This window comes from Aminobacter sp. P4_D5 (assembly GCF_056401815.1).
Window position 1 is genome coordinate 1 of the sequence record NZ_JBFUIP010000021.1, and the last position, 49,064, is coordinate 49,064.

47 protein-coding genes and 1 other RNA gene are annotated in these 49,064 nt (G+C 62.3%); 14 read left to right on the forward strand and 34 right to left on the reverse strand.

Going from position 1 to position 49,064, the window contains the following annotated elements; translation table 11 throughout:
* From AC1DWF_RS07195 to mraZ, 18 genes are all read right to left on the reverse strand, one after another.
* Positions 1–776: outer membrane protein assembly factor BamD (locus AC1DWF_RS07195; RefSeq protein WP_476841554.1), on the reverse strand; the 776-nt coding region annotated here is incomplete at its 3' end.
* A 183-nt stretch (positions 777–959) separates the two neighbouring features.
* Positions 960–1,895 carry a UDP-3-O-acyl-N-acetylglucosamine deacetylase gene (lpxC, locus tag AC1DWF_RS07200; protein WP_476783875.1) on the reverse strand — a complete coding sequence of 312 codons (936 nt, stop codon included), beginning with the start codon at positions 1,893–1,895 and terminating at the stop codon, positions 960–962.
* Between the two features lie 278 nt (positions 1,896–2,173).
* Positions 2,174–3,865, reverse strand: coding sequence for a cell division protein FtsZ (ftsZ, locus tag AC1DWF_RS07205; RefSeq protein ID WP_476788496.1), 1,692 nt, complete (start codon positions 3,863–3,865; stop codon positions 2,174–2,176).
* A gap of 70 nt (positions 3,866–3,935) precedes the next feature.
* Positions 3,936–5,246: a cell division protein FtsA gene (gene ftsA, locus AC1DWF_RS07210; RefSeq protein ID WP_476783873.1), complete on the reverse strand. Its 1,311-nt coding sequence runs from the start codon at positions 5,244–5,246 to the stop codon at positions 3,936–3,938.
* Positions 5,243–6,184, reverse strand: coding sequence for a cell division protein FtsQ/DivIB (locus AC1DWF_RS07215; RefSeq protein WP_476783872.1), 942 nt, complete (start codon positions 6,182–6,184; stop codon positions 5,243–5,245). The genes ftsA and AC1DWF_RS07215 overlap by 4 nt, the downstream gene beginning before the upstream one ends.
* Positions 6,172–7,098, reverse strand: coding sequence for a D-alanine--D-alanine ligase (locus AC1DWF_RS07220; RefSeq protein ID WP_476783871.1), 927 nt, complete (start codon positions 7,096–7,098; stop codon positions 6,172–6,174). Before AC1DWF_RS07220 ends, AC1DWF_RS07215 begins: the two co-directional genes overlap by 13 nt.
* A gap of 360 nt (positions 7,099–7,458) precedes the next feature.
* Positions 7,459–8,424 (reverse strand): UDP-N-acetylmuramate dehydrogenase, encoded by a 966-nt coding sequence (gene murB / locus AC1DWF_RS07225; protein ID WP_476788497.1) that lies wholly within the window; start codon positions 8,422–8,424, stop codon positions 7,459–7,461.
* Complete coding sequence (gene murC, locus AC1DWF_RS07230) at positions 8,421–9,827, reverse strand: UDP-N-acetylmuramate--L-alanine ligase (protein ID WP_476841555.1); 1,407 nt, start codon at positions 9,825–9,827, stop codon at positions 8,421–8,423. Before murC ends, murB begins: the two co-directional genes overlap by 4 nt.
* Positions 9,824–10,951 (reverse strand): undecaprenyldiphospho-muramoylpentapeptide beta-N-acetylglucosaminyltransferase, encoded by a 1,128-nt coding sequence (gene murG / locus AC1DWF_RS07235; protein WP_476782046.1) that lies wholly within the window; start codon positions 10,949–10,951, stop codon positions 9,824–9,826. Before murG ends, murC begins: the two co-directional genes overlap by 4 nt.
* A gap of 1 nt (position 10,952) precedes the next feature.
* On the reverse strand, positions 10,953–12,107 hold the full coding sequence (ftsW, locus tag AC1DWF_RS07240) for a putative lipid II flippase FtsW (RefSeq protein WP_476782047.1): 1,155 nt from the start codon (positions 12,105–12,107) through the stop codon (positions 10,953–10,955).
* Positions 12,107–13,507 (reverse strand): UDP-N-acetylmuramoyl-L-alanine--D-glutamate ligase, encoded by a 1,401-nt coding sequence (gene murD, locus AC1DWF_RS07245; RefSeq protein WP_476782048.1) that lies wholly within the window; start codon positions 13,505–13,507, stop codon positions 12,107–12,109. The genes ftsW and murD overlap by 1 nt, the downstream gene beginning before the upstream one ends.
* A gap of 7 nt (positions 13,508–13,514) precedes the next feature.
* Complete coding sequence (mraY, locus tag AC1DWF_RS07250; RefSeq protein ID WP_476782049.1) at positions 13,515–14,597, reverse strand: phospho-N-acetylmuramoyl-pentapeptide-transferase; 1,083 nt, start codon at positions 14,595–14,597, stop codon at positions 13,515–13,517.
* A gap of 24 nt (positions 14,598–14,621) precedes the next feature.
* Entirely contained in the window at positions 14,622–16,055 is a 1,434-nt protein-coding gene (locus AC1DWF_RS07255) for a UDP-N-acetylmuramoylalanyl-D-glutamyl-2,6-diaminopimelate--D-alanyl-D-alanine ligase (RefSeq protein ID WP_476782050.1), read from the reverse strand.
* On the reverse strand, positions 16,052–17,506 hold the full coding sequence (locus AC1DWF_RS07260) for a UDP-N-acetylmuramoyl-L-alanyl-D-glutamate--2,6-diaminopimelate ligase (RefSeq protein WP_476788498.1): 1,455 nt from the start codon (positions 17,504–17,506) through the stop codon (positions 16,052–16,054). Before AC1DWF_RS07260 ends, AC1DWF_RS07255 begins: the two co-directional genes overlap by 4 nt.
* A gap of 54 nt (positions 17,507–17,560) precedes the next feature.
* Positions 17,561–19,279 carry a peptidoglycan D,D-transpeptidase FtsI family protein gene (locus tag AC1DWF_RS07265; protein WP_476788499.1) on the reverse strand — a complete coding sequence of 573 codons (1,719 nt, stop codon included), beginning with the start codon at positions 19,277–19,279 and terminating at the stop codon, positions 17,561–17,563.
* Complete coding sequence (ftsL, locus tag AC1DWF_RS07270; RefSeq protein ID WP_476782053.1) at positions 19,276–19,650, reverse strand: cell division protein FtsL; 375 nt, start codon at positions 19,648–19,650, stop codon at positions 19,276–19,278. Before ftsL ends, AC1DWF_RS07265 begins: the two co-directional genes overlap by 4 nt.
* A gap of 4 nt (positions 19,651–19,654) precedes the next feature.
* The gene (rsmH, locus tag AC1DWF_RS07275; RefSeq protein ID WP_476782054.1) at positions 19,655–20,665 is read right to left on the reverse strand and encodes a 16S rRNA (cytosine(1402)-N(4))-methyltransferase RsmH; all 1,011 of its coding nucleotides are present in this window, start codon (positions 20,663–20,665) and stop codon (positions 19,655–19,657) included.
* Positions 20,662–21,120 carry a division/cell wall cluster transcriptional repressor MraZ gene (mraZ, locus tag AC1DWF_RS07280; RefSeq protein ID WP_476782055.1) on the reverse strand — a complete coding sequence of 153 codons (459 nt, stop codon included), beginning with the start codon at positions 21,118–21,120 and terminating at the stop codon, positions 20,662–20,664. The genes rsmH and mraZ overlap by 4 nt, the downstream gene beginning before the upstream one ends.
* A gap of 391 nt (positions 21,121–21,511) precedes the next feature.
* On the opposite strand from mraZ, the gene AC1DWF_RS07285 reads away from it, so the two are divergent.
* Positions 21,512–22,627, forward strand: coding sequence for a cystathionine gamma-lyase (locus AC1DWF_RS07285; protein WP_476782056.1), 1,116 nt, complete (start codon positions 21,512–21,514; stop codon positions 22,625–22,627).
* Positions 22,628–22,631: 4 nt separating this feature from the next.
* On the opposite strand, the gene AC1DWF_RS07290 is transcribed toward AC1DWF_RS07285, so the two are convergent.
* From AC1DWF_RS07290 to AC1DWF_RS07315, 6 genes are all read right to left on the reverse strand, one after another.
* A complete protein-coding gene (locus tag AC1DWF_RS07290; protein WP_476782057.1) occupies positions 22,632–22,988 on the reverse strand; it encodes a type II toxin-antitoxin system RelE/ParE family toxin in 357 nt (118 codons plus the stop codon).
* Entirely contained in the window at positions 22,918–23,199 is a 282-nt protein-coding gene (locus AC1DWF_RS07295) for a type II toxin-antitoxin system ParD family antitoxin (RefSeq protein ID WP_476782058.1), read from the reverse strand. Before AC1DWF_RS07295 ends, AC1DWF_RS07290 begins: the two co-directional genes overlap by 71 nt.
* Before the next feature lie 147 nt (positions 23,200–23,346).
* An RNA gene (rnpB, locus tag AC1DWF_RS07300) (RNase P RNA component class A) lies at positions 23,347–23,743 on the reverse strand.
* 78 nt (positions 23,744–23,821) lie between these two features.
* Positions 23,822–24,469, reverse strand: a complete 648-nt coding sequence (locus tag AC1DWF_RS07305; RefSeq protein ID WP_476782059.1) for a lytic transglycosylase domain-containing protein — start codon at positions 24,467–24,469, stop codon at positions 23,822–23,824.
* A 200-nt stretch (positions 24,470–24,669) separates the two neighbouring features.
* The gene (locus AC1DWF_RS07310) at positions 24,670–25,434 is read right to left on the reverse strand and encodes a peptidoglycan recognition protein family protein (RefSeq protein WP_476782060.1); all 765 of its coding nucleotides are present in this window, start codon (positions 25,432–25,434) and stop codon (positions 24,670–24,672) included.
* A complete protein-coding gene (locus tag AC1DWF_RS07315; RefSeq protein WP_476788500.1) occupies positions 25,431–26,150 on the reverse strand; it encodes a TerB family tellurite resistance protein in 720 nt (239 codons plus the stop codon). Before AC1DWF_RS07315 ends, AC1DWF_RS07310 begins: the two co-directional genes overlap by 4 nt.
* A gap of 148 nt (positions 26,151–26,298) precedes the next feature.
* Here AC1DWF_RS07315 and AC1DWF_RS07320 point away from each other — a divergent pair, with 148 nt between their 5' ends.
* Positions 26,299–27,201: a DMT family transporter gene (locus AC1DWF_RS07320; RefSeq protein ID WP_476788501.1), complete on the forward strand. Its 903-nt coding sequence runs from the start codon at positions 26,299–26,301 to the stop codon at positions 27,199–27,201.
* 52 nt (positions 27,202–27,253) lie between these two features.
* Here AC1DWF_RS07320 and AC1DWF_RS07325 read toward each other — a convergent pair whose 3' ends face one another.
* Positions 27,254–27,544 (reverse strand): hypothetical protein, encoded by a 291-nt coding sequence (locus AC1DWF_RS07325; protein ID WP_476782063.1) that lies wholly within the window; start codon positions 27,542–27,544, stop codon positions 27,254–27,256.
* Between the two features lie 204 nt (positions 27,545–27,748).
* Here AC1DWF_RS07325 and AC1DWF_RS07330 point away from each other — a divergent pair, with 204 nt between their 5' ends.
* Together AC1DWF_RS07330 and AC1DWF_RS07335 are read left to right on the forward strand one after the other, a co-directional pair.
* Positions 27,749–28,993, forward strand: a complete 1,245-nt coding sequence (locus AC1DWF_RS07330; protein WP_476782064.1) for a BtaA family protein — start codon at positions 27,749–27,751, stop codon at positions 28,991–28,993.
* A complete protein-coding gene (locus AC1DWF_RS07335) occupies positions 28,993–29,658 on the forward strand; it encodes a class I SAM-dependent methyltransferase (RefSeq protein ID WP_476788502.1) in 666 nt (221 codons plus the stop codon). The genes AC1DWF_RS07330 and AC1DWF_RS07335 overlap by 1 nt, the downstream gene beginning before the upstream one ends.
* Here AC1DWF_RS07335 and AC1DWF_RS07340 read toward each other — a convergent pair.
* Positions 29,651–31,036 (reverse strand): serine hydrolase domain-containing protein, encoded by a 1,386-nt coding sequence (locus AC1DWF_RS07340; RefSeq protein WP_476782066.1) that lies wholly within the window; start codon positions 31,034–31,036, stop codon positions 29,651–29,653. The two genes, AC1DWF_RS07335 and AC1DWF_RS07340, sit on opposite strands and share 8 nt — an antisense overlap.
* A gap of 233 nt (positions 31,037–31,269) precedes the next feature.
* On the opposite strand from AC1DWF_RS07340, the gene AC1DWF_RS07345 reads away from it, so the two are divergent.
* Both AC1DWF_RS07345 and AC1DWF_RS07350 read left to right on the forward strand, forming a co-directional pair.
* Positions 31,270–32,073, forward strand: coding sequence for a glycoside hydrolase family 25 protein (locus AC1DWF_RS07345; RefSeq protein WP_476782067.1), 804 nt, complete (start codon positions 31,270–31,272; stop codon positions 32,071–32,073).
* Between the two features lie 173 nt (positions 32,074–32,246).
* Positions 32,247–33,482 (forward strand): lytic murein transglycosylase, encoded by a 1,236-nt coding sequence (locus tag AC1DWF_RS07350; RefSeq protein ID WP_476788503.1) that lies wholly within the window; start codon positions 32,247–32,249, stop codon positions 33,480–33,482.
* 156 nt (positions 33,483–33,638) lie between these two features.
* Here the strand turns inward: AC1DWF_RS07350 and AC1DWF_RS07355 are convergent, their stop codons facing one another.
* On the reverse strand, positions 33,639–34,508 hold the full coding sequence (locus tag AC1DWF_RS07355) for an NAD-dependent epimerase/dehydratase family protein (protein ID WP_476788504.1): 870 nt from the start codon (positions 34,506–34,508) through the stop codon (positions 33,639–33,641).
* A 104-nt stretch (positions 34,509–34,612) separates the two neighbouring features.
* Complete coding sequence (locus AC1DWF_RS07360; RefSeq protein ID WP_476783492.1) at positions 34,613–35,833, reverse strand: alanine racemase; 1,221 nt, start codon at positions 35,831–35,833, stop codon at positions 34,613–34,615.
* A gap of 159 nt (positions 35,834–35,992) precedes the next feature.
* On the opposite strand from AC1DWF_RS07360, the gene AC1DWF_RS07365 reads away from it, so the two are divergent.
* Positions 35,993–36,889, forward strand: coding sequence for a DMT family transporter (locus AC1DWF_RS07365; protein WP_476783491.1), 897 nt, complete (start codon positions 35,993–35,995; stop codon positions 36,887–36,889).
* A 360-nt stretch (positions 36,890–37,249) separates the two neighbouring features.
* Here the strand turns inward: AC1DWF_RS07365 and metF are convergent, their stop codons facing one another.
* Complete coding sequence (gene metF, locus AC1DWF_RS07370; RefSeq protein ID WP_476783490.1) at positions 37,250–38,161, reverse strand: methylenetetrahydrofolate reductase [NAD(P)H]; 912 nt, start codon at positions 38,159–38,161, stop codon at positions 37,250–37,252.
* Positions 38,161–39,171 carry an ArsR/SmtB family transcription factor gene (locus AC1DWF_RS07375; RefSeq protein WP_476783489.1) on the reverse strand — a complete coding sequence of 337 codons (1,011 nt, stop codon included), beginning with the start codon at positions 39,169–39,171 and terminating at the stop codon, positions 38,161–38,163. Before AC1DWF_RS07375 ends, metF begins: the two co-directional genes overlap by 1 nt.
* Positions 39,172–39,290: 119 nt before the next feature.
* On the opposite strand from AC1DWF_RS07375, the gene tsaA reads away from it, so the two are divergent.
* From tsaA to AC1DWF_RS07390, 3 genes are all read left to right on the forward strand, one after another.
* The gene (tsaA, locus tag AC1DWF_RS07380; RefSeq protein ID WP_476783494.1) at positions 39,291–39,797 is read left to right on the forward strand and encodes a tRNA (N6-threonylcarbamoyladenosine(37)-N6)-methyltransferase TrmO; all 507 of its coding nucleotides are present in this window, start codon (positions 39,291–39,293) and stop codon (positions 39,795–39,797) included.
* Positions 39,797–40,111, forward strand: coding sequence for a DUF2293 domain-containing protein (locus AC1DWF_RS07385; protein ID WP_476783488.1), 315 nt, complete (start codon positions 39,797–39,799; stop codon positions 40,109–40,111). Before tsaA ends, AC1DWF_RS07385 begins: the two co-directional genes overlap by 1 nt.
* 94 nt (positions 40,112–40,205) lie before the next feature.
* Entirely contained in the window at positions 40,206–40,475 is a 270-nt protein-coding gene (locus AC1DWF_RS07390; protein ID WP_476783487.1) for a toxin-antitoxin system YwqK family antitoxin, read from the forward strand.
* A gap of 9 nt (positions 40,476–40,484) precedes the next feature.
* Here AC1DWF_RS07390 and AC1DWF_RS07395 read toward each other — a convergent pair whose 3' ends face one another.
* From AC1DWF_RS07395 to ettA, 4 genes are all read right to left on the reverse strand, one after another.
* Positions 40,485–41,096, reverse strand: coding sequence for an MOSC domain-containing protein (locus AC1DWF_RS07395; RefSeq protein ID WP_476783486.1), 612 nt, complete (start codon positions 41,094–41,096; stop codon positions 40,485–40,487).
* Between the two features lie 94 nt (positions 41,097–41,190).
* A complete protein-coding gene (locus AC1DWF_RS07400) occupies positions 41,191–42,312 on the reverse strand; it encodes a beta-ketoacyl-ACP synthase III (protein WP_476783485.1) in 1,122 nt (373 codons plus the stop codon).
* Positions 42,313–42,489: 177 nt separating this feature from the next.
* On the reverse strand, positions 42,490–43,257 hold the full coding sequence (tam, locus tag AC1DWF_RS07405; protein WP_476788505.1) for a trans-aconitate 2-methyltransferase: 768 nt from the start codon (positions 43,255–43,257) through the stop codon (positions 42,490–42,492).
* 66 nt (positions 43,258–43,323) lie between these two features.
* A complete protein-coding gene (gene ettA, locus AC1DWF_RS07410) occupies positions 43,324–44,973 on the reverse strand; it encodes an energy-dependent translational throttle protein EttA (RefSeq protein WP_476783483.1) in 1,650 nt (549 codons plus the stop codon).
* 309 nt (positions 44,974–45,282) lie between these two features.
* On the opposite strand from ettA, the gene AC1DWF_RS07415 reads away from it, so the two are divergent.
* The 4 genes from AC1DWF_RS07415 to AC1DWF_RS07430 all read left to right on the forward strand — a co-directional run.
* A complete protein-coding gene (locus AC1DWF_RS07415; RefSeq protein WP_476788506.1) occupies positions 45,283–46,590 on the forward strand; it encodes a DUF2778 domain-containing protein in 1,308 nt (435 codons plus the stop codon).
* A 43-nt stretch (positions 46,591–46,633) separates the two neighbouring features.
* On the forward strand, positions 46,634–46,828 hold the full coding sequence (locus AC1DWF_RS07420; RefSeq protein WP_476785909.1) for a hypothetical protein: 195 nt from the start codon (positions 46,634–46,636) through the stop codon (positions 46,826–46,828).
* A 226-nt stretch (positions 46,829–47,054) separates the two neighbouring features.
* A complete protein-coding gene (locus tag AC1DWF_RS07425; RefSeq protein WP_476785908.1) occupies positions 47,055–48,653 on the forward strand; it encodes an arylsulfatase in 1,599 nt (532 codons plus the stop codon).
* 111 nt (positions 48,654–48,764) lie between these two features.
* A partial coding sequence (locus tag AC1DWF_RS07430) for a cation efflux transmembrane domain-containing protein (protein WP_476841556.1) occupies positions 48,765–49,064 on the forward strand: 300 nt, incomplete at its 3' end.

The following is a 49,064-nucleotide window of genomic DNA, read 5'->3' on the forward strand; positions in this document are numbered from 1 at the left end:
TCCTTGTACCACTGGCTGTCAGGATAATTCTGTCCAAGCACGGCCGCCGCAGTCTGCGCTTCCGAGGTCAGGCCCATCGCGTAATAGGTCTCGACCAGGCGAGCGAGCGCTTCTTCGATGTGGCGCGTGTTCGAATAATTTTCGACCACATTGCGGAAACGCTTTGCCGAAGCGATGAATTCGCGGCGCTCGAGATAATAACGGCCGATCTGCATTTCCTTGCCGGCGAGCTGGTCGCGGGCAAAGCGGATCTTGGCATTGGCGTCGTCGACATATTCCGACGTCGGCCAGCGCTGGACCACTTCGGTCATTGCTTCGATGGTGCGGCGAGCATCCTTCTGATCCTGCGTCACGTCGCGAATCTGACGGAAGTAGCTCAAGCCGATGATGTACTGCGCATAGGCCGCGTCATCGGTCGATGGATAGAGCGCGAGGTAGCGCTTGGCCGAGCCGATGGCCTCTTCATAAGCGCCCTGGCGATAGCTGGCGAAAGCGCCCATCACCATCGATTTACGCGCGTACTCCGAATAGGGATGCTGGCGATCGACTGCTTCGAACTTGCGGCTGGCTTCCTTGAGACGGCCGGCATTCAGGTTGGCGAGGCCCTGATTGTAGAGCACGTCGGCCGGTTCGGTCTGCTCGACATAGGTCGCCAGATCGACATCGGCTTCGCCCGACATGCAACCGGAAAGCGCAAGCGTCGGAGCGATGAGCGAAAGCGCCACAACCAGAGGTGTCGCGCGCAATTTCGATCGGCCGGCTCGTATCAATGACATCACAGAGTTTCGCCCCTTTGGCGCTGTTTCGCTTTAGGCAATGGCCATAGATCACAACTGGCTTTGCCGGGCAACGCTATCAGCCGCCAATCGCGCAATTTTGTGGCAGGTCAATACACGTGCCATTTCATCGGCCGAGTGGTGCAACAAGGCCACACCACTCTTCCGGAAAATTGCGTGCTGTCAGAGTGTCCAGGGCGCGTGGACAGCGGCGCTGACAGCGATCAGTTCCGCCGAACGGCCGCGCTCGCGGCGCGACGTTTCGACGATCTCGAAGGCCGAATGGTCTGAAAGCAGGCGGCGCAAGGCAGCCGCGTTCAGCCTGTGGCCGCCGCGATAGGAGCGGAAGCAGCCGATGAAGCGTGCTCCGGCAAGGGCGAGATCGCCCATGGCGTCGAGGGTCTTGTGACGCACGAACTCATTCGAAAAGCGCAGGCCTTCGATATTGATGATGTGGCTGTCGTCGCCGATGACCACCGAATTCTCCAGCGACGAGCCGAGCGCATAGCCGGCAGCCCAAAGCCGCTCGACGTCCTTCATGAAGCCGAAGGTGCGGGCGCGCGCGATGTCGCGGCGGAAGATGTCGTCGTTGATATCGGATGCAAAGGACTGGCGTCCGATCGCCGGGCTTTCGAAATCGATCTCGACCTCGAATCGCGTCCCGCCATAGGGACGGAACTCCGCCCAGGAGGCACCGCTTTCGATTCGCACCGGCTTGAGAACGCGGATGTAGCGGCGCTTGACGTCCTGCACTTCGATGCCGACCTGGTCGATGGCTTCGACGAATTGCGCGGCACTGCCGTCGAGGATCGGCACTTCTGCGCCGTCGACCTCGATCAGGAGATTGTCGATACCGAGGCCGAAAAGCGCGGCCATCAAGTGTTCGATCGTTGCAACGTGAAGACCTGCGGGATCACCCAGCAGTGTACAAAGGTCGGTCGCACCCACTTCCGACACAATTGCGCGGAATTCTCGGTCAGCAACCTGAAACACCACACCCGTGTCGGCGTCCGCCGGCGCGAAATGGATAGTCACGGGCTTCCCGCTATGGACACCTATGCCCGATAGCGTGACGCGTGCTTTGAGTGTTGTCTGATAATCTTGCAAGTCGATCCCCATATGCCCGTCCACTTCAAGCCCGCTTCGCCACACCACGGCGCACGGTTCTTGTCCTCGCTAGACGGGTCCTCATCCCCACGACACCCGCCCAAGCGACCTTAATCGGGGCGAAGATAGTCTTCCGGATGACAGACTCCAAATCACGGTTTCTTACTCTGTGTAACTGCGGGGCGGCGTCGACTCGCCCCGTCAAGTCAATGATTTGAATGATCTTTTCAGATCAAAAGGCGGACGTCGAGACGCCCGCCTTTCAAACAGTGTTACTGGTCGTTCACAGTTCAGTTGGCTTGCCGGCGAAGGAACGCCGGAATCTCCAGCTGGTCGTCTTCCTGAGTCCGTGCCTGCGGTGCCAGGCGGCCCTGCTCGTCGAGCTGGCCGCGACGCGGTGCATAGAGCTGCGATTCCTGGCTGGTCATGCGGCGCTGTTCGGGAGCCGGCTGGCGCAGCTTGGGCTCGCGCGGCTGCGCGGGCTGCAGGCGTGCAGGCTCTTCCTCGCGGCGGGTCAAGCCGCTCGTCAGGCGCTTGAGCAGGCCCATCGGACCGCGGTCCTCGTGATCGGCCGGCTTGGCCTTGGCTTCCACTTCGGCTTTCACCATCGGCGGAAAGTCCTCGACGCGCGGCATGCGCTGCTGAACCGGAGCCGGCTGCATCATCTCGCGTTGGGGTGCCACCTGTGGCTGTGCCACCGGCTGCGGCGCGGGCTGATGGAACTGCTGCGGCTGGGGCTGGTACTGCTGAGCCTGCGGCTGGGCAGGCGGAGCTTGGAACAGCTTGCTCTGGGGGCGGAACTCTTCACCCTGCGGAGCGGCTGCGCGCGGCTGAGCCATGGCAGCGGCGTTGGTTTCGGCCAGGCGGATTGCCTCGGCGACCGGATCGTTGGCGCGGACTTCCATGCGCGGCTGCTCGATCGGAGCCGCCTGCTGCGCCGGACGGACCTCAACCGGACGCGGTGCCGGCTTCGGCGCCTGACGGATGGTCAGCGGTGTCGCAGCCATGTCGGCGGCGGCCTTGTCGATGCCGGTGGCAACAACCGACACGCGAATGACGCCTTCCAGGTCCTCGTCGAAGGTAGCGCCCAGGATGATGTTGGCGTCCTGGTCGACTTCTTCACGGATGCGGGTCGCAGCTTCGTCGACTTCAAACAGGGTCAGGTCGCGGCCGCCGGTGATCGAGATCAGCAGGCCCCTCGCGCCCTTCATCGAGGTTTCGTCGAGCAGCGGGTTGGCGATCGCAGCTTCGGCTGCGGCCATCGCGCGGCCCTCGCCCGATGCTTCGCCGGTGCCCATCATGGCCTTGCCCATCTCGCGCATCACCGAACGGACGTCGGCGAAGTCGAGGTTGATCAGGCCTTCCTTGACCATCAGGTCGGTGATGCAGGCGACGCCCGAATAGAGCACCTGGTCGGCCATGGCGAAGGCGTCCGCGAATGTCGTCTTGTCATTGGCGAGACGGAACAGGTTCTGGTTCGGGATAACGATCAGCGTGTCGACGCATTTCTGCAGCTCTTCRATGCCGTAGTCAGCCGTCTTCATGCGGCGCTGGCCTTCGAAGTGGAACGGCTTGGTGACGACGCCGACGGTCAGGATGCCCTTTTCACGTGCCGCGCGGGCAACGACGGGAGCAGCACCGGTGCCGGTGCCGCCGCCCATGCCGGCGGTGACGAAGCACATGTGGGTGTTCGACAGGTGATCGATGATCTCGTCGATGCACTCTTCAGCGGCGGCGCGACCGACTTCCGGCTGCGAACCGGCACCCAGGCCCTCGGTGACGTGGGCGCCGAGCTGGATGAGGCGCTCGGCCTTCGACATGGTGAGCGCCTGAGCATCGGTGTTGGCCACCACGAACTCGACGCCGCGCAGGCCAGCAGTGATCATGTTGTTGACAGCATTGCCGCCGCCGCCGCCGACACCGAACACGGTGATGCGGGGCTTGAGTTCGGTGATATCCGGCTTCTGCAGATTGATCGTCATAGTCCTCGTCCTTTTTGCCTTTCAAGCCGCTTCGCCGTGCGGCCGCCTATGGGGCTGTCCCCGTCAATTCCTAAAAACTGTCTCTCAACCACTGACTCATGCGATGCAGTTTTCCGCCAGTTCCCGTTGCCCTGTAACGGGAAATCCCTTTTGCAGAATGGCTCTCGATGCCGGCCATCTGCGGGTAGATGAGAAGCCCGACGGCGGTCGCGAAAGCCGGCCCCTTGGCCGCCTCCGGCAGACCTGCCACGCCAAGCGGGCGGCCGATGCGTACGTTGCGGCCGAGAATGCGACGCGCTGCTTCGGGCAGCCCGACCAGCTGGCTGGCACCGCCCGTCAGAACGACGCGCTTGCCCACAGCATTGCCGTAGCCCGACTTGTTCAGGCGATCGCGAAGCAATTCCAGCGTCTCGTCGATGCGGGCGCGGATGATGCGCGTCATCATCGAGCGCGGGATCTGCAGGGGCATTTCATTGTCGTCGACGCCGATAGGCTGGATGCTGATCAGGTCGCGGTCGTCGGCACTGCCGGGCAAGGCCGACCCGTGCATGACCTTGAGCCGCTCGGCATCGTCGAGACGCGTCGACAAGCCCTTGGCCATGTCCATGGTGACATGATTGCCGCCGATCGGAATGGAATCGGCATGCACGAAACGACCGTCCGAGAAGACCGACAGCGTAGTCGTGCCACCGCCCATGTCGATGCAGGCAGCGCCCATTTCGAGTTCGTCGTCGACCAGTGCCGCCAGGCCGCTGGCATAAGGCGTCGCAACCATGTGCTCGACCGACAGATGCGAGCGGTTGATGCAGAGCTCCAGATTGCGCATCGGCGCCGAATCGCCGGTCAGCACATGCATGTCGACGCCAAGCGTGTCGCCGACCATGCCGCGCGGATCGCGTACGCCGCGTTCGGCATCGAGCGAAAAGGCAACCGGCAGCGAATGGATGACATCGCGCTCGGCCTTGAGCGCCTGCTTGGCGCCGGCGGCGAGCACGCGCTGAACGTCGGCCTCTTCAACGCCATGACCACCGAGATTGATCGTTGCCGAGAACGCCTCGCTCTTGATGCGCCCGGCCGACAGATTGACGATCAAAGAATCCGCGGTCAGCCCGGCCATGCGTTCGGCCGCATCGACTGCGAGCCGGATGGCGTGCTCCGCGCGGTCGAGGTCCACAACAACACCCGACTTCACGCCCTGCGACTTCTGGTGACCGATGCCGATGACCTGGGCCTGATGGGTACGCCCCTTGAGCAACTGGCTGCCCTCGGCCGGCTTCAGCTTGGCGACCACGCAGCAGACCTTGTTCGAACCGACGTCGAGCACCGTCAGGATGCCCGAGCGGCGCGAGACCGGATCTTTTTGACCGCCGAGCCAGCTCATGTTCTTTTCTCCACCTTCGCCTTGACGGCCTTCGGCTTGGTGTTCAGCGCGGCCGCGCGTCGCTCGACCGCTTCCGGCGTGAGCTGCACCACGAGCCTGTCGCCGAAGCGCATGTCGACGGCCAAGATGTCACGCGTGAAAAGCGCGTTCTCGCGATCGAGCGCGACGAGATCGGCAAGTGCCGCATCGACCTGATTCTCGGGCAGCTTGACAGTGATTCCGTTGTCGAGGCGCAGATCCCAACGCCGCTCGCCGACGCGGATATAGCCCTTCACGCGCGACGCCAGCTCCGGATAGGCCTGAACCCGGGCAACGAAGTCAGCGGCGCGTTCAGCGGCCCCAAAACCGATGACCAGCGGCAAGGCGACCTGACGACCGCCGGTGAACGGGGCAATGACTTTGCCATCCTTCTCAACGATGCTGAGCTGGCTGCCATGCTGCCAGATGGCAAAGGCATCGCGTTCATCGACGCGAACCTCGATCGTATCGGGATAAACCTTGCGCACGGCGGCATCGCGAACCCAAGGCAGGCTGATGATGCGCTCCCGCGCTTCTTCCGGATTGAAGCCGACCAAAGAGGTCCAGCCGTCGAGTTCAAGCTTGTCGAGAATGTCGATTTCGGAGGTTTCGCGATTGCCCGAAACCTTGATCTGGTCGACGGCAAAACCGCTGCGGGCAGTCACACCCTGGACCATCGCCGGGAAATGACCACCGAGGTAAGCGCCGTAGAGCGAGCTTGCGGCCAGAAACGCAGCGGTCAGCATCGACGCAGCATAGGGCGGAGGAGTGAACTCCCCACGCCAAAAGCGCGACAGCATGCGAACCGGCTTGCGCAGCAGCCGCGGCAGCACGAAGTGCTCCGCGGACAAGGACAGCCCGAAGACGCTCGGCGTCGCGCCGTTCACCTTCCTGTTCTGTCCCGATCTCAACGCAAACACGAAGCGTCCTCCACCATCCAACTCAACAACTCACCAAACGAATGCCCGGCTTGGGCAGCAATCTCAGGCACCAGCGACGTCGGCGTCATACCGGGTTGCGTGTTGACCTCCAGCCAGACGACCTCTCCATTTTCGGAATGGCGGTCGTCGTACCGGAAGTCAGACCGGGAGACGCCCCGGCACCCGATCGCTTGGTGAGCCTTGAGCGCCAGTGTTTGTATTTTTTGGTAAATATTCGGTGAAACTTTCGCGGGGCATTCGTGCTTTGATCCCCCAGCGACATATTTTGAATCATAATCGTAGAAGGCGTGCCCCGTCGGGATGATCTCGCAGACGCCGAGCGCCACGTCGCCCATCACAGCGCAGGTCAGCTCGCGCCCATGGACGTAGCGCTCGACCATGACCGTGTCGCCATAACGCCACTCCGACGACGAGATCACTTGCGGCGGATGCGACTGATCCTCCTTGACGATGACCACACCGAAGCTCGAGCCTTCAGCCACGGGCTTGACGACGTAAGGCGGCTTCATCGGATGCTGGTTGCCGATCGCGAAACGATCAAGAACCCTGGATTCGGCAATCGGGATACCGGCAGCCTTGGCGATTTTCTTCGACTGCTCCTTGTTCATCGCAAGCGCCGAAGCAAGCACGCCCGAATGGGTGTAGGGAATGCCGAGATATTCGAGAATGCCCTGGATCGTACCGTCTTCGCCGAAGGGGCCATGCAGCGCATTGAATGCTACGTCCGGCTTCAGGGCCGAGAGCACAGCACCGACATCGCGATCAACGTCGACCCGGGTGACTTGATAACCCACCTGCTCGAGCGCATCGGCACAGGCATTGCCAGACGACAGGGACACAGGCCGCTCGGACGAAAACCCGCCCAACAGAACAGCGACGTGCTTCGACTTCATCCCCAGTATCCCCTCTAGACTCGGACACAACACATTGCTTCCAAAGACTAAATCAGAGCCTCCGGAAGTTGGACCTCCGAATGGAAACGCGGGCTACGCGTTATGCGACTCAAATCAGGAAACGCTTTAGGTCAGAGAATCAGAGACTTGATTCCGTGGCAAGAGCCGATTGGAATTCATTGCGATTTGATGACCGAAGCAGCTTCCGATCAGCCTCCGAATGACAGCGCCAAAAGGCGCAAACCGGGCAGCAAAAGCCCTCGGCGCGGTAGGCGCGAGGGCTTGCGAAACATTGTCGCTATCGATGTTCTTTCGCTGGCACCCCGGCCGATCTCGCCGGGCGCGAGCAGGGGTTGCAACCTAGAGCAATTGCCCAAGGAACTCCTGCACTTCGTGACCTGGCTTGAAGCGCCCGAGGCGCTTGATTTCCCACTGCAGGCGGATGCCGGAATTTTCCAGCACGCGACTGCGCACGGTCTCGCCGAGATACTCCAGATCGTAGCCGGTGGCGTTGCCGGTATTGATCATGAAGTTGCAATGCAGCGGCGACATCTGCGCGCCGCCGATCATCAGCCCACGGCAGCCGGCCTTGTCGATTTCCTTCCAGGCCGAGCTGCCCTCGGGGTTCTTGAAGGTCGAACCGCCTGTCTTTTCGCGGATCGGCTGCACCGTCTCGCGATGATGCTGGACTGCGTCCATCGCCGCCTTGATGGCGTCCTTGTCCTCGGCATATCCCTCGAAGGTCGCTGAGGTGAAGATCAGATCGGCGGCGGCCGCGGAATGGCGATAGCTGTAGCCCATGTCGGCGTTGGACAGCACATGCAGGTTTCCGGCACGGTCGAGCGCGCGGACTTCGACCACGCGTTCGCGCGTTTCCACGCCGTTGGCGCCGGCATTCATGCGCAGCGCACCACCGATCGCACCGGGGATTCCGTGGTAGAAATGAAAGCCGCCAATCCCGCTGTCATGCGCAAGGGCAGCCACGCGCTTGTCGGGCGTGGCAGCACCTGCCCTGATCCCGGTTTCGGAAACCGTCTCGGCCTCGCCAAAACCTTTGGCGGAAAGACGCACCACGAAGCCGGGAATGCCACCCTCGCGCACCAGAAGATTGGAGCCGATGCCGACGACCAGAACGGGGATTTCTTCGGGCACGGCCTTCAGGAAAGCGGCAAGATCTTCCTCGTCGGCGGGCTGGAACAATGCGTCGGCAATGCCGCCTGCACGGAACCAGGTGATCTTTTCCATCTCCGCACTGGGCGTCAGCCGCCCGCGCAGGCCCGAAAGTCGATCTCCAAGCTTTGCAATCAGCGCTTCGCCACCCGTCACGACCCGCCTCCGGCGAGCTCTCCAGGCAGCGCATAGGCCCATTGGGTGATGTTGCCGGCGCCGAGATAGACGACGAAGTCGCCCGGCTTGGCGAGCTCACGCACGATCGGCGCGACAGCAGCGGGCCCTTCGATGTAGCGGGCGTCGCGATGGCCACCGGCGCGGATGCGAGCGGTCAGCGTTTCGGAATTGACGCCCTCGATGGGATCTTCGCCTGCGGTGTAGACAGGCGCCACCATGACCGTGTCGGCATCGTTGAAGCAGGCCGAGAAATCGTCGAACAGATCGTGCAGGCGCGTGAAGCGATGCGGTTGGGCGATGGCGATGACGCGGCCCTTGGTGGCCTCGCGCGCCGCGCGCAGCACAGCCTTGATCTCGACCGGATGGTGACCGTAGTCGTCAAACACTTCGACGCCGTTCCAGGTGCCGGTATGGGTAAAGCGGCGCTTGACACCGCCAAAGGACGACAGGCCGCGCTTCACCGCCTCGGCGGAGACGCCGAGTTCGGTGGCGACAGCAATTGCAGCGGTGGCGTTGGAGACGTTATGGCGGCCGGGCATCGGCAGGCGCAGGCCCTCGATGGTTGTCGACGACGCCGATTTGCGGTTGCGGATGACAACGTCGAAGACGGACACGGCACCGTCCATGCGGTGATTGGTGAAACGCACGTCGGCCTGGGCGTTTTCGCCATAAGTGATGACGCGGCGGTCCTCGATATGGCTGACCAGCGCCTGCACTTCGGGGTGATCGGTGCACATGACGCCAAAACCGTAAAACGGCACGTTCTCGACAAACTGGCGGAACGCCTCGCGCACCTTGTCGAAGCTGCCGTAGTGGTCGAGATGCTCGGGGTCGATATTGGTGACGACGGCGACATCGGCCGGCAGTTTCAGGAAGGTGCCGTCGCTCTCGTCGGCCTCGACCACCATCCACTCGCCCKYGCCCATGCGGGYATTGGTGCCATAGGCGTTGATGATGCCGCCRTTRATGACGGTCGGATCGAGTTCACCGGCGTCCAGCAACGCCGCCACCATCGAGGTGGTGGTGGTCTTGCCATGGGTGCCGCCGATGGCGACCGCATTGCGGAAACGCATCAGCTCGGCCAGCATCTCGGCGCGGCGCACGACCGGCAGCAATTTCTCGCGCGCGGCCATGAGCTCAGGATTGGTTTTCTTGATCGCCGTCGAAACGACGATCACTTCGGCGTCGCCGAGGTTCTCGGCGCGATGGCCGACGAAACACTCGATGCCCTTGTCGCGCAGGCGCTGCACATTGGCGCTATCGGCCTGATCAGAGCCCTGCACCTTGTAGCCGAGATTATGCAGCACCTCTGCGATGCCGCTCATGCCGATGCCGCCAATGCCGATGAAATGCACGAGGCCGATCGTCTGCGGCATCTTCATGGCCGCACTCCCTTCTTGAATTCCGAAACGGGTATTTTCGACGCAATAGCCTCTGCGAGGTCGGCGAGCAACCGTGTGGCGTCTGCTTTGCCGACTGACTTAGCGGCAGCCGCCATTGTTGCGAGCCGTGCCGGTTCGGCCATCGCAGTGCCCAAGAGCTCCGCGATGCGCTCCGGCGAAAGCGTTGCTTGCGGATGCACTTCGCCCCCGCCCGCCGCCGCCAGGCGTGCGGCGTTCGCCGCCTGGTCGTGGTCGAGCGCGTGTGGATATGGCACCAGCAAAGCGGGACGACCAATGACAGCGATCTCGGAGACGGTCGACGCACCCGAGCGTGAAATCACCAGCTGGGCGGCGGCCATGCGCTGGGCCATGTCGTTGAAGAACGGCGAAACGTCAGCCGTGATGTCGAGCTTGGCATAGGCGGCCTTGACCTTGTCGGCATCCTCGACGCGGGCCTGCTGGGTGACACGTAGGCGCTTGCGCTGTCCTTCGGGCAGCAAGGCAATCGCAGCTGGAACCGCATCGGAAAAGAACTGCGCGCCCTGGCTGCCGCCGAAGACCAGAAGATTGAACGCCTCTGTCCCGGCCGATGCCACATAAGGTGCCTTCGCCGCTTCGATGACGGCCGGCCGGACCGGGTTTCCGGTGACGACGACCTTGGCGCTGTTGGCGCCGCTATTTTCTGGCAGGAAACCGCCGGCAATCGCATCGACCCTTTGGGCAAGCGCCTTGTTGGCGCGGCCCATCACCGCGTTCTGCTCGTGAACCATTGAAGGCACGTTGCGCCGCGTGGCGGCATAAAGCGGCGGCAACGTCGGATAGCCGCCGAAGCCGATGACGACCGAAGGCTTGATCTTGGCGATCACCTGCGAGGTCTGCCGCACGCCGCGCCAGATGCTCCAGAAGGCGCGCAGCAGTGAAACCGGGTTCTTCGAGCCAATGGTCGAGGATGAAATCGGATGAATGGCCACCGCCGGAAATTTCCCAGCGAAACGTTCGGCGCGGTCGTCGGTGGCAAGATGCACCTGCCAGCCGCGCGCTGTCAGCTCGTGCGCCAGTGCCTCAGCCGGAAAGAGATGGCCGCCGGTCCCGCCGGCGGCAAGCATGACAGTTCCCTTTGCCATGTTATTCGGCCGGCACTGCGTGGCGCCGCATCGCGGCAAAGCTGTTGGGCCTGAGCTTTTCGGGTTTCTTGCGCGTCAGCGCCAGCACCATGCCCATGGAAATCGCGATCGCGATCAGCGACGAACCGCCATAGGAGATGAACGGCAAGGTCATGCCCTTGGCAGGCATCAACTGCAGGTTCACGCTCATGTTGATGATCGACTGAAAGCCAAACACCACGACGAGCCCGGCGACCGCGTAGCGCGTAAAATCGTCATGCTCCTTGAGCGCAATGCGCAGGCCACGAAGCACGATGAACGCAAAGATCGACATGATGACCAGAAGGAGCACGATGCCGAACTCCTCGCCGGCGACCGAAAAGACGAAGTCGGCATGGCTGTCGGGGATGACGCGTTTGACCGTTCCCTCGCCCGGCCCTACGCCGAACCAGCCGCCATTGATGATCGCATCGCGGCCCATGTCGACCTGGAACGTGTCGCCCTCGCCAGTGAGGAAGCGGTCGATACGGCCGGCCACGTGGGGGAACACTGTATAGGCTGCCAGGCCACCACCCATACCGACGGCCCCGAGCGTGATGATCCAGAACCAGGACATGCCGGCCATGAAGAACATGACCCCCCAGGTACCGAGCACGAGGATGGTCTGGCCGAAGTCAGGCTGCGCCATCAGCAGCGCTAAGACCACGCCAAGCAGGATCATCGCAAACAAATTGCCGGGGATGTCTGGATGCCGCTCATGTTCGGCGAGCAGCCAGGCGGAGATGACCACAAAGGCCGGCTTGAGGAATTCCGACGGCTGGACCGACAGGCCGGCAAGAGAGACCCAGCGCCGCGCGCCCTTGACCTCGACGCCGATGAACAGCACCGCCACCATCATCACCAGCATGATGCACATCATCACCAGCGCCAGGCGCCTGATCTGGCGGACTTCGAGGAACGACACCGCGATCATCACGACCAAGGCCGGGATCGTGAAGATGATCTGGCGCGTGGCGAAGTGAAAGCTGCCCAGGCCGATGCGCTCGGCAACGGCGGGGCTTGCGGCAAACGAAAGCACGATGCCCAGTCCCATCAGCGACAGGAATGCCGCCAGGAACCAGCGATCGACCGTCCACCACCACAAGGCAACAGGACTTCTGTCGAGACGGCTGGCCATTATCTTGCCCCTCCGATAGCGCTGACGCCATCAATAGCATTCACAGCTTGCCTGAAGGCTTCGCCGCGAATTTCGAAGTTCTTGAACTGGTCGAAGCTGGCGCAGGCCGGAGACAACAGGATCACTGCCTCGCTGCTATCGTCCTTTGCCGCATCTTCAGCCGCATGTTCGACTGCCGCTGCCAGCGTGCCAGAAATCTCGTATGGCACCGCCTCACCCAGCGTTGCGGAAAAGGCGGGCGCCGCTTCGCCGATCAGGTACGCACGGGCAATACGCGGAAACAGGCTGCGTAGCGGCTCGATGCCGCCCTCCTTGGGTAGCCCCCCGGCGATCCAGTAGATACGCGGGAAGCTCGACAGCGCCGGTGCTGCCGCATCGGCATTGGTAGCCTTGGAATCGTTGACGAACAGCACATGGCCCTTGCGGCCAACCTGCTCCATGCGGTGCGCGAGGCCGGGAAAGCTTTCGAGCCCGGCCTGGATCTCGCCAAGATCGAGCCCGACCTTGAGGCAGGCGGCAACAGCTGCGAGTGCGTTCTGCGCATTGTGCTGGCCGCGCAGCGAACCGATGCCTTCGAGGAAGGCGATGCGGCTGTAGCGGCCGTCCACCGCTTCCATCAAATCGCTGCCGTCGGCGAAATAGCCCTGGGTCAAGGGCAGGCGCTTGGAGATGCGTACCACTTCCTTGCCGACACGCTCGAGACGGTCGGCGATCTGAGCGCAATAGACGTCGTCGACGCCGATGATCGCCGTATCGCTGCCGGCGACCAGCCGCTCCTTGATCGAAGCATAGTGCTGCATGGTGCCGTGACGGTCGAGATGATCGGGCGTCAGGTTGAGCAGGATGCCGGCCGTCGGGTTGATCGAAGGCGCGAGATCGATCTGATAGGACGAGCACTCGACGACGTAGTGGCGGTCGGGCTGCGGCGGATCGAGCGTCATCACGGCGCGGCCGATATTGCCGCCCATCTGGGTGTCGCGTCCTGCCGATTGCAGGATGTGCGCGGTCAGTGCCGTCGTCGTCGACTTGCCGTTGGTGCCGGTGATGGCGATGAAAGGTGCTGTCGGGGCAGTCGCGATCCGCTCTCGGGCAAAAAGCTCGATGTCGCCGATGATCTCGACACCCGCACCGCGCGCCAGTTCCACGGTCCAGTGCGGCTTGGGATGGGTCAGCGGAACGCCGGGCGAAAGCACAAAGGACGAGATGCCGGCCCAGTCGGCGCCACGCAGGTCGCCTGTGGCTATGCCTTCGGCTGCGGCCTTGGCCACGCTTTCGGGATTGTCGTCCCAGGCGAGCACGTCGGCCCCGCCCTCGCTCAATGCACGCGCGGTCGCGATCCCCGAGCCGCCGAGGCCGAAGAGAGCTACTCGCTTTCCCTGAAATGAGGTGGCGGGGATCATGGGAACCTCAGCGCAGCTTGAGGGTGGAAAGGCCGATCAGCGCCAGGATAACAGCAATGATCCAGAAACGGATAACCACCTGGCTCTCGGTCCAGCCAAGTTTTTCGAAATGGTGATGGATCGGCGCCATCAGGAACACCCGTCGACCGGTCAGCTTGAAGAAGCCGACCTGGATGATGACCGAGAGTGCTTCCATGACAAACAGGCCACCGACAATCGCCATGACGATCTCGTGCTTGGTGGTGACCGCAACAGTACCGATCAGGCCGCCGAGCGCGAGTGAACCGGTGTCGCCCATGAAGATGGCGGCGGGTGGCGCGTTGAACCACAAGAAGCCAAGGCCAGCACCAATGACAGCACCCAGGATGACGGCGAGTTCGCCGGTGCCCGGCACGAAGTGGATCTGCAGATACTCGGCGAAGACAGCGTTACCCGAGAGGTAAGCGATGACGCCGAAGGAGGCCGCGGCAATCATGATCGGAACGATGGCAAGGCCGTCGAGCCCGTCGGTCAGGTTCACCGCATTGCCGGCACCTACGATGACGAAGCAGGCGAAGGGGATGAAGAACCAGCCGAGATTGAGCAGGAAATCCTTGAAGAAGGGGAAGGTCAGCGACGACGAGAACGGCGCCTGGCCGTTGTGCATGATGATCCAGGCAGCGATGCTGGCGATCACGAACTCGATGCCGAGACGCGCCTTGCCGGAAAGACCGAGATGCGACTGCTTGGTGACCTTGAGGTAGTCGTCATAAAAACCGATGGCACCGAAGCCGAGCGTGACGAACAGCACCACCCAGACATAGACGGATGCGATGTTCGCCCACAACAGCGTCGAGCCGATGATACCGCACAGGATCATCAACCCGCCCATGGTCGGCGTGCCGGCCTTCTTGAAGTGGGTCTGTGGGCCGTCGGCGCGGATTGGCTGGCCCTTTCCTTGCCGCAGGCGGAGCGCATTGATGATCGCCGGTCCGAAGATGAACACGATCAGCGCCGAGGTGATCAGCGCGCCGCCGGTGCGGAAGGTGATGTAGCGGAAGACGTTGAAGAACGACACCTTGTCCGCGAAGTCGACAAGCAAAGTTAGCATAAGTATCGGTCCCCCGAGACCCCGTCAGGTCGGTGTTGTGTTGCCGGCCTGCGCCGGGAATGTCTTGATGAGCGCGTCAACCAGCCGGTTGAAGCCAATGCCCTTTGATGACTTGATCATGACGGCGTCGCCGGGCTGAAGCGTCTTGAAGAGGACGGATTTCAGCTCTTCGACACCGGTGCGATACTCCGCCCTGAACCCCTCGGGCAGCGTATCGGCAAGTGCCTTCATTTCCGGCCCGGCCATCAAAACCATGTCGGTCCTTGTTGAACCGATAAGCTCGGCAAGCGCTGCATGCAACTTGGCCGAATGGCTGCCAAGCTCCAGCATGTCGCCAAGGACGGCGATGCGTCGGCCGGCACCATAGATCGGTGTTGCGTCGAGCAGTTCGATCGCCGCCTTCATCGAAGCCGGATTGGCGTTGTAACTTTCATCGATCAGCGTGACCGGCCCATTCGGAAGCTGCAGGATATGGCGCTGCCCGCGCCCGCTCTCTGCCGTCATGGACGCAAGCGCTGTGGCAACAGTCGGAACGTCGGCGCCACAGAGATGGGCGGCACCCAGCACGGCGAGCGCGTTCTGGACGATGTGGCGCCCCGGTGCGCCGATGCGGGCCGGAACATCGCGGCCGCCGATGCGCGCGACGATCATCGAATGATCGGCCTCCAGCGTGCATTTGAGCAGGCGGAAGTTGGCGCGGGCGTTTTCGCCATAGCTCATGACATTGTCGATGCCGGAGGCGCGGGCGAATTTTTCGAGCAGCTTGAAGCGGCCGTCGTCGCGGTTGAGCAGCACCGCCCCGCCCGGTTCGACGCCTTCGAATATCTCAGCCTTGGCCCTGGCGATCTCGTCGAGACTGCGGAAGAAACCGAGATGAGCGGCAGCGATCAGCGTCAGCACCGCGATATGCGGGCGCACCATGCGCACCAGCGGGCTGATCTCGCCGGGATGGTTCATGCCGATCTCGAAGACGGCGTACTCGCAATCCTCGGGCATGCGCGCCAGCGTCAGCGGCACGCCCCAGTGATTGTTGAACGAGGCGGCCGACGCATGCACCTTGCCGACGGACGACAAGGCGTGGCGCAGCGCTTCCTTGGTCGAGGTCTTGCCGACCGAACCGGTGACGGCGATGATGCGCGCCCGCGAACGGGCACGCGCCGCAATGCCCACCTTTTCAAGTGCCGCGAGCACGTCGGGCACAACGATCATCGGCGCGCTCAGCCGACCGAGCGCCGGCAGCTTGCCTTCGGCAACGACTAGAAGGCCAGCACCGGCCTTAATGGCGGCGGTGGCGAAGTCGTGGCCGTCCATCGCATCGCCCTTGATGGCGAAAAACGCTTCGCCGGGCTTCAGGCTGCGGCTGTCGATGGAAATTCCAGTGACACCTTCGGGCATCTGGCCGAGCGGGCGACCATCTGTTGCCTCAACGAGAGCGTCGGAGGTCCACAGAAGGCTCATGCCGTTGCTCCGGCAAGCGCCTTGCGGACTTCCTCATGGTCGGAGAAATGCAGCGTTTCGCTGCCGATGGTCTGCCCCACTTCGTGCCCCTTGCCGGCAACGATCAGCGTGTCGCCCGCATGCAGCATGCCGACGGCTTCCTGGATGGCCTGGCGGCGGTCACTGATCTCGACAGCACCCGGTGCCGCGCCCATGATCGCCGCGCGGATGGTTGCAGGCAACTCCGAGCGCGGATTGTCGTCGGTGACGATGGTGATATCGGCCAGACGGGCGGCGATTTCGCCCATGATCGGGCGCTTGCCCCTGTCACGGTCGCCACCACAGCCAAACACGACAATGACGCGGCCCGTGGTGAACGGCCGGACGGCTGCCAGCACGTTTTCCAGCGCGTCAGGCTTGTGGGCATAATCGACATAGACCGGCGCGCCGTTCGCCTTGGTGCCGACGAGATCGAGACGGCCGGGCGCACCTTCGAGATGCTCAAGCGCTGCAAGCGCCTTGGCGGTATCGGTACCAGTGGCAATCGCTAGGCCGGCTGCGACGAGCGAGTTGGAAACCTGGAAATCGCCGGCCAATGGCAGGTCGATCTCATAGATCACCCCACCGCATTCGATTTCGGCGCGCTGCCGGTGGCGTTCGTGCTCGACCCGCTTGAGGGCGAGGAACTGGCCGCTACGGCCGACCGTCAGCACGTTGAGACCCGCGGCACGCGCGGCATTGATGGTCGGCTCAGACCACGGATCGTCGGCGAAGATGACAGCTGGCGCGCCCTTGGGCAGGAGCGTGTCGAACAGGCGCAGCTTGGCGCGGTGATAATCCTCGACCGTCGGATGGTAGTCCATGTGGTCGCGACCGAGATTGGTGAAGCCGCCGGCTGCCAGGCGCACGCCGTCGAGGCGCCGCTGGTCGAGGCCGTGGCTCGACGCCTCCATCGAGGCATGGGTCACGCCTGAATCGGCGAGTTCGGCAAGAAGCTTGTGCAGCGCCACCGGGTCCGGCGTCGTCAGCTGGCCATATTCGTCGCGCCCGGGCGCAACGACGCCCGTCGTGCCGATGCTGGCGGCGGCATAACCGGCATGCTTCCATATCTGGCGGGTGAAGGCTGCGACCGAAGTCTTGCCACTGGTGCCGGTGACGGCAACCATGGTCTCGGGCTGGCGGCCGTAGAACTTGGCCGCTGTGAGCGCCAATGCCTGGCGCGGATCGTCGACCGAAATAACTGGCACGCCAACCGAAGCAAGGTCGGCACCTTTGGCGGCCACGACAGCCACCGCGCCGCGCTTGGCCGCGTCGCCGGCATAAGCCGCGCCATCGGCCTTGCTGCCCGAAACGGCAAAGAAGACGGTTCCGGCACTCACCTGCCGTGAATCCGAAGAAACCCCGCTCACCTCGACATCTCTGGGCAGAACCCCATCGACGGGCAGGATACCGGCAAGGTCAAATAGTTTCATCGAGTTCCGTTCGCTACATACAAAGTGGCGCGCCACCACGGCGCGCCGCAAGAATCAAGGATAGGAGGCCAGCGTTGCCCCAACTTCTTGGCCGAATTCTGGCTTGACGCCAAGCAGTGGTGCCGAGCGCCGGATAATGTTGGCGACCATCGGCGCTGCGGTGAAGCCGGCTGTGGCCGAACGGGTCGAGCCTTCCTTTTTCGGCTCGTCGATAATGGTCAGCACCAAATACTGCGGATCGTCCATCGGGAAGGCTGCGATGAAGGCGTTGAAGTTCTTTTCGTTCGAATAGCGCCCGTTGACAACCTTTTCAGCCGTACCGGTCTTGCCGCCGACGCGATAGCCGGGAACCGTAGCGCGCTTGCCGGAACCGCCTGGCGCCGTGGCGTTCAGGTTGTACAGATAGCGCATGTCTTCGCTGGTCTTTTCGCTTACCACCTGCCTTGAGACAGCGATTGCCTCTTCCAAGGTTCGCGGCAGGAAGGTCGGCGTCATGTAGCGGCCGCCATTCATCAACGCAACCGCCCCGGCCGCCGTCTGCAGCGGCGTTGTCGAGAATCCGTGTCCAAACGCCGCGGTGATCGAGTGCACCTTCTTCCAGACCTTCGGTTCGGTGGGACGTGCGGATTCAGGAAGCTCGGTCTGCAGGCGGTCGAGCAGACCCAGGCGCTTGAGGAATTCGCGGTGTCCCTCGATACCGACGACGTCAGCCTCTTTGGCCGACCCGATGTTGGACGAAAAGATGAACACTTCCGGGACCGTCAGCACGCGACCCTTGCCATGGAAGTCACGGATGGTCTGGCGACCAATGGTAATCGGACGGCTGGCATCGACGGTGCTGTTGAGCGACATCTTGCCCGAATCCAGCGCCATCGCGGTGGTGAAGCTCTTGATGGTCGAGCCCATCTCGAACAGGCCCGCCGACATGCGGTTCATCCGGTCCTTGTCTTGAGCGTTGAATGGATTATTGGGATCGAAATCGGGCACCGAGCCCATGGCCAGGATTTCGCCGGTCTTGACGTTGATCACCACCGCACCGGCCGCCAGCGCTCTATGCTGTTCCATCGCCGACTGGATCTCGTCGCGCACGATGTGCTGGACGCGCAGGTCGATGGAAAGCTTGACCGGCTTGAGGTCCTTGGCGATCGCCAGCCCCGAAGCCTGCAGGTCGGCAAGCCCCTGGTCGTCTATGTATTTTTCGAGGCCGGAAATGCCCTTGTTGTCGATGTTGGTCAGGCCGACGATGTACGATGTCGTCTCGCCGCTGGGGTAGAAGCGGCGCTTTTCGGTCCGGAAACCGATGCCCGGAATGCCGAGCTGCATGATCTCGGCCTGCTGCTTGGGGGTCAGCTGGCGCTTGAGCCAGACAAAGCCGGTGCCGCTCTTGAGCTTGAGATAGGTCTGTTCGACCTCGATATCGGGCAGCACGGTCGACAGCTTCTCGATCGCCTCGTCGGCGTCGACGATGCGACGTGGCTCGGCAAACAGCGAAGCCGTCTTGATGTCGGTGGCAAGCACCTCGCCATTGCGGTCGACGATGTCGGGACGCGAGGCGGTGACACGCGATTCAGGCCCGCCCGACATTTCAGGGTCCAGCATGCCGAGATAGACGAGGCGTCCGGCAATCGTCGCATAGATGCCGAAAAACACCGCCATGGTCATGACGACGCGGTTGCGTGTGCGCCCGCCATTCGCCTTGCGCGCGCTGTCGACGACGATCGACGTGTCCTTGCCTTCGCTATTGCCGCGTTTTTTGCCGAACCAGCCGATCATCGGGCAATCCCTCCAGTCACGGTCTGGTCCTGGGCGGCTTCGGCAACACCGCCGAAACGCTCTCGGGTGATGTCTTCGATCGACAGCGGCCGCACAGGCAGGTCGTTGAGACCGACGATCTGGCGGGCATCCAATGGCTGAAGCTTGAGCTCGGACTCGTAGGCCCGCGAAAGTTTTTGCAGGCGCGAAGGCTGGGTGAGCAGGCTCCAGTCGGCCTTCAAAAGGTCGATCGTGTCTTCCTCGAAGCGGATCTGCGCCTCGATCTTGTTGACGGCCTTGAGCTGGTTTTCAGCCTCGTCCTTGGTCTTGTAGGTGAATGCCGCGGCGCCAACCATGACGGCGATCAGCACGATGTCACTGGTGCGGAACATTGGCTCACCTTTCTCCCGACTGACTGACGTCGGGAAGTTTCGGAAGTCCGAAAATGGAAAAGTCCTCGCCGCGTGGCGCAGCAGCGGTGCGCACGGCCGCCCGCAGCTTGGCCGAGCGCGAACGCGGGTTGATGGCCGTCTCGGCGTCGCTTGGCCCGACCGCACCGCCCGCCTTGTCGAAAGTCGTGACGATGGTTTCGAGTTCGGGCATGTAGCGCGAGCGCGACGGGCTGGACGACCGGTCAGTGATGAAACGCTTGACGATCCTGTCTTCCAGCGAATGGAAGGTGACGACGACAAGCCGCCCGCCGGGCTTGAGCGCACGTTCGGCTGCAAACAGCGCGCGCGCCAGCTCGCCAAGCTCGTCGTTGACGTAAATGCGCAGCGCCTGGAACACCCGCGTCGCCGGATGGATCTTGTCCTTGGGCGCGCGGCCGATATGGGTCTCGATGGCGTCGGCCAGATCGAGCGTGCGTTCGAACGGACGCTTTTCGCGGCGGCTTTCGATCATGCGGGCAATGCGCCCGGCATGGCGCTCTTCACCGAGGAAACCAAAGATGCGCGCCAGATCGCCCGTCTTGAAGCGATTGACGATATCGGCGGCACTGGCGCCGGCCTTGGCCATGCGCATGTCGAGCGGACCGTCGGTACGGAACGAGAAGCCCCGCTCGGCCTGGTCAAGCTGCATGGAGGATACGCCAATGTCGAGCACGACGCCGTCTGCCAGTTCGACATGTTCGTCGAGGCTGGAGAACGGCGCCTGCACCAGCCGCAGCTTGCCGCCCGATTGCGCTTCAAGTTCGCGCCCGGCAGCAATGGCGTCCGGATCGCGGTCGATCGCCACCACCGACGCACCAGTTGCCAGGATGGCCTTGGTGTAGCCGCCAGCGCCGAACGTCCCATCGACGATCACGTCGCCCGGCTGCGGATTGAGCGCAGTCAAGACCTCGGCGAGGAGAACCGGGATGTGGCGGGCCCGGCCGCCCTCGTGGTCATCGCCGTGAGTCGCCATCATTCCGGTCGCTCCCCAGGCTTCGTCCCCTGCCGAAGCTTCAAGAGCCGCGTCCGGACTTCCGCGCCATGGGCGCGCAGCCGCTCGGGCTCCCACATCTGAAAAAACTGTCCACGCCCGACAAAGGCCACGTCCGTGCTGATCCCGGTATGCTCGCGCAGGAAATCCGAGACCGAGATGCGCCCGTCCTGATCGAGCTTCAGGAAGGTGCTGTCGCCATGGATGAAAAAGGACATATCGTCCGCCGTCTGCAGGAACGGATCTTCTTGCGCGATGCGCTGTTCGTAGCGGTCGAGCAGGTCGAGACCGCCGACATCCAGCGCGGGAACATCGAGCGCCCTCAGCGCATAGAGTTCCGTGTAGCCGCGCTTCTGCAATACGGCACGGAAATGCGCCGGAACGGAGACCCGTCCCTTCGCATCGATCCTGTTGACCGCATTTGACAGAAACCGATCCATCGTCTGATCCGGCCACTTTCGCGGCCGCGCCCCTCATCGTCGTCCGCGCCCCAATGGCCCGGCGCAATCCCAGACTGCCTCCGTCGATCGACAACGCATCGCCACCCGAAGCCGCCGCGGCTACCGGATCAGCGAACGCCTCACCCTCTACTGGAACGAAATCATGGTTACCGATTTGGGATAACATGGGGTGATATGGGCGTCAACGGGAACAGGGTACACTCGGACACCACGACCAGCCTTTTGGGCCCTTTCGCGGCGTCCCGTTTTTTATGATCCATTAAGGCTAACGAAGGGTTATCAACTGGCCCAGCGCGCCCAGCACCCTTGCCCGGGTGCTTCAGTCGCCTTAGCGTCGCCGTGAAGGTCCCTGCCCGGAAAGCCAGAAACCATGACGAACGCATCCAACTCCCGCGCCGCCTCGCTCGCCCACCTGCGCAGTGCCAGGCTTTCCGTCGGCGACCCCATCCCCTTGCCCTTGACGATGGCGGCGATTTTTCATGCACCGGGCGATGCCACGGGCTTTAACCAGTACGGCCGCTTCTCCAATCCGACATGGGATGCGGTGGAAGAGATGCTGGGGCATCTGGAAGACGCGCCATGCATGGCGTTTCCGTCGGGCATGGGCGCGATCTCGGCGGTGTTTTTCGCCCTGCTCAAATCAGGCGAGCGCATTCTTCTGCCGTCCGACGGCTACCACACCACCAGGATCCTGGCGGACCGCTTCCTCGGTGCCTTTGGAGTGACCTGCGACGTCAGGCCGACTTCATCGCTTCTCGACGGCGGTTTCGACGGCTATCGCCTCGTCTTTGTCGAAAGCCCATCCAACCCGACGCTCGACATCTGCGACATCGCCGCCGTTGCCGAGGCCGTGCACAAGGCCGGCGGCCTGCTTGTCGTCGACAACACCACCATGACGCCCTTTGGCCAGCGCCCGCTCGATCTCGGCGCCGACATCGTCGTTGCCGCCGACACCAAGGCACCCAATGGTCACTCAGACGTGCTCTTCGGCCACGTCGCCAGCCGCAACGCCGAAATCATCACCGCGGTCGCCGACTGGCGCCAGACAGCAGGTGGCATACCCGGCCCATTCGAGGCCTGGCTTGTCCATCGCGGCCTCGAAACGCTAGAACTGCGCTTCGACCGCATGTGCTCCTCGGCCGAGATCATCGCCCCGCGCCTGAAGGCTCACCCGGCGGTCCGCTCGATCCGTTTCCCCGGCCTGGAGGGCGATCCGTCGCACAATCTGGCGCGTGCCCAGATGGAACGCTTCGGCTTTCTCATCAGCTTCGTGGTGGCTTCGGAAGACAAGGCGGAGGATTTCATCAACGGCTGCGAACTGGTGCATGCAGCGACATCGTTTGGCGGCGTCCACACCGTTGCCGAGCGGCGCACGCGCCGCGGCGATGCCGTGCCGCCAGGTTTTGTCAGGCTTTCAGTCGGCTGCGAACCGGTTGAGGAACTGTGGCAGGCGATCAAGGCGTCGCTGGACAGGATCGTCGCTTGAACGCCTACGAAGCGACGTCGTCGCCTGTGATGTTGCGCCGGCCGTGCAGGACCCGGAGGATGACCACCTCCCTGTCGATGAGTCGGTAGAAGGTGATGTATTCGCCCTCAACTACATGCCGCACGCCTGACGACACGTCTTCACGCGAGGCACCTGAATAGGGCTGGGTCGCGAGCAGTTCCCACCGGTCTGCGAGGCGTCGTATGAGGCGAAGTGCTGCGGATGGGCTATGCTGATATGGTCGCCGATCGCCTCTACATCGGCCATGGCCTGAGGCGTCAGCCGATAGCTCATCGGCCGCCTTCACGTTTTTCGAGATCCTCATACTTGGCTGTAAGGCGCGCCATGAAACTGGCACCATCCTCACCAGGTCCGCTGTCGATGCCTTCCTGAATCAGCGCGCGTAATTCCTCGACGGTGTAGCCAAAAAGGTCGCGGCGCTCTTTCCACAGCCGCAATGCGTCGCGGATCACTTCGCTTGCGGAGGCATATTCACCCGCATCGACCGCACCATCGACGGCGGCGGCGAGTTCGGGCGAAAGCGTGATGCTGCGTTTGTCGACATGGCCCATGGCTGCGGCTCTTGTTTGCAAGATGGTACGATCAAATCGTACCATCTTCAAGAATGCAGCAAGCGCGTCTATTGCCGCGTAATCCCCGCGCCTTGAATCAAGACGCGCAAAGATCGCCGCAAGACACTGAAGACATGGGCAAAAGGCAGCGCCAGCTGGCCTATAAGCCGGGTTCTGTATGGCCCCCGCGCCTTGCGGTGCGGGAACGTGGCGACCATTCATCTTGGACGCATGTTGCCATGCGCCTCACGCAACCTACCCGGGCGGTGAGCCGGAAACAGCCCTGAGGGTTGCCCCTCATACCACCCCTATTCGGTTTTGCTCCCGGTGGGGTTTACCGTGCCGCTCCTGTTGCCAGTCGCGCGGTGGGCTCTTACCCCACCCTTTCACCCTTACCGCGGAAACCGCGGCGGTTTGCTTTCTGTGGCACTTTCCCTGGGGTCGCCCCCGCCGGCCATTAACCGGCACCGTGTATCCATGGAGCCCGGACTTTCCTCACCCACCACCTTTCGGCAATTGCAGGTGCGGCCGCCCGGCCAGCTGGCAAGGCGTATAGAATGGTTCGCAAGGCAAAAGGCAAACGAAAACATTCGCCTCCCTGGGAACCATTCTGTCGCGTGCGTTAACGACCGATACGAGCCTGCACTTTCTTGCAATAGGCGGCAGATGTCGGGTTCATGCGCTTGGCGCCATGACCGGCATTGTATTTGAGGATCGTGCCGCAGGTCGTGCCACCGCTAAGCTCATGGGCCTTGGCGAGGTACTTCATGCCGAACTTGATGTTGGTCTCGGGGTTGAAGAGACCTTTTGCCGAACCGGAATAGCCCATCATGCGTGCGGTCGCCGGCTTGATCTGCATCAGGCCAATTTCGCCAGCCCGGCCAGTCGTGTTCGGACGATAATTGCTTTCGACGCTGATCACAGCATGGGCAAGCGAGACTGGAACGCCATAGGACGAGGCATAGCGCGCGACGATATCACCGTAAGGCGCACTTGTCTTGGTGGCCTTGGCAGCTTTCTCCGCCTGGTCCTTCACGGTCTTGGCACCCTTGGCGCCGATCGATGCGGTCTTGAAGTCGTCGACGGCAGCTTCTTTCTTGGAGCTGCTGCAGAAGAGATAGGGGCAATCATCGGCAGCCTTGTTCATTTTGGCTTTTGTGGTGGCTTCGATGATCGCCTTGGAGGCCATCACAGCACCCTCTTGGGCGTGAGCGGCAAAAGAAGTTAGGCCGGCGGCTAATGCCACCGCAACAACGGTCAGATTCTTCATATTATCCTTGTTCTCGAATAGGCCGCGCGAAAACAACGCGCAGCATCCCTTCCTGACGCCGGGGGCCCTCTTCGGGGCATTGGCAGGATTTATCCGGCGCCTTGCACAAAGATGCATTTGCGGGGGGAACTGGAGCGAAAAATGACCAGCCAAGTCACAAAGCGTGACAAGTTGTAATCTTGGCGAATCAGCTACCTGAGCTAGTCAAGACTTCCCTGAAGCGATGAAAGCAGTCGGCGCAAGGTCGAAAATGTCGAGGCATCCGCCATGCCATTGACGCAGCTTGTGCGGAAATGTCGTTGAAAAGCTTGGATAGTTACCGCTGTTTGGGCATCGAAACGGCCTGTGATCTCGACGCCGTAGCCATAGAGCGCCAGCATCGACTGCAGCTCCTCCACGGCGGAACCGGTATCGCCCGGTTGCAATATCGTGTGCCCATTACGCGGCGTCGGTGCGACCCAATGACCTACGCCGGCTTCATGCAGCATCTTCCAGGAAAACCTCTCGCCTGGGTCAACTTTGCGTCCCAAGGCGACATCCGAGTGCGCCAGAACACGTTCGGGCGACACATCATGGCGCTCGATGATGCCGAGACAGAGCGCAATCACGGCTTCCATCTGGCGCATGGGAAAGGAGCGATAACCAAGCGCGTGGCCSGGATTGACGATCTCGATGCCGACCGAACAGGAGTTTATGTCGGACTGGCCGCGCCAGGAGCTCTTGCCGGCATGCCAGGCGCGGTCGCCTTCGCGCACCATCTGCACGATGCGACCATCCTCATGCACCAGATAGTGCGATGATACCTCGCTCACCGGGTTGCACAGCCAGGCTTCGGCGCCCTCGCCTGTTGCCATGCCGGTGTAGTGCAGCACGATCATGTCAGGTGTCATCCCGTCTTTCCGCTGCCCGAAATTAGGCGAAAGCCGTACCTCGGCATGCGGGTGGTCGGGCTGAAAACCGCTCATGCGTGCCGCAATCCCCTTTCGATCATTTCGTAGGCCGCGTTGATCGCAGCTATGCGCGTCGTGGCGATCCTGATGAACTCCTCCGGCAAGCCACGCGCAATCAGCTTATCGGGATGGTTGCTGGCGACAAGCTTGCGATAGTGCTTGCGCACATCTTCAAACGACCTGCCGCGCTCGATGCCGAGCACGCGATAGGGGTCAGCCTCGCCAAGGTCGAGGTGGCGCGCCAGGATCGTCTGGTAGTGCGCTTCTTCGATGCGGAATATCTCGGACACGCGGTGCAGGAAGGTGCTCTCGCGCTGGTGCAGCATTCCATCCGCCTTGGCGATATGGAACAAACCGTCGAGAATATCCTCGAGCATGCCGCAGTTCGTGTGCCCCGAGCCGCACAGCCGCGCCATGCGCTCGGCATAGAACTCGAAGCCGGCGGCATCCTTCTGGGCGATATCATAGAGACGCGCTACATCCCGCGCGTGCTCGGGCGGAACGGCAAAAATCTCGTAGAAGGCGCGAACCTCGTCCTGGGACACCACGCCGTCGGCTTTGGCCATCTTGGCCGACAGCGCGATCATCGCCACCGAAAAGGCAACGCGGCGGCGCAGCTCGGCATCGCCTGAAAAGATGGTGCGGACAGCCTCCACGACATCGGCGACGCCGTTTGCCGCCGAAGCCGAGATACGCGCGATGAAGTCGCCGAGACGGTCCCAAATCGACATGGCCGCTTCTTAGGATGAAACATTCGCAAATGCGAGATGACTTTGCGCATAAGGGTAACTTTGTCGGCAACACGTGCATCTGGACCAAAAAACTGGACCAAAGGAAAGTGCACGACGAAAAAGCAAAGTCCCGCTATCGAATTGCGCCATGGACGCGCGCAACACCACCCACCCGGCAAAGACGCTTTCCCGCGAAACCATCGGCCTTGCCCTTGGCACGCTCGGCGTTGTCATCTTCGGCGGCACCTTGCCGGCGACTCGCGTTGCGCTGACGACATTTTCGCCGTGGTTCGTAACGAATGGCCGCGCCGCGGTCGCCTCGCTTGCCGCCGCACTGCTGCTTGTGATCCTGCGCAAGCGCCTTCCCAGGGGCGATGCGCCGGCATTGTTCCTCGCCGGCCTGCTTCTGGTGTTCGGCTTTCCGATCTTCTCCTCCATCGCCATGCAGACTGTGCCGGCCTCGCATGGCGGCGTCGTGCTCGGCGTGCTACCTCTGGTGACCAGCATCTTCGCTGCACTGATCGGTGGTGAGCGGCCCTCGGTATTCTTCTGGATCTGCGGTGTCGCAGGCGCTGCCCTGGTTGTGGCCTTTGCCATGCGCGACAATGGTATGAGCCTGACAACCGGCGACATGTTCTTGTTCCTCGCGGCGCTTTCCGCAAGCCTGGGTTATGTCGTGTCAGGCAAGCTGTCGCGCCACATGCCCGGCTGGGAGGTCATCTGCTGGTCCCTGATCCTCACCGCGCCGATCTCGATCCCTGGAGCGATCTTGAGCTGGCATCCGGAATTCGCAAGTGCCTCGGGCGCCGCGACTTTCTCGTTCCTGTATCTGAGCTTCGGCTCGATGTTCCTTGGCTTCTTTGCCTGGAATGTCGGGCTTGGAATGGGCGGCATTGCCCGCGTCAGCCAGGTTCAGCTGCTGCAATCCTTCGTCACGCTCGCCATCTCGGCCTTCCTGCTGAAGGAGCATGTCAGCGGCGAAACCGTGTTTTTCGCGCTCGCCGTCATCGCCATCGTCGCATTGGGCCGACGTGCCCGCGTCGCGCGCTGACCCAAAGAAAAAGGCCGGAGACTGAGCCCCGGCCTTTCCTCCTCCCGCTAACCTACTGCGCGGGCGCCGCCGGCTCTGCCGGCTTCGGCTGCATCGCATCGTGGTTCTGCATGTCGCCGCCCGTGCCTGTTTCAGGCGTCGGCGTAATGCCTTGGGTCGTCGAATTGTCGGTTGCCGGCGGCGCGGCCTGAGGCGTTGCGGGCGCCGGGGTGGCTGGCGCCGGCTGCTCGGTAACAGGCGGCTTCACGCTCTCGGTGGTGGTGCTGTCGGTGTTGCTGTCGCTGCAGGCGGCAATGCCAAATAGAGCGATGGCAGAAACAGACGCGAGAATGAGCTTTTTCATAACAATTTCCTTTCCAAAACGACCCGCAAGCGGGCTGTCGGAGGGAAAATGCGCGGCAAGCCGACCGGTTTCATAACGTTCGGTGTCCGGTTGTCACATAGCCGACGGCCCACCATGTCGCGTCGCCGTCATCGCCGCGTCACCGCGCTGTCACGCCGGTGCGCTACCCACTGCGCCAACAACGAAGCGGGGAATCGCATTTCCATGACCGACGTTTCCGGAGAACTTGTCTTTCGTCGCGGCAAGAAAGTTGGCAAGGCGGTCTATCAAAACCGCGCCCTTTCCAAGCAGGGGCTGTCCGAGCGGCTCTTTGCCTTTTTGTTTTCCGATCTTGTCTACCCCCAGATCTGGGAAGACCCAGATGTCGACATGGAGGCGATGCAGCTCGCCGAGGGCCACAAGGTCGTCACCATCGCATCAGGCGGCTGCAACATCCTCGCCTACCTCACCCGCTCGCCTGCCCGTGTTGATGCCGTCGACCTCAACGGTGCGCACATCGCACTCAACAAGATGAAGCTCGCGGCAGTTCGCCATTTGCCGTCGCAGGCCGATCTGTTTCGGTTCTTCGGCGAAACCAATGTCGAGCACAACTCGCACGCCTATGACCGCTTCATCGCCCCGCATCTCGATCCATCGAGCCGCGACTACTGGGAAAGCCGCAATTGGCGCGGCAAGCGCCGCATCGCCACCTTCGACGGCAATTTCTACAAGACCGGGCTTCTCGGCCTGTTCATCGCTGCTGGCCATCGCGTGGCCAAACTCTATGGCGTCGACCCCGCCGCCATCATGGCGACCGGCAGCCAAAACGAGCAGCGCCGCTTCTTCGACGAGAAGATCGCACCCGTCTTCGAACGCCGCATGTTGCGCTTCGTCACCTCGCGCAAATCATCGCTGTTCGGCCTGGGCATCCCGCCGGCGCAGTACGACTCGCTGCTGACTTCAGGCGATGGCTCCATGGCCGGCGTGCTCAAGGCACGCCTTGAAAAACTCGCCTGCGATTTCCCGCTCGAAAACAACTATTTCGCCTGGCAGGCTTTCGCGCGGCGTTATCCCGCTCCAGGCGAAGCCGCCCTGCCCGCCTATCTCGAACAGGCCAACTACGCGACGATCCGCGGCAATATCGGCCGCGTCGGCATCCATCACGCCAATTTCACCGAATTCCTCGCCGGCAAGGACGCCGCAACGACAGACCGCTTCGTCCTGCTCGACGCGCAGGACTGGATGAGCGACGCCCAGCTCAACGCGCTGTGGAGCGAAATCACCCGGACATCCGCTCCTGGCGCCCGCGTCATTTTCCGCACCGCCGCCGAGCCGAGCCTTTTGCCAGGTAGGCTTTCGCCCGCTCTGCTCGACCAGTGGAGCTATGAAGACGCCCAGTCGCGCGATTTCACCGCCCGCGACCATTCCGCGATCTATGGCGGCTTCCATCTCTATGTGAAGAGGCCCTGATGAGCGCACCGGAGCTTCTGGCCAGCCATTCCGGGCTGATGGACGGTGTTTACCGGCATCAGCGCCACATCTACGACCTGACGCGCAAATATTATCTGCTCGGCCGCGACCGCATGATCGCGGAACTCGATCCGCCAGCCGGCGGAACCGTGCTGGAGCTTGGCTGCGGCACCGGGCGCAATTTGATCCTCGCTGCCCGCCGCTTTCCCGACACGCACTTTTACGGCCTCGACATCTCCGCCGAGATGCTGGCGACGGCCAGGGCTTCGATCGCCAAGGCGGGTTTGTCCGACCGCATCACCGTGGCACAGGCCGATGCGACCGCGTTCGATACTGAAGCCCTATTCGGTAAAACCGGCTTCGACCGTGTCTTCATCTCCTATGCGCTGTCGATGATCCCGGGCTGGGAACGCTCGGTTTCGGCCGCATTGGCAGCATCCAACGGCTCCGTCCACATCGTCGATTTCGGCCAGCAGGAGCGCCTGCCCGGCTGGTTCCGAAGCCTACTCAAAGGTTGGCTGGCGCGTTTCCATGTCACTCCGCGCAAAACCCTTGCCAGCGAAATCGCCAGCCAGGCCCAAGCGGCAGGACAAGGCTTCCGCTTCACCGCGCTTTATCGCGGTTATGCCTTGCTTATCGTGGTCGGAGGACAAAAGCCTATCTGAGCGCCGCAACCAGCGCCGCCAGCATGGCCTGGGGCTTGTAGTGCAGCTTCGATGGCGTCAGACCGAGCCTGACGACCACCATATTGGCCGAAGGAACGATCGCCACCGTCTGCCCGTCATGGCCCTGCATCCAGAACGCGTCTGCCGGCAGATCGAAGCTGGCATCGGGATTGCCACCCGGCGGCGTGCCGCCCTCGGGCCCGCGCAGCCAGAGCTGGCCACGGCCGTATCTCCCGTTCGACGCCGGCGCCTTTTCGCGCATCCACCCGACATAGCCCTCCGGCAGGATGCGTGCCCCATTCCACACACCGTCCTGCAGCAAGAACTGGCCAAAGCGCGCCCAGTCATGCGCGGTGGCATAGAGATAGGACGAACCTGCAAAAGTGCCGCGCGCGTCAGCCTCCAGCACCGCACTGGTCATGCCGAGCGGGCCAAACAGCTTTTCGCGCGGCCAGGCCAGCGCCTTGGCAGGGTCGCCCACCGCATCCTGCCACAGCCGTGACAACAAAATCGTCGTGCCGCTGGAATAGGAGAAAACCTTGCCGACCTCATGGGCCAAAGGCTTAGCCTCGGCAAAGCTTGCCATGTCAGGCTCGAGATAGAGCATACGGGTCACATCGGTGACGTCGCCATAGTCCTCGTTGAATTCGAGTCCGCTCGACATCGCCATCAGGTCGGCAAGGCTGATCGCAGCCCGCCCGTCGCCCTTCCAGGGCTCGAACAGCGCGGTCTCATCGACCGACATCTTGCCCTCGCCGACCAGCGTTCCGATGATAGCGGCCGTCACCGTCTTGGTCATCGACCAGCCGAGCAGTGGGGTCGCCGCGCTGAACCCCTCTCCATAGCGCTCGCCGACAATCCTGCCGTTCTGGACGACGACGATGGCACGCATGCCTGGCCCTGCCAGCGCCGCATCGTCGAGGATCGTGTTGATCGCAGGATGCTGCGACGCCTCGACCCGCTCGCCTTCCGGCCATAGAGCATCGCCATTGGCGGCAGGTGCCGCCGGCACGGCCCCAAGTCCTGCGGCGTTCAGATCGCCATCCGGCACGTTGGCGCAGCCCACCCCGTCATGAACAACCGCGAGGCCTTTGCCAAATACGCCAAACAACCCGGCACGCACGGTGCCGGCACTCTGGTCGACATGGACCGACATCAGTTTGAGCAACGGATGCCCTGGCGCCTGGACATCGTCGGCAAGCACCTGATTGGCGTCGCGGCCGGCAACAAAGGCGTTGGAACAAACGATCTTGGCGGCATAGCCGGAGCCGACACGGATCAAATCAGGCGGTGCAAAGTAGAGCCAGGCCGAAAGACCGGCGACCGCCAGGACGGCCAGACCGACCAGCCATTTGAGGATTCTGCCCGCTACGCGCATTGCGTCCCCGCCCCCGGCATCATGCTTCCGCCATGGAATTGCCGTCATTCCTCACGCAAATCTTTCAGGCTGTCGAGCACGATCAACGGTTTATCAACCATGATCGGCGACGATCACAGGAGGGGATAGGCGGTGTCTAGGGGAAACCGCTGATCCATCGAAGTAGAAGCTGGCCACATGGCCAACCCCATAACGACAAGCTCTGACCGGCTGTGCTGGTCCAAGGAGAAGTAATGCGCCGCGTTTCGGCTCTTGTGCTGCTCGCCTTCCTCGGCGCCTGCTCGACCGTAGACACCCTGTCCCTTGCCCCCACCGGCAAATCGACAACCATTGCCAGCGTGTCGGTCAAGAACCCACGCTTCAGCGACAGCGATCCGCATCAGTGGGAGAGCGGCGCGCCCTGGACCTACGCGATCCACGGCACCGACGTGTCGAAGTACCAGACCTCGATCGACTGGGCCAAGGCCAAGGGCAGCGGCATCTCCTTCGCCTTCATCAAGGCGACCGAAGGCGGCGACCGCGTCGACGACTATTTCGGAGAGCACTGGCGCGGGACCAAGGCGGCCGGCGTGCCGCGCGGCGCGTACCACTTCTACTATTTCTGCCGTCCGGCAGCCGAGCAGGCAAGCTGGTACATCAACAATGTGCCAAGGGAGGGCTCTTCGATGCCACCCATCCTCGACATGGAATGGAACCCACAGTCGCCGACCTGCAAGCTGCGTCCGCCTCCCGCCACCGTGCGCAGCGAGATGAAGATCTTCCTCGACATCGTCGAAAAGCATTACGGCAAAAAGCCTATCATCTACACGTCGATCGACTTCTTCGAAGACAACAACCTGTCGACGTTCCCAAGCTATCATTATTGGCTGCGTTCGGTCGCCGGTCACCCGACCACGAGATACGGCAGCCACCCCTTCACCTTCTGGCAATACACCGGCACCGGTGTCGTGCCGGGCATCAAGGGCGACGCCGACATCAACGTGTTCAACGGCACCGAGCAGCACTGGAAGAAGTGGCTCGCCGCCAACACAAAATAGCCTGGACTGCACTACCGGGCTGCGCATTTCGCATGGCAGATGCGACAAGAAGAGGGGGTGCGGCCCTCGCCCCGTTTCTGTAGAAGGCGCGGCAAGACATTAAGCTGGCCGTCCGGCTGCTTTCGACGTTGCGCGAAAGCCTTGACGTGACGGGCCACGCAGGAGAACTGCCCATGAAACTGCTGAGCAAGGCGCTGGTCGCCGTACTTCTGACCACAGCGGCCGCGCCTGCGATCGCCCAGGATACCGCTGCCGTTCCCCAGGGCGCGCCTGCGGTCGCCTCGGAATGTGGCGACGACTTCGCCACCTGGAAGCAGAACCTTGCCAATGAGGCCCGTGCCGCCGGCGTCGGCGAACAGGGGCTTGCGGCTCTGGCCAACGCTGCGCTCGACCCGAAAGTGCTGGAACGTGATCGCGCCCAGGGCGTCTTCGCCCAGACCTTCACCCAGTTCTCCGAGCGCATGATCAGCGACTACCGGCTCAAGCACGGCGCCGCCAACCTGCAGAAATATGGCCAGTACTTCACCATCGCCGAACAGGACTACGGCGTGCCCGGACCGGTGATTGCTGCGTTCTGGGGACTAGAGACTGATTTCGGCGCGGTGCAGGGCAATTTCAACTCGCTCAACGCGCTGGTGACGATGGCGCATGACTGCCGCCGGCCTGACCTGTTCCGCCCGCAGGTGATCCCGCTGATCACCTTGATCGACCGCAACGTCCTGCCCGCCGACGTCAAGGGTGCATGGGCCGGCGAAATCGGCCAGACCCAAATCCTGCCCACCGACTATCTGGCGCGCGGCGTCGATGGCGACGGCGACGGCATTGTCGACCTGCGCAACAGCCCGGCCGACGTCATCTTGACCACCGGCAAGAAGATCCAGTCGCGCGGCTGGAAGCGCGGCGAGCCGTGGATCGAGGAAGTTCGGGTTCCCGCCGAGATGGCCTGGGAACAGACAGGCCGTACCAACAAGCAGCCGTTGGCCACATGGGCCGAAATGGGCGTCACCATGCGCGACGGCAGCCCGCTCAAGGACAATGGGCTCAAGGGCGCAATCGTCTTGCCAATGGGCCGCAAGGGTCCGGCTTTCCTGACCTACGACAATTACGATGTCTATCTCGAGTGGAACCAGTCGGCGACCTACACGCTGACCGCGGCCCATCTTGCCGCGCGTCTCGCCGGCCAGCCCGCCTTCGATCGCGGCAATCCCGACCCGGGCCTGACAGGCGATGCCATGAAGCAGCTGCAGCAGAAGCTGGCCGACAAGGGCTACGACGTCGGCGGCATCGACGGCATTTTGGGCACCAACACTCGTGAAGCCATCCGCCAGGAACAGATACGTCTCAAGCTGCCTGTCGATGGCTGGCCGACTGACGAGCTGCTGGCCGATCTTCAGGCGAGTAGCGATTAGCGAGTAGCGAGTAGCGAGTAGCGAGTAGCGAGTAGCGAGTAGCGAGTAGCGAGTAGCGAGTAGCGAGTAGCGAGTAGCGAGTAGGAATATTCGCGCTCGAAATGCGCTCAACCCCAATTTTCCCTATTCGCTACTCGCTATTCCCCATTCGCTCCCTCAAAACAACGAAGCCGCATCGTGGTGGACCGGCTTCCAGCCGAGTTCGGCCCGCGCCTTGTCTCCGCTCAGGCGCTGGCTGATCGCATAGCCCCGCGCCCACTCGCCCAGATTTTCCGCAGCAAGGTCGACGCTGACGATGTGTAGCTCTGGACGCTCCGTCCGAAGCTGCCGCGCCACCCCAAGGACAATCTCGCCGACCGTCAGGCCATCAATGGCCGAACCGTTGTAGACCGCGCCGGCTCGCGCCTTTTCGAGAACATTGAGGTAAAGCTCCGCCAAATCTTCTGCGTGAATCAGCGGCCAGACCACCTCTTTGGAGCCGATCACCTCGACCGGCCTTCCTTCATGAATCGCATCCATGAAGGACGAAAACACGCCGCCCTCGGCCGAATAGACCATCGCCGGGTGCACGACGAAGCTGTCTATGTCGGGCGCTTCGAGCACACGCCTCATAGTGTCGATCGTCCCGCTGAATGCCGGCAAAGGATTAAACGGGGTTTCCTCCGTGGCCACGCGCGCTCCGGTTGCCCCGAACAGCCAGCAGCCGCCGGTATAGATGAAGCGTGGCCGTTTCGGCATCGCGCCCAGCACAGGCAAGAGCGCGTCGAGCAGTGCCGCCTCGACCGGCCCCATGTCGTCGCCAAAATCCGACGCGGCCTGAATGACAGCATCTACCGGCCCGATCTTGGCTGCCCATTCCCCAGGTTTGCGCAGATCGTCCAGCAGTGCCGTTGCGCCCGCCGCTTTCAACCGGTCAGCCGAGGCTTCGGAACGGGCCAAGCCGACGACATGATGTCCGGCAGCGATCAGGCGCCGCAGGACATGGCTGCCGATGAAGCCGGTGCCGCCAAGAAGAAATATGCGCATGCGAATGGTCACTTAGCGAATAGCGAATAGCGAATAGCGAATAGTAGATCGGAGAGTTCGCGCAGCAATTCAAGCCGCTTTCCCTATTCCCTACTCGCTCCCTTTCAATCCGCCATCGTTTCCAGGCTGGCCAATCCGACTGGTGCCTCGCCCTCGTCGAACGGCGTCGTCACCTCGACGAATGTGTCGGGGTAAAAGCCGTTGAATCGGGTCCTGAGCGACAGCGAATAAGCGCCGATATGGCCGATCTCGATCCAGTCGCCGGTGTCGATCGTTTCAGGCAACCAGAACGGCCGCGACAGGATGTCGACGGAATCGCAGGTCGCCCCGCACACCTTGAACGGCACGATCTTGCCGACGTCGCCATTGCGCGTGCGGATCGCCGGATCGGGAATGAAACGCGCCGGCAGCGTGATCTTGCCGGTCCAGGAATCCGACAGCGACGCCCAGATACCGTCATTGATGTAGATGCGCCGGCCTTTTCGCAGCAAAACCCGCACGATCAGCGACAGGCAGCGCGCCACGATCACCCGGCCGGGCTCAGCCACCAGTGGCATGTCGTCGAAATTATATTCCTTCAGGTCGCCGCGAAAGCGCGACATGATCTGCCCGATCGAGGGCATCGCCGGCTTCTTGCTGTTGGGGTCATGGCCATATTCGGCCGGAAAGCCGCCGCCGACGTCCAATCCGGCAAGATCGAAGCTGACGCGGTTGCGCACCCAGTCGACCGAAGCAAGCGCCCGCTCATAGGTATCGGGATCCTCGATCTGGGAGCCTACATGGAAGCAAAGTCCGACCTTGTAGCCGTTGCGGTTGAGCCGTTCGGCCAGTTCGACCGCATAGGCAGGTCCCGCGCCGAATTTCTTCGACAGCTCATAGGCCGCCGATCCCTTGGTCTGCACGCGCACGAACACCGTGATCGCGCCTGGGTCGATGTCGAGCGCGCGCACCACGCGGCTGAGCTTGGTGATTTCGTCTTCATGGTCGACCGCAATCACCCTGATGCCATAGGTCTCGAGCGCCAGCCGGATGTCGGACTGCGCCTTGACCGGGTGCATGTAGATCATTTCGGCGTCCGACGAGACCTCCCTCACCGCCGCGAACTCGCCGGGCGACGCCACGTCGAACATCGTCACCCCGGCTTCGACCAGCGCCTTGAGCACGATCAGCTCACCATTGGTCTTGACCGCATAGGCGGTCTTGCCGGGGAACATCTCCATGAAAGCCCTAGCATCGGTTTTCAGCACTTCGGGCCGGAAACAATAAACCGGGGCATCCGGACGGAGCGCCAGTGCTGCCTCGCGCGCATTCTCGAATCGCTGCATGGAAGCTCCTTGTTGCGGGGCGAAATCTAAAGCAAGCCGCCGATGATGCAACCCGCGCGCAATCCAGCGGCCCGCTGCGTCACGTCATCGGAATCGGGTGGCCCTATCAGAGAAGCGCGACTACCGCTTGAATGTGACAAGGCGACGAAGGGAATCAAAATGTCGGCAAGAGACTGGGCCAAGCTTCTGTTGCTGGGCGTCATCTGGGGCGGCTCGTTCTTCTTCGTCCACATAGCGGTGGCCGAAATCGCGCCTCTCAAGCTCGTCTTGTTTCGGGTGATGATCGCCGCCCTGGCGCTTCACGTATATCTGCTGGTGCGCGGCCCCTCCTTCCGCCTGGCTTTGCCGCTGTCTGGAACCTTGTTTGGGCTGGCGCTGCTCAACAACGTCATCCCCTTCTCGCTCATATTCGCCGGCCAGACCGAGATCGGCGCCGGCCTCGCATCGGTGCTGAATGCCACAACGCCATTTTGGACCCTGATCGTCGCCAACATGATGACATCAGACGAGAAACTGAACTGGAACAAACTAGCCGGCATCGCGCTCGGCATTGGCGGCACTGCCGTCATGATCGGCCCCGGTCTTGTTGCCGGCCTCGGTGGCCCGGTCTGGGCCAAGCTCGCGCTGATCGGAGCAGCGCTGTCCTACGCCTTTGCGCTGATGGTGGCACGCAGGCTGAAGGGCGTGCCGCCGGCGATCGTTGCCACCGGCCAGCTCACCGCCTCGACCGTGATGATGATCCCCATCGTGCTCATAGTGCACGGCACCGGCGGCCTGTTTGCGGCGAGTGCGGGCGTATGGGCGGCGGTTCTCGCGCTTGCGCTGTTGTCGACAGCTTTTGCCTATCTGCTGTTTTTTGGCCTGGTCGCGTCTGCGGGCGCCACCAACACCTCGCTGGTCACGCTGATCGTTCCGGCCAGCGCCATCCTGCTTGGCGTGACCTTCCTTGGCGAGCATCTCGAGACGTTCGAACTTGCCGGCATGGCCCTCATCGCTCTGGGACTCGTGACCATCGACGGGCGCCTTTTCAGACGTCGTACGGCTGCTGCCGGCTGAAAGTTTGCCACAATTTCTCCACAACCCTTACGGGCGCATTTGGCAAATAATTCCAAAGGCTAAGACGAGAGATTGCGTCGCAATTCTCACAATCTTGTCGCAATGCAGCACATTTTTTTCTTGTGTGTGGCCGAAATGACCCTAAATTCCGCCCTGTGACTTGCGCAGAGGAGGCTATGCATGGGACTGACTAGGTCAATCAATGCACTCATGATTTGCGCCGCATTCACTTTCATCGGCGCGCTCATTGTTGGAGCTCTTCCATAGGCCGCGTAGACGGCGGAAGACGATAGCACCTCTAGGTGGAAAACTTCGAAAAGGCCGGGATGAAGATCCCGGCCTTTTTGGTTCCGAACCGTCTCAGGCCGCTGCCGAGCTTGGTGCTGCCTGCGAGCGGATACCGATCATGTGGCACACGGCAAACACCAGGTCCGCCCGGTTCATCGTGTAGAAATGGAAGTCGCCAACACCGCGCTCGACGAGGTCATGCACCTGCTCCACTGCAACCGCCGAGGCAATCAGCGCATGCGTCTGCGGGTCCTTTTCGAGCCCGTCGAAACGCTCGGCGAGCCATGCCGGCACATGCGCGCCGCAACGCGAAGCGAAGTTGGCGACCTGCGTGAAGCTGTGGATCGGCAGGATGCCCGGCACGATCGGGATGTAGATGCCGGCCTTGCGCGCGCGCTCGACGTAACGCTCGTAAAGATCGTTGTCGAAGAAGAACTGGGTGATCGCACGCGTTGCACCATTGTCGACCTTGCGCTTGAGCATGTCGAAATCGGTCGCGAAATCTGGGCTCTCAGGGTGCTTTTCGGGATAGGCCGACACGGAGATGTCGAAATCGCCCTGCCCCTTCAGCGCACCGACAAGCTCGGCACCATTGGCATAGCCGCCGGGATGCGGCTGGTAGGCCGCGCCCACGCCCTCCTTCGGGTCGCCGCGAAGCGCCACGAAGCGCTTGACGCCCATGGCCGCGAATTCGGAAATCACCTGGTCGACCTCGGCGCGGCTGGCATCGACGCAAGTCATGTGCGCGGCCGGCGTCAGCGTCGATTCATCAAGGATGCGCTTGACCGTGCGGGCGGTGCGCTCTCGCGTCGTTCCACCCGCGCCATAGGTCACCGACACGAATTGCGGATTGAGCGGCTCAAGGCGCTTGATGGTGTCCCAAAGCCGCGCTTCCATATCGTCGTTCTTCGGGGGAAAGAACTCGAACGAGACTTTGACCCGCTCGCCGATGTTTGAACGCCTGGACAGCTGGTATTGGTTCATCAGGCGGTTTCCCTTGCGGCTTGTATTTCAGGATTGGGGTCGGCGATCAGCAGCCGGCGGTCGCGCGCCAGCCACAGCTTGACGGTGAGGCTCGCCTTGTTCGAGGAGCCGCGCGGTTCGAACTCCTGCGTCTCCTCAAGCTCCAGCCCGGCCTCTGCCAGCCAGTCGGCGATCTGTCGGTCGGCAAAGCCAAGCCGCGCATGCGCATGCTCGGAGCGCAGGAAATCGAGCCCATGGGGGGCAAAATCTACGATCACCAGCCGCCCGGCGGGGCGCAGCAGGCGCGCGGCCTCCTGGATGGCGCGGGCGGGGTCGTCGAGATAGTGCAGCACCTGATGAATGGTCACCAGGTCGAAGGCGTCGCGCTCGACTGGAGGCGAAAAGATGTCGCCCTGGCGCACCTGGGCGTTGGAAATACCGGCCTTGTCGAGATTGGCACGCGCCACCGCCAGCATCTCGCGCGACTGGTCGATGCCGACGCCGCGGCGATAAAGCGGCGCAAAGATTTCAAGCAGCCGGCCTGTGCCGGTGCCGAGGTCGAGCATCGACTGGAACGGGCGCTTGCCGAGCAGCTTCAGAAGTGCGGCCTCGACCGCGCGGTCGGCGACATGCAGCGAACGCAATTCATCCCAACTCGCCGCATTGGCGCTGAAATAGCGCGCGGCGCGCTCCTGGCGCTTGTGCTTCACGTCGTCGAGGCGCTCGAAATCCCGCACCACCTGGCTGTCGGCCTTGTCGATGCCCGACACCAGCCCTTGCACAAAAGCGCGCGCCTGGTCGGCATCGGACAGGCGGAAAAACGCCCAGGAACCCTCTTGATAGCGGTCGATCAGGCCGGCTTCGAGCAGCAGCTTGAGATGGCGCGACACGCGCGGCTGCGACTGGCCGAGAATCTCGGTCAGGTCGGAGACGGTCAGGTCGCCGCGCGAAAGCAGCGTCAAAATGCGAAGGCGGCTGGATTCGGCCGCCGCCTTCAAGGTATCTACCATTGTGTCGAGTGCGACGTGCATCGGCTTCGTTTCTCGCCAAAAGACATAAACATATCTTTATGTGACGAAACGAGTGATTGCAACGCCCAATGTCGCATGCGGGCAAGAAAATGGCGCGACGGTGGGAGGATGCCATGCAGATGTTCGAGCAGCGCGAGGGCGAAGTGGCGCTCACCAACGATCCGGCAGCCATGCCGGGCGACGCCAAGCTTGTCTTCATCGGCAGCATCACCTCACCATGGAAGCTGCGCGAGCATTGCCCCAAGAACATGAATGCGGCTCGGGAAAAGGGCGGTGGCGCAACGCTTTTCATCGATGCGCCCTACCGGCCAGGGCTCGCCGGTCTTGCCGGCTTCAGCCACGTCGTCATCCTCAGCTGGTTCGAGCAGGCGCCGCGGAATCTGATTGTGCAGAAACCGCGCCATGCATCTGACGCCAAAGGTGTTTTCGCGCTGCGCTCCCCTGCCCGGCCCAACCCCATCGGCTTGCATATCGCCGCTATCATTTCGATCGACATCGAAGCCGGGCGCATCGAACTGGACGCCATCGATGCGCTCGACGGCACGCCGGTCATCGATATCAAACCCTATTTTCCATCCGTCGATGCGTTCCCCGACGCCAGCGGCCCGAACAAGGGCAGCCGCTGATGAACCCACCCACCGGGCGCCGCCGCGCCATAGGCAAGGCGCTGACGCTGCTCTTGCCGCTGGCGCCTTACGCCGACACCGAGGCGATCAGGGCGGATGCGCAGGCCAAGCACATGAAGACGCTGCCACCGTCGATTGCGGTGTGGCTGGCGACCGTCGCCCATATCCGCCACGCCCACACCGACTATGAAAAGCTGCTGTCGGAAGGCTACGACCGCGATTCCGCGCGTTTCTTCATCCTGGATGAGATCAATGCCGTGCTCACGCGCTGGCGCGCCACGCGCCTGCTCGATCCCGACGACGAGGACGTGTAACCGAGCAGCCCCGCCTGCCTCCAACCAATTGCCGGCAGGCAGCATTTCTGGTTTGTTAAAAACGGGCGGCTATTTTGCAGCGAGGAGGCAGCAGATGGCGGAAGACACCGAACCATATCGTCACTATCACAAGGACGGCAGCCGGTGGGTTGTCGGCCAGCTTCGGGCTGGCCAGGCCGAAGGTTATTGGGAATGGTTTCGCAAGGACGGCACCAAGCTCCGTTCCGGCCATTTCAGCAGCGGCACCCAGGTCGGCGAGTGGACGACTTATGACAAGTCGGGAAAGGCCTACAAGGTCACCACGATCAAGACGGCGACCGCTTCGCGCAGCGGTCCGCTGACCGACGTCGGCCTGCCACGCTGATGCGTCCCCCTAATAGACCCACTGCTCGGGAACGCGCACTGAAACCTCTTCGCCTGAGGTGATCGTTCCAGGCTTCTCGACCCAGGCGACCAGCCCGCGCAGACGCTTGGCGACCTTCGGGAACAAAAGCGAGCCGGCATCATGGTCGGCCATGCCAGCATGTTCGGCGATCGAGCGTCCGGCGATGCGACACGGCGCATTCTGCCCATCGATCTTGATCGTCACGCCGCGCTTGAAGAACAGCATCGTGCCCGACGGCAGCATCGACAGCATCGGCACGCCGTCGAGCAAAAGGTTTGCGCCGATCCACTCGGGCTTGATCTCAGCCAGGCCCATGCGGTCGGCGACGATCGCCATTTCGTCGGGCGCGACGATCGAAAGCTGGCGCTCATTGCGCATCTCGGTACCGCGCGGATACCATGGCTCGCGCCCGCCGGAGCGTCTGGTGTGGCCGGCATGGAAATCGCCGTCGATGCCTTCGAAGCCGAGCGGCAAGGCTTCCACGGACCGCGTCACGAAGTGATCGAATGGCGCGACATAGACGCCCGCCACCCGACCGCGAAGCTTCCTGCCCGGCAAGATCTCTGGTTCGCCATCCCTGCGCATCGTCGGATCGAGCATTTTTCCGCCTTATGATTTGAGACGGCACCATGCAGATCGGTCAAACGGAAATCCAGACAAAAAGCCTGATCTTCCGATCACCAACGGTGATCCTTTAATGCATTTTCACCAAAGCCCCACCGATCGAATAGCCGGCACCAAAGGCACAGATCAGCCCGAAATCGCCAGGCTTCATGTCTTCATGGTTTTCCTTGAGCGCGATGATGGCCCCGGCCGCCGCTGTGTTGCCCAGCCGCTCCAGCACCATGGGTGCCGTATCCTGGTCGGCCTCGTGGCCGAGCGCCAGCTTCAGGATCATGGCGTTCATGCGCGCATTGGCCTGATGCAGCCAGTAGCGCCTGACATCCGACGGCGTCATGCCATGGTCGGCGAGGAAAGCGGTGATGAAGCGGTGCGCCGCATGCGTCACCTCCTTGAACACCTTGTTGCCGACCTGCTTGATCATATTGCCCTCCATCTCGACGACGGAGGTGTTTTCCTGGCCGGCGCGCAGCAGGAAGCCGAAATTGGTGCGGATATTGTTGGAAAACTGCGTCCAGTTGCGCGTATCGATGATCTCGAAGCGCCCCGGCCGCGTCTCTTTCGGCCCCAGCGCCTCGACGACCATGGCCACCGACGCATCGCCAAAGATGAAATGCGTCTGGCGGTCGCGGAAATTGAGATGCCCGGTGATAATCTCGGGCGTGACGATCAGCACACGCTTCTGCCCGCCCGCACGCACCAGATTGAAAGCGACATGCAATGCCGCCGCCGCTGACGAGCAACCAAGGCTCATGTCGAAGGCGGCACCTTCGATGCCGAGTTCCTTCTGGATCTCGATTGATATGGCCGGATAGGGCCGCTGCTGATGCGAGGCAGCGCATATGACCATGTCGATATCAGCGCCGGTGAGCCCCGCATGAACGAGCGCCTTGCGCGCTGCGGCCACGCCGAACTCCGCCTCGACCGAAAGCGCGTCATCGGCGCGCGGCGCAATGCGCGGGCTCATCCGTTCAGGATCGAGGATGCCGTCGAGCGTGTGGACATGGCGATTCTTGACGCCGGAGGCGTAGACGATGAAATCGCTGTCCGACTTCTTGACCAGGTCCAGACCGGCCGCCTGCCGCCTGGCATTCTCGATGTCGACCCAGATATTGAAGCTTTCGACCAACTCATCATTGCTGATCGAGGCTTCAGGAATTTCAACGCCGATACCGCTGATGATGACGCGATGCATGAAACCGTCCGATGCCTGCAATTTCTCGCGAACCCCGCCTCTCCAAAGGCCTCCCCAGATTCGCTGGCGAACACTCTACGCCAGCCAGAGCGGTTCGAATACGGTGCGCTGGCCGTTATCCGGCTCCGATTGCGATCAGATTTCGGCGACCCGGACCGCGCTTAGCGCGGCTGGCTCTTATCTTCGCTGCGCGACCATGAACAGCCTGGGGAAGCGCAGCAGAACCTTGCCGTTCGCCACTGGCGGGTAGGCCGAAGCGATCTTTGCGGTGTAGGCGGCAAGATAGGTCTGCCGTTCGTCCGCATCGAGCGGATCGATGAAGGGGCGAAGCCCCGTGCCTTTTACCCATTCGACGATGGCCGCGGCATCTGCCAGCGGATGATTGTAGACGCTGTGCCAGATATCCACTCGCGCCGACTGCGGCACAAGCAGGTCATAATACGAAGAAACAGGCGGCAAGGGCGACCGCGCAACGCCTGCAATCTTGGCGCCGAAATTCATGGCGGCAGCGGTTTCGCGCATCAGCACATGCGAGGGCTCGCCGATATTGTCGGGCATCTGCACGGCAAGAAAGCCACCTGGAGCAAGCAGGTCGAGCAAGCGCTTGAGCACTGCCTGATGGTTGGGCAGCCACTGGAAGACGGCATTGGCGAAGATGACATCAACCGGCCCGTCCGGCGTCCAGCTTTCCGCGTCGGCTAGCTGGAAGTCGATATCGGGCAAGCGCTGTCGTGCTTCCGCGATCATGGCCAGCGACGTGTCGAAGCCCGAGATTTTTGCCCCAGGCCAGCGGGCGGCGAGGAGCTCGGTCGAATTGCCCGGGCCGCAGCCGATATCAACCACGTACTTCGGCGTTTCGATAAGGATTTGCGCCAGAAGGTCCCGCGCAGGGCGGGTCCGCTCATCTTCGAACTTCAGATATTGCGAAGCGGACCAGTCTTTCATCGCTGAACTCCAGAGGCGTCGGCAAAAACAAAAACGCCCCGCTGTGGGCGGGGCGTTTCAAGGATTTTAGCGCGTCAGGCGCTTGTGGCTCATCCGGTGCGGGTTGGCCGCATCGGCGCCAAGGCGACGGATCTTGTCCTTCTCATACTCTTCAAAGTTGCCTTCGAACCACTCGACATGCGCGTCGCCTTCATAGGCGAGCATGTGCGTAGCCATGCGGTCGAGGAACATACGATCGTGCGAGATGATGACGGCGCAGCCGGCATAGGCCTCGAGTGCGTCTTCGAGCGCGCCCAGCGTTTCGGTGTCGAGATCGTTGGTCGGCTCGTCGAGCAGCAGAACGTTGCCGCCGTTCTTCAGCATCTTGGCGAGGTGGACGCGGTTGCGCTGACCACCCGACAGGTTGCCGACCTTCTGCTGCTGGTCGCCGCCGCGGAAGTTGAACGACGAGCAATAGGCGCGGCTGTTCACTTCGTGCTTGCCGAGCTTGATGACTTCAGCACCGCCGGAAATCTCTTCCCAGACCGTCTTGGTCGGATCGAGGGCATCGCGGCTCTGGTCGACATAACCGAGCTTGACCGTCTCGCCGACGCGGATGGTGCCGCTATCGGGCGTCTCCTGGCCGGTGATCATCCTGAACAAAGTGGTCTTGCCCGCGCCGTTGGGACCGATGACGCCGACGATGCCGCCGGGCGGCAGCTTGAAGTTCAGGTTCTCGATCAAAAGCTCGTCGCCGTAGCCCTTGTTCACGCTATCGACCTCGATCACCACGTTGCCGAGGCGTTCGCCGGCCGGGATGACGATCTGCGTGTCGGTCGGGCGGCGCTGATCCGCCTTCTCCACCAGTTCCTCATAGGCCTTGATACGCGCCTTGGACTTGGTCTGGCGAGCCTTCGGCGAAGACGCGATCCACTCGCGTTCGCGCCAGATCGCCTTCTGGCGCGAATCGTCTTCGCGGCCTTCCTGGATCAGGCGCTTGGCCTTGGCGTCGAGATACTTAGTGTAGTTGCCTTCGTAGGGAATGCCACGGCCGCGATCGAGTTCGAGGATCCAGCCGGTGACGTTGTCGAGGAAGTAGCGATCGTGGGTGATGATCAGCACCGAGCCCGGATAGTCGCGCAGGTGCTTTTCCAGCCACGCCGTGGTCTCGGCGTCCAGATGGTTGGTCGGTTCGTCGAGCAGCAGAAGGTCAGGCTGTTCGAGCAGCAGGCGGCACAGCGCGATGCGGCGGCGTTCGCCACCCGACAGCTGGGTCACTTCGGAATCGGCGGGCGGGCACTGCAGCGCGTCCATCGCCATTTCGACCTGCTGTTCCAGGTCCCACAGGTTGAGACGATCCATCTCGTCCTGCAGCTTGGCGCCCTCGTCGGCGGTCTCGTCCGAGTAGTTCATCATCAGCTCGTTGTAGCGCTCGATGATGGCGGTCTTCTTGGAAACGCCGTCCATGACGTTTTCGAACACGGTCTTGGCCGGGTCGAGATGCGGTTCCTGCGCGAGGTAACCGACGGTCGCACCCTCGGCCAGCCAGGCTTCGCCCGACCATTCCTTGTCGAGGCCGGCCATGATCTTGAGCACGGTCGACTTGCCGGCGCCGTTCGGGCCCAGGATGCCGATCTTGGCGTCGGGGTAGAACGACAGGTTGAGATTATCCAGCACCTTCTTGGTGCCGTAGGACTTGGTCAGTCCCGACATGTGATAGATGAACTGGCGTGCCACGCGCGCGTATCCTGCTTCTCAAGTGATAGGAGTTGGGCGCTATGTAGGCGATCCCGCCCCAAACGGCAAATGCTTTCGGGGAGCGGTCGCGGCGCGCGGGCGGATGCGAGCCAAAGAACCGCAAGCGCCCCAATCTGGACATTGCATCTGGCGCCTGAATTACCCCACACCACTGCAAAGCAAAATTTAACCATATTTGTCCATCCTTTGGGGATGTTGATCGAGATGGGGACAATCCGGACATCACGCAGCTACGGTCGCTCACCGACCTGATCACCGTTGCGGGGTAACTGGCTTGCTACGCGTTTTATGAGTAAGAACGTTCGCGCGCAGTCCTTGCGCCGCTTGTTGCGCCCACTGCTGATTGCCTCCTTCGGCACGGCCCTTGCCGGCGTGGGTGTATGGTCGATGGCCGGCATGGTCGCGACCAGCAATTCTCGCGCCTTCGCTTCAACCACCTTTTTGCCCAGCCCGCAGCTTGCCTTGGCCGACAAGAAGCAGGCGCGGGCGCCTATCGCCTTTGTCAGCACCAGCAAGTCGCCGAGGCTGATCACGGCTACGGCGCACGCCGCTGTAACGGCAAGCTTGGCGGCCACCACAGGCAAATCCGCCCGCCACCTCATAGTCGCTACCGCCGGCGCGAGCGGCAAATCTGCACGCTTCGACGCCGTCGTTAAAAAAGCCAGCCTGACGCCCCCGAAACTCGCCAGCCTGTTCGGCTACTCCAGTTCCGCCCAGCCGAAGCTTGCCACCGCAACGGCCGAAGTACCCGCGTCAGAACGGTTTGCCTCGACCGACCAGCATCCCACCGTGCTTGCCTATGCCGACCCCTCCCCGAGCGGAGCCGCCGACACCGCGCTGTCTACCTTGCTGGCGACGCCGCCAGAGGAAGACCTCGCGGCGCAGGAGCAAAACCCCGATACCAACGACGCTGCCATGCCGGATTATGCGGACACGCCTTCCGACGGCCCCATGCCCCAGCTGCGTCCGCGTGGAGCGGAAACGGCGAAAACCAACACCCAACCGGTCGAAGAGCCGGCAGCACCGGCTGCCAATGAACCCAAGAAGGCCGACCAGCGCGAGGCACCCAAGCAAACACTCGCTTATGCCAGGCCGAATGTTCCGCCGGAACCGAAAGCCAGCGGCAGCCTCGGCCAGTCGCTGCGCAATCTGTTCGGCGGTGGATCAAGGGCGGGAGGCGGTGTCGCCGTCTACGATATCAGCGCCGCCAAGGTCTACATGCCCGACGGCAGCGTGCTCGAGGCCCATTCGGGCGTCGGCAACATGGCCGACGACCCGCGCTACGTGAACGTCAAGATGAACGGGCCGACCCCGCCCCACACCTATAACCTGAAGATGCGCGAAAGCCGCTTCCACGGCGTCGAGGCGATCCGCATGCTCCCCGTCGACGGCAAGAACAAGTACGGCCGCGACGGCTTCCTCACCCACAGCTACTTGCTGCGCGGCAGACAGGCGGAATCCCATGGCTGCGTCGCCTTCAAGGACTACCAGCGCTTCCTCACCGCCTTCAAGCAGGGCAAGGTCAGGCAGATCGTGGTGGTGCCAAGCGGCGGACGATCGAACATTCGCCTCGCCTCCAACGGCAGCAGCACCTGACAGGGCCACAGCCCAGCTATGCTCCACTGATCGGGAGGCCAAGATGTCGGGACTTTACATCAATCAACTCGAGCGCCTGAAGACGGCCAAGGCAAACGAGTTGCTGCAGGCAGATCGGTTGGAGGATGCGAAGGCCACAAATGTCGCGGCTCCCCCTGAGCCCGTCGATGGACCTATTGAAATCAAGCTGGACAGTTCCGGCGTGCCCAAGGTCAGGATCAAGGCGTCCAGATCTTAGAAATTCTATTACCCACTCGGACCACAGGCAGGCTCGATCGTAGCCGCCACGCTTCGATGCATGCCGCAATAGTGGCGACCGATTGACTAGCCGGCATGACTTGGAGATGTTTCCATTTCTGACGTCTTACGGCCTGTGGCAAGGTCTGCGCGATTGTCCGGATCCGGCTGCCAGGTTTCTGCACTTTTGTAGCGTTTCCATACCAACAGCGACGGGGGATCGACTGATGAAAGCCTTGTCACGCCATTCGCGTGTCCTGGCAATTTGTGGGGCGTTGCTGCTATCGAGCGCTGCTAGCTCCATGGCGCAATCGGTGCTGAGCAAGGCTGAACGCACCAGCGAAAGCATGGAACCGGCACTCCAGCATTCCGATCAGGCTGCGGCAGCACAGGCCAAGCTCGATGCGCTACAAGCCAAGACCGGCAAACGCCCGAACATCGTCTGGCTGGTCATCGACGACATGGGCTATGGCGATCCAGGGGCGTATGGCGGTGGCGCTGCCATCGGAGCGGCGACGCCCAACATGGACAGGCTGGCGCAGGAAGGTCTCAAGCTGACTGCGACCTACGCCCAGCCCACCTGTACGCCGACGCGCTCCGCCATTCTGACCGGCCGTTTGCCGGTGCGAACCGGCCTCACCCGCCCGATCCTCGCCGGCGACACGATCACCAAGAACCCGTGGGCTGACGAAACGTCGTTACCGAAGCTACTTGGCGAGGCCGGCTACACGACTGTCTTGTCAGGCAAATGGCACGTTGGCGCTGCCGAGGGCATGCGGCCACATGAGATCGGCTTCGACGAATTCTACGGATTCTACGAGGCGGAGAAGGAAATCAGCCAGAGCGTCGACAAGCGCCGTTATCCTGACCTCGTACTCAATCCCGAGCGTCTCGAAATGCTGCGCAGGACCGGTTCAAGCGACTCCCTGGTGCACGGACTCAAGGGCGGCGAAACAACCGACGTCGTCAAGATCGACAGCATCGAGACGATGGCGGAAGGCGACCGGATGACGAAGGAGTTCAGCGTCGCCAAGATCAAGGAACTTGCCGCCGGCAAAGCTCCCTTCTTCCTGGAGCACGCCTTCATGAAGGTGCACGCGGATAATTTCGCCAGCAAGGCATTCGAGGGCAAAAGCGCCAGCAAATATCCCTACAAGGACGATGTCGTCGAGGTCGACGCCTATATCGGCGAAATCGTCAAGACGCTCGACGAAGCAGGTGTGCTCGATAACACCTTCATCTTCGTCACCTCCGACAACGGGCCGCAATTGGATAGCTGGCCTGATGCAGGATACACGCCATTCCGCGGCGCCAAAGCGTCCGCGTGGGAAGGTGGCGTGCGCGTTCCCGGCATCGCCTATTGGAAGGGCATGATCGCACCGGGTCGCCAGAGCGATGATCTCTTCGACCTGATGGACCTGTTCAACACGTCGCTTCACCTCGCCGGCATCCAAGCCAAGATCCCGACCGACCGCTACATCGACGGTATCGACCAGACTTCGTTCCTGCTCGCCGACGATGGCCGCTCCAACCGCGAGAAGGTCTTCATCTGGAGCGAACAGAACCTGATGGCCATGCGCATGTATGAATACAAGATCCATGTGAAGGTGGTCGAGGAACATGCGCAGTGGCTGAACATCGACATGACCACCATCAGCGACGTCGGCCTCGCGCCTTGGCTGTTCAACCTCTACATCGACCCCAAGGAGCAGTATCCCGTCGGGCACCGCATGAATGCCTTCCTGGCCTCGATGGCGGCCGAGATGAAGGGGCATGCCGCGACCTTCAAGAAATACCCGCCAAAAAACATCGGACTGGGCCAGTAGCGCGGAACACCTCACGAACCGAACTCTTGGCCTGCTGGCGCCCCCTAAGCCTGCAGCGCCTCAACCCCACGGGCGGTGGACATCGGCACCCGGCTATTTCATAGCTACGCCATGCTCACCGAAACGAAGGTCCTGAGAATCTCCATCGCCGTGACATTCGTCGTCGCGCTTTTCGGCATTGTCTTCGGCATTTTAAGCGGTTCGTTCTCGATCGCTTTCGACGGGGCCTACTCGCTTGCCGATGCGACCATGACGATCCTGGCGCTGATCGTCGCACGCCTCATCACCAGCAATGCCACCCACAACCGCCGGCTGCACAAGCGTTTTTCGCTCGGCTTCTGGCACCTGGAGCCCATCGTCTTGGGCATGAACGGCATCGTCTTGATGAGCGTGTCGATCTACGCCCTGATC

What these genes read in the sequence shown, in the direction of transcription:
- lpxC (WP_476783875.1), bottom strand. Translation starts at nt 1,895, where the DNA reads ATGGGGATCGACTTGCAAGATTATCAGACAACACTCAAAGCACGCGTC.
- ftsA (WP_476783873.1), bottom strand. Translation starts at nt 5,246, where the DNA reads ATGAGCTGGCTCGGCGGTCAAAAAGATCCGGTCTCGCGCCGCTCGGGC.
- AC1DWF_RS07220 (WP_476783871.1), bottom strand. Translation starts at nt 7,098, where the DNA reads ATGAAGTCGAAGCACGTCGCTGTTCTGTTGGGCGGGTTTTCGTCCGAG.
- murG (WP_476782046.1), bottom strand. Translation starts at nt 10,951, where the DNA reads ATGGCAAAGGGAACTGTCATGCTTGCCGCCGGCGGGACCGGCGGCCAT.
- ftsW (WP_476782047.1), bottom strand. Translation starts at nt 12,107, where the DNA reads ATGGCCAGCCGTCTCGACAGAAGTCCTGTTGCCTTGTGGTGGTGGACG.
- murD (WP_476782048.1), bottom strand. Translation starts at nt 13,507, where the DNA reads ATGATCCCCGCCACCTCATTTCAGGGAAAGCGAGTAGCTCTCTTCGGC.
- mraY (WP_476782049.1), bottom strand. Translation starts at nt 14,597, where the DNA reads ATGCTAACTTTGCTTGTCGACTTCGCGGACAAGGTGTCGTTCTTCAAC.
- AC1DWF_RS07255 (WP_476782050.1), bottom strand. Translation starts at nt 16,055, where the DNA reads ATGAGCCTTCTGTGGACCTCCGACGCTCTCGTTGAGGCAACAGATGGT.
- AC1DWF_RS07260 (WP_476788498.1), bottom strand. Translation starts at nt 17,506, where the DNA reads ATGAAACTATTTGACCTTGCCGGTATCCTGCCCGTCGATGGGGTTCTG.
- AC1DWF_RS07265 (WP_476788499.1), bottom strand. Translation starts at nt 19,279, where the DNA reads ATGATCGGCTGGTTCGGCAAAAAACGCGGCAATAGCGAAGGCAAGGAC.
- ftsL (WP_476782053.1), bottom strand. Translation starts at nt 19,650, where the DNA reads ATGTTCCGCACCAGTGACATCGTGCTGATCGCCGTCATGGTTGGCGCC.
- rsmH (WP_476782054.1), bottom strand. Translation starts at nt 20,665, where the DNA reads ATGATGGCGACTCACGGCGATGACCACGAGGGCGGCCGGGCCCGCCAC.
- mraZ (WP_476782055.1), bottom strand. Translation starts at nt 21,120, where the DNA reads ATGGATCGGTTTCTGTCAAATGCGGTCAACAGGATCGATGCGAAGGGA.
- AC1DWF_RS07285 (WP_476782056.1), top strand. Translation starts at nt 21,512, where the DNA reads ATGACGAACGCATCCAACTCCCGCGCCGCCTCGCTCGCCCACCTGCGC.
- AC1DWF_RS07290 (WP_476782057.1), bottom strand. Translation starts at nt 22,988, where the DNA reads ATGGTGCCAGTTTCATGGCGCGCCTTACAGCCAAGTATGAGGATCTCG.
- AC1DWF_RS07295 (WP_476782058.1), bottom strand. Translation starts at nt 23,199, where the DNA reads ATGGGCCATGTCGACAAACGCAGCATCACGCTTTCGCCCGAACTCGCC.
- AC1DWF_RS07305 (WP_476782059.1), bottom strand. Translation starts at nt 24,469, where the DNA reads ATGAAGAATCTGACCGTTGTTGCGGTGGCATTAGCCGCCGGCCTAACT.
- AC1DWF_RS07315 (WP_476788500.1), bottom strand. Translation starts at nt 26,150, where the DNA reads ATGTCGATTTGGGACCGTCTCGGCGACTTCATCGCGCGTATCTCGGCT.
- AC1DWF_RS07320 (WP_476788501.1), top strand. Translation starts at nt 26,299, where the DNA reads ATGGACGCGCGCAACACCACCCACCCGGCAAAGACGCTTTCCCGCGAA.
- AC1DWF_RS07325 (WP_476782063.1), bottom strand. Translation starts at nt 27,544, where the DNA reads ATGAAAAAGCTCATTCTCGCGTCTGTTTCTGCCATCGCTCTATTTGGC.
- AC1DWF_RS07330 (WP_476782064.1), top strand. Translation starts at nt 27,749, where the DNA reads ATGACCGACGTTTCCGGAGAACTTGTCTTTCGTCGCGGCAAGAAAGTT.
- AC1DWF_RS07335 (WP_476788502.1), top strand. Translation starts at nt 28,993, where the DNA reads ATGAGCGCACCGGAGCTTCTGGCCAGCCATTCCGGGCTGATGGACGGT.
- AC1DWF_RS07340 (WP_476782066.1), bottom strand. Translation starts at nt 31,036, where the DNA reads ATGCGCGTAGCGGGCAGAATCCTCAAATGGCTGGTCGGTCTGGCCGTC.
- AC1DWF_RS07345 (WP_476782067.1), top strand. Translation starts at nt 31,270, where the DNA reads ATGCGCCGCGTTTCGGCTCTTGTGCTGCTCGCCTTCCTCGGCGCCTGC.
- AC1DWF_RS07350 (WP_476788503.1), top strand. Translation starts at nt 32,247, where the DNA reads ATGAAACTGCTGAGCAAGGCGCTGGTCGCCGTACTTCTGACCACAGCG.
- AC1DWF_RS07355 (WP_476788504.1), bottom strand. Translation starts at nt 34,508, where the DNA reads ATGCGCATATTTCTTCTTGGCGGCACCGGCTTCATCGGCAGCCATGTC.
- AC1DWF_RS07360 (WP_476783492.1), bottom strand. Translation starts at nt 35,833, where the DNA reads ATGCAGCGATTCGAGAATGCGCGCGAGGCAGCACTGGCGCTCCGTCCG.
- AC1DWF_RS07365 (WP_476783491.1), top strand. Translation starts at nt 35,993, where the DNA reads ATGTCGGCAAGAGACTGGGCCAAGCTTCTGTTGCTGGGCGTCATCTGG.
- metF (WP_476783490.1), bottom strand. Translation starts at nt 38,161, where the DNA reads ATGAACCAATACCAGCTGTCCAGGCGTTCAAACATCGGCGAGCGGGTC.
- AC1DWF_RS07375 (WP_476783489.1), bottom strand. Translation starts at nt 39,171, where the DNA reads ATGCACGTCGCACTCGACACAATGGTAGATACCTTGAAGGCGGCGGCC.
- tsaA (WP_476783494.1), top strand. Translation starts at nt 39,291, where the DNA reads ATGTTCGAGCAGCGCGAGGGCGAAGTGGCGCTCACCAACGATCCGGCA.
- AC1DWF_RS07385 (WP_476783488.1), top strand. Translation starts at nt 39,797, where the DNA reads ATGAACCCACCCACCGGGCGCCGCCGCGCCATAGGCAAGGCGCTGACG.
- AC1DWF_RS07390 (WP_476783487.1), top strand. Translation starts at nt 40,206, where the DNA reads ATGGCGGAAGACACCGAACCATATCGTCACTATCACAAGGACGGCAGC.
- AC1DWF_RS07395 (WP_476783486.1), bottom strand. Translation starts at nt 41,096, where the DNA reads ATGCTCGATCCGACGATGCGCAGGGATGGCGAACCAGAGATCTTGCCG.
- AC1DWF_RS07400 (WP_476783485.1), bottom strand. Translation starts at nt 42,312, where the DNA reads ATGCATCGCGTCATCATCAGCGGTATCGGCGTTGAAATTCCTGAAGCC.
- tam (WP_476788505.1), bottom strand. Translation starts at nt 43,257, where the DNA reads ATGAAAGACTGGTCCGCTTCGCAATATCTGAAGTTCGAAGATGAGCGG.
- AC1DWF_RS07415 (WP_476788506.1), top strand. Translation starts at nt 45,283, where the DNA reads ATGAGTAAGAACGTTCGCGCGCAGTCCTTGCGCCGCTTGTTGCGCCCA.
- AC1DWF_RS07420 (WP_476785909.1), top strand. Translation starts at nt 46,634, where the DNA reads ATGTCGGGACTTTACATCAATCAACTCGAGCGCCTGAAGACGGCCAAG.
- AC1DWF_RS07425 (WP_476785908.1), top strand. Translation starts at nt 47,055, where the DNA reads ATGAAAGCCTTGTCACGCCATTCGCGTGTCCTGGCAATTTGTGGGGCG.